Origin of the sequence: Salinibacterium sp. CAN_S4 (assembly GCF_015752305.1) — a bacterium.
Classification (GTDB): domain Bacteria; phylum Actinomycetota; class Actinomycetes; order Actinomycetales; family Microbacteriaceae; genus Rhodoglobus.
Map to the genome: position 1 here is coordinate 1 of NZ_JADOVB010000007.1, position 55,093 is coordinate 55,093.

The following is a 55,093-nucleotide window of genomic DNA, read 5'->3' on the forward strand; positions in this document are numbered from 1 at the left end:
CGGCCCAACGAAGTCCACTATGGTTATCAGCAGCCAGCCCTGGCAGCGTAGACGAATCCACTAATTCCGCTGTCCGAAATCCCCGCAGCAGCCCAGGCCAATCCTCAGGTGGTTACTGATGCGTTCGTGCGGATCATGCCAAACTTCACAAACTCCGAATGGCTGCCGGCGAGCCACAAGGTGGGAAAGAACCCCCGCTCAGTTAGGGAGGCACCACCACACAGCCCGCGACGTGCCAAACCCATCGCCGAGTACGTTGCCGCTTCTGTACCCCTGCATGTTGCTGATTCCTGGACATACTTCGGCCGCGCCATGAGCGCAGTCTCGTCTGGGGCGATCGAAGTGGCGCAACACTTGCTCTACTACAGCGAGCTGCGAGCCATGCACGCGTTGCTATTTCGACATGGCGTCGTCCTGCTCAACAAAAAAAACTTCGTGCTGACGACCACGGGCACTGTGAACATCCCATTTCCGACGAGCGCAAAGTACATGGCGGAGAACGCTCATCAATCCATCTGGGTTCTTTTTAGGCATTGGACCAAGATGCAAGCGTCCGCAGCCTTCTACTCCAAGACGATTCAGCTCCGTGGTGAACCGCTCTCAAAGTGGGCCGCCGAACGGCCCTTGCAGTCGTCCCTGAAGTCGGTCATTGGGCCGCTCATGGAGAGATGGGGCATGGATGTCGCCCGCTTCTCGAACGATCGAGAGCTCCGGAATCAACTGAGCTACAACCCAACTCGAATCCAACTAACACCAACGGGTATGACACCTGCCTATGTCGCAGACCTATTCCAGCAAGTCTGGATGCTCCTTGAGCCTGAACCTTCGAACGCATTTGAGGCTCTAGACAGGCACATTATGCGGGACACGTTCGAGGCTTTCGTGACTCAGGATCATAAGAGCCGCCAGATTAGCGTCCCGAACCAATACGGGACGATGAATGAATACTGGGTAGAAAAAGTTCTCGGCCTCGGTAGCGCGAAATCCGTCGCCAACTTTTTCGACGATCCCGCGGCACAACCAGGCCCCGCGATCCTTTCCGACGCGGGCCGTGACCTTTCGGGGTTGGACTTGACCAAACAGCTGACTGGAATGATCGGGCGATCACTGGTGTTGCTCCGATTCGCGACCGGTGCGAGCCGGGATCTGCTGACGGAGTCAGGATGCTCGACATCGCAGGTCGACTTCTGGCTCGAGGACATGCTGACTCTGCACGGCATTCAGCCACCCGCCGGAACGCCAAGGAACTATCTCGATCTCTACGATGGCATCCGCGACATGGTCGACGACATTGGTATTCTCGAATCGGAGACTGACCCCGCCAACTTGGCGATGATCACGGAAGTACTCGCCGAACAGTTCCAGACCCTATCTGGATTCGAGCGCGTCCCCGCATGGGCGGTAGCGTAAGCGCCGTTGTGCTGATCGTTTAAACTACACGGGCTCCAAGGTGGGCATGCTCACCGGGACCCTCGGCGAGGAACCCCGCGACCTCGCGCCGCGCTCGCGTCGATTTGTTGATTTACTCGCTGGTTCAGGTGCTGTTTCTCGATTTGTAGCTGTCGAAGTGGAGATCGAAGCTGTCGCGATTGACCTCCTCAAGATCAGCAGCGTAATTGCTGGCGCAAACATTGAACGAACCGGACCAATCGACGCCGCGAAACTCGTCCATGAGCGGGAGCAGCGAGCCGATTACTAACTCGCTCAACATATCGACCTCGCGAATAAGGCCCTCCTGTACCGGCAACCGACCGATGCATCTACGATTCAACAGGCTCGGTTGTTGTGCGAGTCGCCGATTGAGGGCGGATTCCTTTGGTCCGATCATGGGGGTTATTACTTCTCTCCTCACAGGCGATCACGCTAACTGCGTTCTATGAGACGACGCCGACTCGTGCATCCCAACGCACTATAGCTCTTGCCTCGCCTATTCGAACTGCGTCACGAGCCTCCGCGTCGCCAAGTCACACCGCTCAGCCCTTCCGCCCAACGGAACGGCTCCTGCCACATATTCGATCTGCTTAGAGCGTGGATGTCCGCACCGAAATCAGGCGGCAGTTAAGAACCATCGCACCTGTGCCCGCGCTCCTCAAAGGTCGCACGATCGTCGGCGACGGAGTCAAGTCCGCCACGAAAAAACTCGCGGGCGGAGATTCGATATTCTGCGATCCGCCTTACTCCGACGCCCAGTACAGCCGCTTTTACCATGTACTTGAAGGCATCGCGCGCGGTGGATGGGATCAGGTACTCGGAGCCGGTCGGGCTCCCATCGGAAGTGACCGTCCGTCGTCTGATCTCAGGGGAACGCTGCCCCGGGAGGGACTCGACGCCCCACCCGAGCCGCCGACACATCGCGCGGTCGCGCGCATCCATTTTGTGTGCCGTTTGCGCGACGCGTCGGACTGCGCGGTCGGGGACCCCGTGCTCCGAGGTGCCACCCATCGGCACGAATCAGAAGCAGCCCGGCTGCGCGCATAAAAATAGCCCACACGTGGTGGGCTACTTCAGATTCGTGCCCCTGGAGGGACTCGAACCCCCAACCGTTTCCTTAGGACGGAACTGCTCTTCCATTGAGCTACAGAGGCTGGCTTGGAAAGTTTAGCCGACCGGGGCGCCGAGGAACGCCTCTACCGAGGACGCGAGGATCGTGCGCTGGTTGTAGACGCTCTTCTGGCCGAAGTTGTACTCCTCGATCACGATGAAACCGTTGTCGAGCACCTGCTTCACGTAGGCCACGTGGTTGATCGAACCCCACCAGGCGACGTCACCGACGGCGGGGGTGGTGGTGCTGACGGGCCAGCCCTTCTTCTCCCAGGCGTACTTCCACTGGCTGGCGTTACCGCCCGTGGGGGTCATGTTCGACCACACCCACTTGAACGGAGCCTTGTACGAGCCGGCGTCGCGGTTGATGCGCCACGCGACGAAGTCTGTGCACTGGCGGTAGTAGTAGTTGAGCACCGAGAGGCCGCCGCCCTGCTCCTCGCCCAGCTCGTAGGGCCACGGGTAGTCGTCGCCGAGCTCGCGGGCACCGGAGGCGAGGTACGTCGCGTTGTTGGCCGCACGCACGTCGTCGCGGGTCGCCGCGGCGATCTCCTCGGGGGTCGTCGCTTCGTAACCGTCACGCACGGCAGCGACGGACTCCGCCTGGTCGCTCACGGTCACGGACTGGCTCGCCGCCGTCAGCTTCGCGCCGTCGGACTGCGTGTCGGTGAAGGCGTACGCGGGAAGCCCTGCCACGGCGAACAGGCCGCCCACGACAGCCATCGTCGCCAGCACGCTGGCCGGGTGCTTACGGGTCGTCCTAGGGGCGGCAGTGCCCGCGTGGATGCGGCGGACCTCAGCACGACGCAGCTTGCGGGTCGCGCCAACCGGGGCGACGGTAACGCTGGGCGCATCCTGAATCGACGCTGCGGAGATCTGGATGCCGCCGGCCGAGAAATCCGGAAGCAGCAGTGGCATCGCACCACCGTCAACGGCTGCGGTGGAGACGACCACGGGAGTCACGTCGACCGGAGCGACAGCGACAGCCTCCACACCAGCGGCCTCGACGGCTGAGGACTCGACGGCTGCTGCGGCAGCCTCGGCGGCACGCAGCTCGCGGCGGGTGAGGAACTTCTGCTGCGCGATGGGTGCATCGGCGGGCACGGCGCCAGCGGGTGCAGCCGTGCCGAACAGGTCATCCATATTGCTGGATGGCATGACATCGACCACGTTTAGATATTCCTTACAGGTGTTTCGAACCTCAACGAGGCTAGGTGAATCACCGCGACATGTCTCATCGTCACAGCGAAATTACAGTCAAGTGGGGGTCAGCCCGGGGGGTAGAGATAGGTGGCACTGCCTGCCGCGATGACGCGTGAGCTGTACTGGTGGTAGTTGCCGTAGTTGTATTCCTCGATCAGCACCGAGCCATCGCCCAGCACCTCTTTCACGTAGGCAACGTGCATGTATTCGGTCACGGCGACGGCTCCGGCAACCGGGGTGCCGCTGACGGGCCATCCGTGGTTGTTCCAGGCGCTCGTCCAGGAGCTGGCGTTACCGCCACCGGGAGTCATGTTTCCCCAGGTCCAGGCCCAGGGTGCGCCCGTGGAGCCAGCGTCGCGGTTGAGGCGCCACGCGACGAAGTCGGTGCACTCCCCCATGTAGTAGCCGAGCGCGGAAAGTCCCGTGCCCATGCCCGAGAAGGGATAGTCGTCGCCAGCCTGGCGGGGGCCCGGATCGGAGTAGACGTAGCTCGTGATCCGCGCGGCCGAGGCAGCGGCGGCGGCAGCGGCCTGCTCGGTGGCGATCTTCTGCGCGGCCAGCTCTTCGGGGGTGGTGGCCGTGAAGCCATCGCGAGCGGATGCCGCGGCATCCGCGACCGACGCGCTTGCGACGATACTCTGGGAGGGAAGGCTGCTGACATCCGTTGAGGTGGATGCCTCGGTCGGGTTCATCGCGTAGGCGGGAAGGCCCATCACACCGAACATCCCGCCGACGGCGAGCATCGTGACCAGAACGGCCGCCGGGTGCTTCTTGTCTTTGCGGGCGGCTCGCGCTGCGAACGCGCTGGCGGCCTCCGCTTTACGCGTGGCCGAACGGGAACCTCGAGAAACTGCATCACCTGGGGCGGAAGATTCTGGGTTGACCGAAAGATCCAGTTCACTGGATTTCGTCAAATTTACCAAAGTTGCGTATACCTTCCGGGCTGCCGGGACTTCACCGAGGTTACCCGAGGTGATGCCGCCTGTCCACTTTTTATCACAAATAGATAACGCTACGCAGCCGGGGCGAGGTATTCCTCCCAGTCGGGAAGGGCTCTTTCGACCCCACGGATCAGCCAACCGTGCCCGTGCGGAGGGCGCGGCGTCATCCTCAGATTCCAGCCCATCTCGGCCGGAGTGCGGTCGCCTTTTACGTTGTTGCAGCGCAGGCAGCAGGCCATCAGGTTCTCCCAGCTGTCTTTCCCACCCCGGGATCGCGGCATCACGTGGTCGATCGTGTTGGCCGTGCCACCGCAGTATCCGCAGCGGTTGTTGTCGCGCCGCAGCACACCGCGACGGGAGACCGGCACGTGACGGCCACTGGGGATGCGCACGTAATTTCTCAGGATGATGACCGACGGACGATCCCACGCCCCCGCGGCCGCCCAGACCGGGTGGTCGGCATCCGCCGCGATGATCGTCGCCTTCTGGTTCATCACGAGCACGAGGGCTCGCTTGAACGACACGATGGCGAGCGGCTCGTAGCCGGCATTAAGGACAAGGGTTCGCATGGTCATCCTCTCGAAAGTGCCTGCACGGCTTGCAGGCAATAACGCTCCAGGAATTCGCGCGTGGAGAGGGCAGAAAACACAAAAGGCACTGTCGGAAGACAGTGCCTAAACGTTACGGACGCGAGTTACCTCACACCGCTTACTGCTGTGTCGTATGTAGAAGTTGGCACAGGTATCCACGGTTTGGATGCTGTGCGTAATCGACATTCGACTCTCCGGTTCACTCGTGAATCCCAAGGATTTCAGGGTACCCCGAAAATCCCGGGTGAATGACCGCGTACGGCGCCGTGGCGCGCCGATCAGATGGCGACGAAAATATGAACGGCGACCTCGTTAGGCAGCTCCAGCCCGTCGCCGAAACCGTCGACCTGAACCGACACATACGAGTCGGCAGACGAGATGGATGCCGTGGCCCCCGGCAACACTCCCGCGGCCTGCAACTGCTGCAGCAGTTCCGGCTCGAACTGCACGGGCTCGCCGAGGCGGCGGATGACGGCACTGATCGGTCCGCGGGCGGCGGCGACGGCATCCACGAGATTGATCACGCCGTCCATGAACGCAGGAGCAGCAGGATCGCCCAGCTCTTCGAGGCCGGGGATCGGGTTGCCATACGGGCTCTCCGTGGGGTGGTCGAGCATCTCGAGCAGCCGACGCTCCACCTGCTCGCTCATGACGTGCTCCCAGCGGCAGGCCTCGTCGTGCACGAACGCCCAGTCCAGGCCGATGACGTCGGCGAGAAGGCGTTCCGCGAGTCGGTGCTTGCGCATGACGTGGATGGCACGGCGCCGACCTTCGAGGGTCAGCTCGAGGTGGCGGTCGCCCTCCACGACGACGAGCCCGTCGCGTTCCATACGGCCGATGGTCTGCGAGACTGTCGGCCCTGAGTGCCCGAGCCGCTCCGAGATTCGAGCCCGAAGGGGCACGATGTGCTCCTCTTCCAGGTCGAGGATCGTGCGCAGGTACATCTCGGTCGTGTCCACGAGATCTGTCATGCTCCAAGACTAACCGGATGCCGACAATAGGATTGGACTCATGCCAAGCCTGACGATCCCCACTAACCTCCTGCCCGCCGATGGTCGCTTCGGTTGCGGGCCTTCCAAGGTTCGCCAGAAGCAACTGGACTACCTCGCCGGAGCTGGCGCGGCAATCATGGGTACGTCACACCGCCAGGCTCCCGTGAAAGACCTCGTCGGCCGGGTGCGCAGCGGGCTCGGCGAGCTGTTCCGCATCCCCGACGGCTACGAGGTCGTCATGGGCAACGGCGGATCGACGGCCTTCTGGGATGCCGCGGCCTTCTCGCTCATCGGCAAGCGCAGCCAGAACCTGACCTTCGGGGAGTTCGGCTCCAAGTTCGCCGCGGCGGCGGCCGCCCCGTTCCTCGAGGCGCCGATGGTCATCAACGCCGCCGCGGGCTCGCGAGCCGAGTTCGAGATCGTCGACGGAGTCGATGTGTACGCGTGGCCCCAGAACGAGACATCCACCGGTGTGATGGCCCCGGTCACCAGGGTTCAAGCACCCGGCGCCCTGACCGTGATCGACGCGACCTCGGCGGCAGGCGGCATCGACTTCGACTCCAGCCAGGCCGACGTCTATTACTTCGCCCCCCAGAAGAACTTCGCCTCGGATGGCGGGCTGTGGTTCGCACTCTTCTCCCCCGCAGCCATCGAGCGCGTAGAGCAGATCGCCGCGTCGGGTCGCTACATCCCCGAGTTCCTGTCGATCAAGAACGCCGTCGACAACTCCCGCCTCAACCAGACGCTCAACACGCCCGCCCTGTCGACGCTGCTGATGCTCGAGAACCAGGTCGAGTGGATCAACGGCAACGGCGGGCTCGCCTGGGCGTCCTCGCGCACCCTCGAATCGTCGGGCGCGCTCTACGACTGGGCAGACTCCGTGTCATACGCGACGCCGTTCGTCACCGAGGCCTCGCACCGCTCGCAGGTGGTCGTCACGATCGACTTCGACGATGCAGTGGATGCCGCGGCCATCGCCAAGACCCTGCGGGCCAACGGGATCGTCGACACCGAGCCGTACCGCAAGCTCGGTCGCAACCAGCTGCGTGTCGCGACGTTCGTGGCGATCGACCCGGCCGACGTGCGTCAGCTGATCAGCTCGATCGAGTTCGTGGTCGAGAACTCCTAGGCGGTCGGCACGGCGTCAGTACGACTTTTCCTGCTCGTCGTCGTCGTCGTCGTCTGAGTCGTCGTCGGCCGGGTCGTCGTCGGTCGGGTCGTCGTCGGTCGGGTCGTCGTCGATGAGGGAGTCGATGTCGACACCGTCGAGGTCGCCGCCGTGGAGCACGTCGTTGTTCAGATCGTCGTCGTCATCGTCGTCGTCGTCATCGTCGTCGTCGTCATCGTCCGAGTCTTCGTCGTCGGACTCGTCATCGTCAGACTCGTCCTCTTCCGAATCGTCATCATCGTCGTCATCATCGTCGTCATCATCGTCGTCGGAGTCATCAGACTCATCAGCACTTTCGGCTGCCTCCTGGGCGGCCTCGTACTCGGCGAGACGGTCAGACCACGGAACCCAGTCCGGAGACAGCAGCGCGCCTTCGCCGGGCATGAGCTCGGCTTCGAGAACCGACGGTTCTTCGCCTTCGATCTGTGCGATGGAGACAGTCCACTTCCAGTCCGGGTAGCCGGGCATGGCCGAGTCGAAGAGCACGGAGACGACTCCATCGCCCTCGTCGACCTCACTGAAGTACGCGCCGACGTTCTCGGCCGGGGTGATCTCGACCAGGGCGTTGCGTGCGAGGCTCTCGAAAGCCGACTCAGGCATCCAGCTCGTCCGCGACCTTGCGCAGCATCGCCGCGATCTTGGTGCTGTGCGACTTGTCGGGGTAGCGTCCGCGCTTGAGGTTGGTGCCGATGCCATCCATCAACTTGACGAGGTCTTCGATGATGATCGCCATGTCGTCTGCCGGCTTGCGGTTCAGCTTTGCGAGCGACGGCGGGGATTCGAGCACGCGCACAGACAGCGCCTGGGCGCCCTTCTTACCGTCGGCGATGCCGAACTCGAGCTTCGTGCCTGCTTTGACACCCGTAGTGCCTGCGGGCAGGGCGGACGCGTGGAGGAAGACTTCCTGGCCGTCATCAGAGCTGATGAAGCCGAAGCCCTTCTCGTCGTCGTAGAACTTAACCTTGCCGGTGGGCATCGTGGTACTCCTTATTGCTGGTTACTCAAGACTAGAGGACTCACGGCACCCCGTATCCTTGATCCGTGGCACAAGACACCTCCATCAGCGGCAACCGCGGCGAACGCATTCTGGCCTATATGGTCGCGGCGGCCGTCGGGCTGTCGATCATCGCCTTCCTGTCGATCATCATCGGAACCGCCGCCGGCGTCCGCAACTTCGGTGAAGGAATCTGGCCCGTCGCGTTCGTCCTGCCCCTGATCGGGCTTCCCATCGGCCTGATCCTCATGATCGTGCTCATCGTGACCAGCGGCCTTCGTCGGGGTCGTGAAGCCAGGAATGCCGGCAACTGACGAGTCGGCCCTCGCGCTGGCCGCCCAGCTGCGAGCGCTCAGCGACGTCGAACTCAGGTCACTGCTGAACGCTCGGGAAGTCCGGGGCGCGTCGATCAAAGATTTCTTCGACCTCGCAGATGCCCTCCTCGACCCCGAATCGATCCAGCTCGCGCTGGGGCGGCTCGACCGTGCGGCTCTGGTGACCCTGGGGATCCTCAGCATGTCCGATACCCCGGTTTCTGCTCAGGATGCCGCGGCGCTGGTCACGGCACGGGGCGCAGACTCCGCCGCCACCGCCGCCCACCTCACCTCCGCCGCACGACTGGCCCTCGTCGCTCGTGCCGACGACCGCCATGCCGTGCCCGCTCCAGTGGCGCAGCGACTGCAGGATTGGCCAGCCCTCGGCCTCCCGGGGCTCGACGAACTGCGGTCGACTCCGGCGCCCGCCGCCCTCGTCCCGGTCAGCCAGACCGAAGTCCGGGTGACCGACGCCGGCTCCGCCGAGCACGCTTTCGCCACGTCGACCTCCCTCGTGGAACTCATCTCTGAACTGCAGCATGAGTCGGCGCGGGAACTCGCGCGCGGGGGCGTCGCGCTTCCGGACAGCAAACGGCTCGCGGCATCCATGGGTGTCGACATCGAGCGTGTGCCCGAACTTCTCGACATCGCGAACCGGGCGGGGCTCGTCGCTCTCGATTCGGGCCGCTGGATGCCGACCTCCGCGAGCGCCGACTGGCTCTCCGGCAGCTCCGGCCAGCGGTGGGCGCGACTCGCTGCGGCCTGGCTGGAGCGGCTGCCCGCCGACATCCGCGAGATCCTCGGGCACCGGGCGCACGCCGTCTGGGGCGACCAGCTGCAGGAATACGTCGACTGGCTGTTCCCCGCTGGGGGCGATCACATGCGCGAGCGCGTACTCATCTACACGCGTGATGCGCAGCTCCTGGGTATCACGTTCGACCACGTCCCGAGCACTCCCGGAACGGCGCTCATCACCGAGGGGCCCGACACCGCTGCCGCGGCGATGGTCGCCCTCTTCCCCCCGGAGGTGACGCAGGTCTACCTCCAGCACGATCTCTCCATCGTCTCGCCCGGCCCACTCGCTCCGGCAGTGGATGCCCGGCTCCGCACTATGGCTGACGTGGAGGGCCGCGCTCTCGCCTCGACCTACCGGGTGTCGACCTCCAGCATCTACCGGGCGATGGCCGTGGGCGAGACCGTGCAGTCGATCAGGAAGTTCCTCTCCGGGATCTCGCTCACGGGCATCCCACAGCCGCTCGAATACCTCATCGCCGAGGCGGGCAACCGCTATGGACTCGTGCGCGTGGCGGCACTCGAGGGCGGCCGCTCGTCGGTGCGCTCCACCGAGGAGTCGATGATGCGCACCCTTCTCGCCGATCACGGTATCTCGAGCCTCGGTCTCACGCTCGTCGGCGACAAACTCGTCAGCCGGTTCGACCAAGAGCTCGTGTTCTGGTCGCTCAGCGAGGCCAGGTACCCGGTCACCGCAGAAAACGCGGAGGGCGAGGTCATCGAGCTGAAGCGCCCAACAGCAGCCAGGGCCGTTCCCGTGGATGCCGTCGACACGACAGCGAGTCTCATCGAGAGGCTGCGGCTGGGCAGTTCGTCAGACCCCGATGTGACCGGCGCCGCCTGGCTGCTGCGCCAGCTGGATGTCGCCATCAAGGGCAAGGTCACCATCACCGTGACCGTGCAGCTGCATGACGGCTCCACGACAGACTTCCAGCTGGAACCGGCCAGTGTCGCCGGCGGCAGGCTTCGAGCGCTCGACCGCAAAGCCGACATCGAACGCACACTGCCCCTCGCGAAGATCGTCTCGGTCAGCCCCGCGCGATAGCTGCTTGCTGGCAATGGCTCCCAGCGGGGCGAACTAAGCTAACGGGGTGAATCCGGCCCCGAACGGTCCCCTGATAGTCCAGTCCGACCGCACTGTACTGCTGGAGGTGGCGCACCCCGACGCGGAAGACGCCAGGCACGATCTTGCCGTCTTCGCCGAACTCGAGCGCGCGCCGGAACACATCCATACCTACCGCATCACGCGACTCGGGCTCTGGAACGCACGGGCCGCCGGCCACGATGCCGACGGCATGATCGCGACGCTCGAGAAGTATTCCAAATTCGCCATACCCCAGTCGGTCACCGTGGACATCACCGAGACCGTGGGCCGCTATGGTCGACTCGTCATCGAGCGAGCGGATGACGGCGCCCTCACCCTGACCGCGACCGACGCTGCCGTGCTCTCCGAGATCACCCGTGCCCGCAAGGTCGCCGCGCTGCTGTTCGAGAAGCGCGGCCCGCATACCTATGTCGTGCAGGCGTGGGCTCGCGGCCAGTTGAAGCAGGAATTGTTGAAGCTCGGATGGCCGGCAGAAGACCTCGCGGGATACACCCCGGGCACTCCGCACGAGATCGAGCTGAACTCCGAGGGCGGCTGGCACCTGCGCCCGTACCAGGACCAGGCGATCGACAACTTCTACGCGCACGGCTCCGGAGTCGTGGTGCTGCCGTGTGGCGCTGGCAAGACCCTGGTCGGCCTCGGCGCGATGGCTGCGGGCAAGACAACCACGCTCATCCTCGTCACCAACACCGTGTCTGCGCGGCAGTGGAAGGCCGAACTGCTCAAGCGCACCACGCTCACCGAGGACGAGATCGGCGAATATTCGGGGCAGGTCAAGCAGGTGCGACCGGTCACCATCGCGACGTACCAGATCCTGACCGCCCGCCGAAAGGGCGAATACGCCCACCTCGCGTTGCTGGATGCGCTCGACTGGGGGCTCGTCATCTACGACGAAGTCCACCTGCTGCCCGCTCCCGTGTTCAAGCTCACCGCTGACCTCCAGGCCCGCCGCCGACTCGGGCTCACCGCCACGCTCGTCCGCGAGGACGGCCGCGAAGGCGACGTGTTCAGCCTCATCGGCCCCAAGCGCTTCGACGCCCCCTGGAAGGAAATCGAGGCGCAGGGCTTCATCTCACCCGCCTCGTGTTTCGAGGTGCGCATCGACCTGCCCGAGAGCGATCGACTGGAGTATGCGGCATCCGCTGATGACGAGCGGTACCGGCTGGCGGCCACCGCACCGGCAAAGCTTGGCGTGGTTCGCGACCTCGTGAAGAAGCATGCCGGTGAACGCATATTGGTGATCGGTCAGTACCTCGACCAGATCGACCAGCTCGCCGACGCTCTGGACGCGCCCCAATTGACGGGCTCGACGCCGATCGATGAGCGGGAACGGCTGTACCAGGCCTTCCGCGAAGGCAGCATCACCGTGCTCGTGGTCTCGAAGGTCGCGAACTTCTCCGTCGACCTTCCCGAGGCGACAGTGGCGATCCAGGTCAGCGGATCATTCGGCTCACGCCAGGAGGAGGCACAGCGTCTCGGCCGGCTGCTGCGCCCGAAGGAGAGCGGCCTGCCCGCAAACTTCTACACTCTCGTGGCCCGCGACACCGTGGACCAGGATTTCGCGCAGAACCGCCAGCGCTTCCTCGCCGAGCAGGGCTACAGCTACACGATCCTCGACGCCCACTCGCTCGAGGCCGCCTGACTCTCAGCGTACGTAGCGCAGCAGCAGGGTGTCGCCGCTTCGGAGCACGTGACCCAGCCGCATGCCCTGCGCCTGGTCGGTGGGTCCGCGAGAGATCCGTGGACCATCTCCGGCCTCGAGCGTGGGCTCGACCGTGAGACAGAGTTCATCCACCAGTCCGTCGGCGATGAGCGAACCGAACAGCGACGGCCCGCCCTCGCACAGCACCTGCTGGTGACCGCGTTCCCGGATGACCCGCAGCGCCTCTCCCAGGTCGACGTGCTCCTCCCCCGCGATGACCACGTCCGCGACGGCAGCGATCTCCGCGAGTCCGGATGCCCGCGCCGAGGTCACCACGATCGGGCGCACCGGCGCCTCACTGAAGATCCGCGAGCGCGGATCGAGCTGCAGCGAACCGCTGACGATCGCGAACACGGGGTGCTCGGGCATCCCGTGCCGAACCCGCCAGCGTGCTGACGCGTCGCTGACGAGCATCGGGCCGTATCCCTCCGACCTCACGGTGCCGGCGCCGACGAGCACGACATCGCTCACACGACGCAGCAGCTCGAAGTGCCGCTTATCGGCCGGGCCGGACAGCCCACCCGAGAGTCCGTCGTGGGTGGACGACCCGTCGGCGCTGCTCACGAAGTTCAGTCTGACCGTCGGTGATGGAGTCGCCAGGGCGGCAATGAGGTCGTCGTCACTGAGGTTGTCGGCGGCATCCGGCCAGAGCCGGTCGATGCGGGCGGTCATACGTTCAGCTCGGGGTGCATGTTGTGGATGAGCTCCACCGGCTGCCGCATCCCGAGGATCGCCTCCGTCATGCGCACGGCATCGACGCTCGCGCGCACATCGTGCATCCGAATAATCCTGGCTCCGTTCAGGATGCACACAGTCGCCGCCGCGAGCGACCCGGCAAGCCGCTGACCCTGCGCCCGGCCGATGCTCTCCCCGATGAAGTCCTTATTGGAGACGGCCGCGAGCGAGGGCAGCCCGATCGCCGCGATCTCGGCGAATCGCCGCGTGATCTCGAGCGAGTGCAGGGTGTTCTTGTTCAGGTCGTGGCCGGGGTCGATGACGAGCCGTTCCAGGGGCATCCCGCCCGCCAGCGCCACCTCCACCTTGCCGCGCAGGTATCCGATGACCTCGCCCACCACGTCGTCATACACGGGCCGCGGTTTCTCGGCGCGTGGTTCGCCCTTGCTGTGGGTGAGCACGAGGGTGGCATTGCTGGCGGCAACGACTCCGAGCATCGCCGGGTCCCAGAGCCCGCTGGTGTCATTGATCACGCCTGCGCCGGCGGCGATCGCGCGCTCGGCGACGGCAGCGACTGTGGTGTCGACCGAGATGACGACGTCGGTTGCCGCGGCAATCGCCTCGACGACCGGGATCACCCGCGCGAGCTCGTCATCCACCGTCACGACCGGACCGCGACCGAACGGCACGCCACCGATGTCGATCCAGTCTGCGCCCTCCTCTGCTGCAGCCAGCGCTGCGGCGACAGCCCTGTCGAGCTCGAAGGTCGCTCCCCTGTCGTAGAACGAATCGGGGGTGCGGTTGACGACCGCCATGACCGCGACCTGCCGGTCGAAGTCGAAGGTTCGGCGGCCGATAGAACGCACCATCGTCGGGGCGGACTCCGTTGTGTGCTCGGGCGTCATCTGCACAGACTACGCGCGCCGCGTCTCGCCATCCATCGCTACAGCCGGCAGTCAGCCCGCCCCAAGCACCACGACATGCGACTCACAGACTTCTATCAGGTGACTCGCAGATACTTGCCTCATGGCTGACGGACCCAAGATTCTGATTGTCGACGACGAACCGAACATTCGCGACCTCCTCACCACGAGCCTGCGCTTCGCAGGATTCGCGGTGCGCGCGGTCGGAAACGGTGCACAGGCTATCTCTGCCGTGCTCGAAGAAGAACCAGACCTCATCATCCTCGACGTGATGCTGCCCGACATGAACGGCTTCGGGGTGACGAAGAGGCTTCGCGCTTCCGGTTACACCGCCCCCATCCTGTTCCTCACCGCTAAAGACGACACCGAGGACAAGATCACCGGTCTCACCGTCGGCGGCGACGACTACGTCACCAAGCCCTTCAGCCTCGACGAGATCGTGGCGCGCATCAAGGCCATCCTGCGTCGCACCATGCAGGACGACGAAGAAGCCGTGATCCGCGCCGGTGAGCTCACCATGGACCAGGACACGCACGAGGTCACCATCGGCGCCGAGCAGATCGAGCTGAGCCCCACGGAGTTCAAGCTTCTGCGCTACCTGATGCTCAACCCGAACCGCGTGCTGTCGAAGGCGCAGATCCTCGATCACGTCTGGGAATACGACTTCAACGGCGACGCGGGCATCGTGGAGAGCTACATCTCGTACCTGCGCCGCAAGCTCGACCAGTTCTCCGACGAGCCTGTCATCCAGACCAAGCGTGGCTTCGGATACATGCTGAAAGCTGCCAGGGTCTAAACAACTTTCACGGCATAAACTAGCCACCTTATGCACGCTCTCACCGAGTGGTGGAACCGGATCTCGCTCCGCACCAAAATTACTGGCGTGACGGTTCTGCTACTCACGATGGGGCTGCTCGTGGCCGGCGTCGGTACCATGACGGTGCTGCGCAACTACCTGCTCGACGAGGTCGACAAGAAGATCGATGGCGTCGCCCTGATCCTCATCGACCAGCAGGTCTTCGAGATCACGACCGACGGCGAAGGCGGAATGCGCTGTCGGGTATACGCATTTCCCACCGACTACTACCTCGGCATAGTGGACAGCAGCGGCGACGTTCTCTGCAATAACCGATCCGGAGAAAGCGGCCAGCCGACCAACGCCGGTGCGGTCGTCGGCCACAACGGCGCCATCACCGTCTCTGGAGCCTCCATCGGCGGGCAGTGGCGGGTCGCTGCCTACCCGCTTGAGACCTCGGCCTCTACGGAGCCGCTGACCGTCGTGATCGGCCTCGACCTCGGCGCCTCCAACGCCACCATCTCCCGGCTGGCCGCGATCTTCCTGTTCTTCGGACTGACCGTGGTGATCTTCGGCGGAGCGCTCACACGGCTGCTCGTGACATCCACGTTCACACCGCTGAGGGAAGTGGAAGCCACGGCTGCCCGATTCGCCGATGGCGACTTCAACCAGCGCATCGCCGGCGCCACCCCCAACACCGAGGTCGGGCGCCTCAACCGTTCGCTGAACTCCATGCTCGGCACCATCGACCGCGCCTTCGCCGACCGCGCCCGCACCATCGACCAGATGCGGCGATTCGTGGGTGACGCGAGCCACGAACTGCGCACTCCCCTCGTTTCGGTGCGTGGCTACGCCGAGTTGTACAGGATGGGCGCCCTCACGAAGCCGGAAGACGTCTCGCAGGCCATGGAACGCATCGAGAAAGAGGCGATCCGCATGGGTGAGCTGGTCGAAGACCTGCTCGAACTCGCCAGGCTGGACGAAGCGAAGCCGCTGCAGCTCACCGAGGTAGACCTGGTGCCGCTCGCCAGGGACGCTGCACTCGACGCCATGGCGTCGGCTCCGGATCGGGTGGTCACAGTCGTGGGTACCGACATCGCTGCGGCCGATCCGATCGACACCCCGACGCAGGAGCTCATCCTTCCCGAGCTGGAGGAAGAACCGGTCTCGTCGCGTTCGCAATCGATCCAGGCGACTGGTCCCATCGCGTTCGCCGGCGCCACCCTGGCGCGACTGGTCGCACGACGCTCGCGCGCGCGCGAAGAGGGCGGTCCGATCGTGGCCGCCGTCAGGCCACCCGATGCGAAGCTCCGTGCGGTCGTGATGGCGGAGGAGAACAAGATCCGCCAGGTGGTCGCCAACCTCATCGGCAACGCCATGCGTTTCACGCCTCCCGGCAGCCCGCTCGAGATCGGCATCGGTATCGATGCCTCCCGCCGTCGGGCCGTCATCTCCGTCATCGACCACGGCGAGGGAATCCCCCCGCAGATCCGCGGTCGTATCTTCGAGCGCTTCTACCGCGCAGACAGTTCGCGGCAGCGGGCCACCGGTGGCAGCGGACTCGGGCTGGCCATTGTTGCCGCGATCGTCGAGTCGCACCGCGGCGAGGTCGAGGTGCTCGAAACCCCCGGCGGTGGGGCGACCTTCAGGGTGAGCCTTCCCCTCCTCCCCACGGCTCAGGATGCCCCGGCTCCCCCCGTCGCACCGACGCAGTAGACCGCACAGCACCCGCGCGGGATACCGTCTCGCCCATGACCCGCTACCAAGTAGACAGTGAAGCCGTGATCAGCGCCACAGGCGCGGTGCGGTCGTCCATCACCCGCATCCAGTCCGAAGTCGCGGGCCTCCAAGGCCAGCTGACGAACCTGCAATCATCGTGGACCGGCCAGGCCGCTTCCGCGTTCTCCGGTGTCGTCGCCGAGTGGAAGACAACCCAGCAGCGGGTCGAGGAGAACCTCGCTGCGATCAATCAGGCGCTGACCCATGCCGGCCAGCAGTACGCCGAGATCGAGGCGGCCAACGCCAGGCTGTTCTCCCGCTAGACGCCATCCACCTACTCACCCGCAGACGACGAAACGGCCGGCCTCCCGAAGGAGACCGGCCGTTCTGTGTGTCAGTACAGACCTAGAAGTCCATGCCGCCCGACGGGTCACCCATCGGCGCTGCGTTCTTCTCGGGCTTGTCGGCGACAACAGCCTCGGTCGTGAGGAACAGACCGGCGATCGACGACGCGTTCAGCAGGGCTGAGCGGGTTACCTTCACCGGGTCGTTGATTCCGGCAGCGAGCATGTCGACGTACTCACCGGTCGCGGCGTTGAGGCCCTGGCCGACCGGGAGGTGGCGCACCTTGTCGGCCACAACACCGGGCTCGAGGCCCGCGTTGAGTGCGATCTGCTTGAGCGGAGCGTCGATGGCCACGCGCACGATGTTCGCGCCCGTTGCCTCGTCGCCGACCAGGTTCTTGACTGCGTCAGACTCGAACGCGATCTTGCCAGCCTGGATGAGTGCGACGCCACCACCGGCGACGATGCCCTCTTCGACGGCTGCCTTGGCGTTGCGCACTGCATCCTCGATGCGGTGCTTGCGCTCCTTGAGCTCGACCTCGGTTGCGGCTCCGGCCTTGATGACGGCAACGCCACCAGCGAGCTTCGCGAGACGCTCCTGGAGCTTCTCGCGGTCGTAGTCGCTGTCGGTGTTCTCGATCTCGGCACGGATCTGCTTGACGCGGCCAGCGATGGCCTCTTCGTCGCCCGATCCTTCGATGATGGTGGTCTCATCCTTGGTGATGATGACCTTGCGCGCACGGCCCAGCAGGTCGAGGGTCGCGTTCTCGAGCTTGAGGCCGACCTCCTCGGAGATGACCTGTCCGCCCGTGAGGATGGCGATGTCGGCGAGCTGCGCCTTGCGACGGTCTCCGAAGCCGGGAGCCTTGACGGCGACCGACTTGAAGATGCCACGGATCTTGTTGACCACCAGGGTCGCGAGGGCTTCTCCGTCGACGTCTTCGGCGATGATGAGCAGCTGCTTGCCGCTCTGGATCACCTTGTCGACGATGGGGAGCAGGTCCTTGATGTTCGAGACCTTGCTGTTGACGATCAGGATGTACGGGTCTTCGAAGACCGCTTCCTGGCGCTCGGGGTCGGTGACGAAGTATGCCGACAGGTAACCCTTGTCGAAGCGCATTCCCTCGGTGAGCTCGAGCTCGGTGCCGAACGTGTTCGACTCCTCGACGGTGACAACGCCTTCCTTGCCGACCTTGTCGATGGCCTCGGCGATCAGCGCGCCGATCTCGGGGTCACCAGCGGAGATGGATGCCGTGGCAGCGATCTCTTCCTTGGTCTCGATCTCCTTGGCGCTGGCAATGAGTGCCTCGATGACGGCTGCCGTAGCCTTCTCGATTCCGCGCTTCAGGCTGATCGGGTCTGCGCCGGCTGCGACGTTGCGCAGTCCTTCGCGAACGAGCGCCTGGGCGAGGACGACCGAGGTGGTCGTTCCGTCGCCGGCGACGTCATCGGTCTTCTTGGCGACCTCTTTGACGAGCTCCGCACCGATCTTCTCGTACGGGTCGTCGAGTTCGATCTCCTTGGCGATCGACACACCGTCGTTCGTGATGGTGGGAGCGCCCCACTTCTTCTCGAGCACGACGTTACGACCGCGTGGGCCGAGGGTGACCTTGACTGCGTCGGCGAGAATATTCAGGCCGCGCTCGAGGCCGCGACGGGCCTCTTCGTTGAAAGCAATGATCTTTGCCATGTGTGTTTCTCGTCCCTCCCGGACGTCGTACGAGTGAATTCGTTAGCACTCGAAACATGCGAGTGCCAATGGCTAAATTAGCACTCGCTGGTGTCGAGTGCAAGACAACAGCCGGGGGTGGATGCCCGTTAACGCAGGCGGCGCCGCCCACCGAAGTGGGCGGCGCCTGGGGCTGACGAGTCTGGCGACTACGCGGGGCGAACGGCGTCGGCCTGCGGCCCCTTGGTGCCTGTTCCGACCTCGAAGATCACCTTCTGGCCCTCTTCGAGAACCTTGTATCCGCCCATCTCGATGGACGAGTAGTGAACGAAGACATCCTGTCCCCCGTCATCGACGGTGATGAAGCCGTAGCCCTTCTCGGCGTTGAACCATTTCACGGTCCCGTTGGCCATGTTTTTCTCCCTGGTCTGAACTGGTGCAGGCCGGACGGGGCCTCCATTTTCAGATCGTATCCGAGCGAAAACACTGCGGGGAGGGCCGTTACCGACTCGCAACAGCCCCGGCGCGAAGATTAAACATCTCCGTAACACAGGGCGGAGATCCGGCACTCCTGGGCGGTTCGGGGCCGGATTTATCCCTCGGGAGTGGCACCGGGATAGTCGGCGCCGAGCACGATGTTCAGCGGGTTTCCGGGATAGGTCTCGGCGGGCACGAGTGCGATCTCGCCGACGCCGAGCGCGACGACGAGTCCGCGAGCGACATCCTCATTGGCAGGGTCGCTGTAGTAGACGGTGGTCACCGCGACGTCCCGTGTCGACGCGAGAGCGCGCGCGTCGATGGTCCAGCCGGCGGCGGCGAGCGCATCCCCGACGGTGTTCTGCAGGCCAGTGGTGGCCGAGCCGTTGTAGATGGAGGTCGTGATCGCCCGGGCGGGGTCGATGGTGGTGGGGTCGAGCACAGGCTCGGCGGTCGGCGTCGGTGTCGCGGTGGCCGCGGGCGTCGCCGCTGGCGTCGCGGAGAGGAACGGGATGTCGACCTCGATGCCCATAAACGTACGCAGCCCGACGATGCCGCCCACGATCAAGACGAGCGTGGCGAGCGCCGCCCACGCGAACGCGATCCATCCACGACCGCGACGAGCGGGGCCGCGGTGGGCGCCGATGCGTTGCAGGTCGTCGGGCAGCTCATCGAACCGGTCTTTGGGGTAGGCCATAGGTCAGTAGGTCGATTCTTCGTCGTGGGGCGCTCCGGCGCCGCGTTCTGGTCTTCCGAATGCCCGAGCGGCCCTCGCGGAGGTTCGCGCATCCCGGGCACGCTGCAAGCGGCCTACGAGCATCGGATCGTGTCGCACGGCAGCGGGCAGGTCGATCACGGCATTCAGAACCTGATAGTAACGGGCGGTCGACAGCGAAAACTGTGAACGAATCGCTTCCTCTTTAGCTCCGGCGTGCCGCCACCATTCACGCTCGAAGTCGAGAATGGATGCGTCGCGGGCAGACAGGCCCGCTACGGGGCCGTCCGCGGGCTGCGGCTGGGCACTCATCCACACCTCCAAAGCGCGGTGTCATCATAGGCCGCGACGGCTCCAACCCCGGGAGGCTGGGGGCTCGTCGCGAAGCTCAATTCCCGGTCGAGCCGGCGCGATACATCGAGATGTGCATGATCGTCGCCTCGTCGTACGGCTCTCCGAAAGCCACGAACCCGAACTTCGCATAGAGCGGAGCGACGTACTGCTGGGCGTGCAGCATCATTGGCAGGCCCGCGAACTCGTCGAGGGCGGTGGCCATCAGCTGCTGGGCGAGGCCTTCGCCGCGGCGATCCTCCCGCACGACGACCCGCCCGATGATGTGATGCGCGTCGCGGTGCTCGGCGGTCTCGTTGACGAGAACGCGCAGGTACGCTGCGGCTCCGGTCGAGTCTGAGATCCAGTAGTGGCGCGTGCCCGGCTCCTGGTCGCGGTTGTCGAGCTCTTCTTCGTCGACCTTCTGCTCGACGAAGAACACATCAGTCCGCAGTTTCAGTACGTCGTAGAGTTCGTTAGTTGTGAGTTCGCTCCACGAGCGGGAGACGACGGAACATTCGGGCACGATCGCGAGTTTAATACAGAGGAACACCGCTTCCCCGTATCAAGGAGAAACACATGACGTACAAGGTTGAGAAGACCGAGCAGGAATGGCGCGACGAGCTGGGCGACCGCTACTCGATCCTGCGCGAGGCCGCGACCGAACGCCCATGGTCCGGTGCGCTGCTCGACGAGAAGCGCGAAGGCACGTACACCTGCGGCGCCTGCAACGCAGAACTGTTCAAGAGCGGTGCGAAGTTCGATTCAGGATCCGGCTGGCCGAGCTTCTTCGAATCGGTGAACCCCGACGCCGTCGAGTTGAAGACCGACAAGTCTCTTGGAATGGTGCGCACCGAAGTCGTCTGCGGAACCTGCGGTTCGCACCTCGGGCACCTCTTCGACGACGCCTACCAGACCCCGACGGGCGACCGGTTCTGCATGAACTCCCTCTCCCTCGGCTTCAAGGAAAACTGATTGTCTGCTCTCCAGGCGGTCATGCGCCGGCACTCCTATCCCCAGGTCACCGCTGACGCACCCACCCACGAACAGCTCGCACCGTTCGTCGAGGCTGCCGCGACGATCGCCGACCACGGCTCGCTGAAGCCGTGGCGGCTGATCGAGTTGCGGGGCGACGACAGGGTCAAGCTCGGCAAGGCCTTTGCGAAGGAAGGCGGCTCGGCAGATAAACCGTTGCGCGCGTCACTGCTCATCGCCGTGGTGGCGATACACCGGTCGAAGAGCAAGCCCGAATGGGAGCAGGAGGTCGTGGCATCCGGTGTCGGCTACATGATGAGCCTGCTGCTGGATGAAGCGGGCTGGGGCGTCTTCTGGCGCACCGGCGACCTCACGCGCACGAAGCGTGTGGCCAAGATGCACAAGCTCGAGAAGAACGAGAAGCTCATGGGCTGGCTCTATGTGGGCGGCAAGCCCGCGAAGTCGAAGGCGCATCGCCGCCCGAAGATCACGGTCTCGCAGCACCTCTCGACGCCCTGAATGGCAACGCCGGCGTCGCCGCGATCCCGAGTGCTACAAGGGTGATGGCGGTGCCGGCGACGGTCGTCCAGCCGAGTGGATGCCCGTCAGCAGGCACCACGATGTCGAGCAGCAGCGCGACGATGAGTTGCCCCGAGATCGTTCCGAGGGCCAGCAGAAGCACGCCGATGCGCGGCGCCAGGATCGCTCCGAGCCCGATGAACCCGGCACCGATCGCCCCGCCGAGGTAAAGCACGGGATTCGTCGGATACTCCGTCGGAAGCCCGACGAACGCGGTGTGCACGATGGCGGCGAGCACGAGCAGCGTCGTACCGACGATGAAGTTCACCACCGTCGCTGTGACGGGTGAGCGGGAGATCATCCGCACCTCGCCGTTGGCCGCCTGCTGCCACGGGATCGCGAGACCCGCGATGAACGGCAGCAGCACGAGCCACAGCGGCACGCTGCCGATGAACTGTGTCGAGACGACGAGCACGACGGCGGCGAGCATGAGCACAGAGCCCACGATGCGGGCGGGCGTAATGGTGCGCGGGGGCGTCGAACCCATCCCGCGCCTGTCGACCACGAGCCCGCTGAGGGTCTGGCCGAACACCACGGCGACGGTGAAGACGGCGATGCCGAGCAGGCCGGCGGCGAGGCCCTGCGACAGCACGAACAGAGCGCCTGACGCGCCACCCATGACCAGCCACCACGGGATATCCCGGGTCCGCAGCGCAGTGTTGATGATGCGGAATCCGGCTCGACCCGGTGTCGACAGCGCCAGGATGACGAGCATAAGGATGAGCCCGGAACCGAACGAGATCACCGAGGCGATGTATCCATCACCCAGCTCTGCGCCGAGCTGACCGTTGATTCGGGCCTGCACAGCGATGCCGGCCCCGACCAGCAATGCGCCGAGCACTCCCGGCGCAAGCACCCTGGTTTCCGGATGCTTCGGCGCAGGTATCGTCACACGACAACGCTAGTCGTACCGTGAGTCCCTTATTATGGACGAGGTTCATTTGCCCCCTTAGCTCAGTTGGCCAGAGCACCGCTCTTGTAAAGCGGGGGTCGTCGGTTCGAATCCGACAGGGGGCTCCGAAAGAAGAGACGCTGACGCGTCTTTTCTTTCCGGAGCCCGCATGGCCAAGGCGCGCACCCCATGGGGCAGGTCGGGCCCCGCGCAACAAGGGTGACGCGCTTTCTCGGTGAGTTAGCTCCCACTCGTCCGCGCGCGATCTGCTGTGGCCGAGCATTCGCTGTAACGCTGTGACGTTCGCGCCCGCCGATACGGCAAGGCTCGCGCACGTGTGGCGAAGCTCGTGCGGCGTCAGGCCGGGGATGCCGATCTGCTCAGCTGCATCGTTGAACCAGCCCCTACGGAACGTGCGGTTGCGCAGCACCGAACCAGACTTCGAGCTGACGAAAACATGGTCCGCGGGGGTCTTGTCCTCGACGTGGATTGACAGCTGCTCCAGGATGAACTCCGGGACGGGGATCGAACGCTCCTCGTAGTCCTTCGGGCTCGACTCCTCCATGTAGCCGTCGACCTCGACCATCGTGGCGTGCACATCGAGGCGGCCTCGAACGAAGTCGAGGTCGCCCACACGCAGGCCGGCCAGCTCGCCCCACCGCAACCCGGTGTACGCGAGCACCAGCACGAGAAGCCCGAAGCCCTCCCCCGCCGGCTTCGCGTCGACCGCTGCTGCAAGTTCGGCGACCTGCTGATGGGTAAGGAACTTTTTGCGCTTCTTCGACTGTCGCGGCATCTTCAACCGTGACGCCGGGTTGGCCGGGATCCGGCCGTCATCGACGGCGACCTGGAGTCCCGCGGAGAGCACATTGACGATCTTGCGCACCGAGCCGGGGCTCTGGGTCGCGGTGAGCTTCGACGCCCAGAGCTGCGCATCGAACCGAGTCAGGTCCCCAATTGCGATCGGCCCAAGGCTCGGGACGATGTGGAGTCGGACCACGCCCTCAAGACGGTCGAACGTCGAGCGCCTTACGTCGGTGCGGGTCTAAACCACTTGTTCATCCATTCGCCGATGCTCACGCGGGCGCGAGTCGGGTCGATGTAGAGGCCGCTGTTCTTCGCGACCTCGACCGAACCCAGGAACAGCTCCGCGTCGCGCTTATTGCGGAACCCGCGCTTGTCAGTCTGCTTGCGGTCTGGCTTGCGATAGCGAACGCGGTACCGGCGCCCGCCCGACGTCTCATACGGCGTGATTGAACCCATCGATGCACCCCCCCTGCCGCGAACCTTCCACCACCCACGATAGAGAACGACACCGACGTCGACCCCGCCAACTTCGCTGGCTCGCAGACAATGGCTTCGTCCCTGACTACTCTCAACTCATGACCGCGAATACTGGCACGATCGAGCGCGAGGAACTTCTCGCAATGCTGACGAGTCAAGGGGTCGCCGGGGTAGAGGACTTCGGTCGGTTCGTGAGCAACGTGAGTTTCTTCGGGGCATCCGCATTCGACGAACGTGCCGCGATGACGATTCTGATCAATGCACTGCCGCGAGTTCGCGACGCACGCTTGGCCGACACGATCGCGTCGCATCTGCGACGCCCTTGGGCACGACCAGCCGCCTACGAGTCCCTGTTGGACGCGTTCAAGCGGTTCGGTGGCCGTAACGGGAGTTCGGGGTGGTCTATCGGAGATTCGCTTGCGAGTGCCGCGACCGCGAACAACGTCGCAACCCTTCTCGGGCTCGTCTCGGACCCGCATTACGGCGAAGATCGGCAGATGATCGTATACAGCCTCCATCGGTACAAGTCGGCCGACGGAGTCGCCGCCACACTTCAGATCCTCACGCGAGACCCAGACGTTTCGCGCCATGCGATCTCTGCGTATAGGCGGGTGGTGGGAGACGCCGCCGCGCGTGGTCACCTAGAGACGCTTCGCAAGGACTTCAAGGGGACCGCCATTGCGAAGCAGGCAGAAGAATCCCTAAGGAAAATCGACAACAAATCGCGCAAATCCATCTCTTCCTAGGCTCCAGGTTTACCCAGTTCCCTGCCAGTCGTCCCGCCAATCATCCTCTTCGTTTTGCCCTGTCCTACCGCCCCTCCTTTACATCCCAACCTCCCGTGGACAACGCACTTGGGCGCGGGAGGTTGGGATGCTGGCTCCGCCAGGGAGGGGCGGTAGGACAGGGCAGAACCACCCACAACTGTTCGTTTGGGTATTCGCCACAGGTAAATACCCATTCCGATGTTGACCAAACTTCGACTTGCTCGGACTATTCCAGTAGCCGCGTCGGACATTCTCGATGGCCTCGCGAGATTTTGCGATCTCGTGCGGACCATCGGGCCCCTCGCGCGATACTCTTCATGAATATTCATCGCACTATCTGGGAGCAACCATGATCGCCGGACTTGAACTAGTCGCACGGAAGCGCGGCGCGTCTTGATCCTGGACGCCGAGCTTTCGTGGTTTCACAGCTACTTCCTCTCAATGTGCATTCGACTAACCGGTAACTCGTGGCAGCAGTTCGTGACGGACGCCATGCACGAGAAGCACGGTGGCAACTTTATTCAGGTGGACCCTTCGTTCAACGGCGACAAAGGTTGCGATGGCTACGTGGAGGTCTGATGATCGCGGCGTACGGCGCTGCCAGACCGACGTCAGCAGGCGTGAAGGGCAAGGTCGCATCAGACCTGAACAAAGCAAAGTCCTCTTGGGGCGGTCAGATGACTCGGTGGGCCTTTATCCACAACAATGCAGTCGGCCTTCCTCTTCTCGCCGCAGAAGCCGTCATAGCCTTGAAAGCAGCGGAAGCTGCCAACGGATTGACTGTAGAAGTTTGGCCACCCCAAGTGCTCTGGAACGAGACGTTCGGTGGGCTTACTCGGGACGCGCTTGTGCGCCTAATCGGCATTCCGCCCAGCACGCGACCTGCCGCGATGTCCTATATCGCCACGGCGATCCGTTCTCTGGCACGGGTAGAGCGCGTACCCAATTTCGGCGAAACTTTGCCTGTTCCAGAGCACAAGATCGAATTTAACGAGTTCGCGGACGCAACAGCCAATCTCATCCGCCAATACCAAGTCCACACACACTTGGTTCGTTACTACTTCGATCGTGCAACGCCCGGGGAGCAGTTCCAAGTCGCAGAGAATCTCCGGAACCAGTACAACGGGCTTGCGGCCACAGTGTCGTCGCCTGATTCAATATTTCATGCTCTATGCGACCTTCTGATCGAGGAAGCCTTTGACGCTGACGCAGGGGGAAACCACGATGAACACAAAAGCGCAGCTCTACTTGTAATCACCCACTTTTTCGAGTCTTGCCTCATCTTTGAGATGCCCGAGGAGCATGCGGTTGTTCTTGCCGAATAAGTTCATCTCCCCCGACCGATCTCTGCTAACCATTGGAGGTCAGGTGCTGCTGGTGCTTGACAAGCCACTATCGATTTCCGGCGCATGGGAAGCGGCCAAGGAATGGCGCGAAGTCAACCATCACCACGCGCCTCTTCCGTTTTGGTGGTTTGCCCTCGCGCTCGACTCTTTGTTCGCGATGAAAGCAATCCGTGTGACCGATGGGCTTCTTGAGAGGAATTCCGTTGCTTGAATCTCTATCCAGCAACCTTGAGGGATTCAAGGATGCCGTGTTCGCACCGGGATTGAATATTGCGGTCGCAACTCGCACTCAGAAGGCGGAAAAGAAAGACAGTAGAAATGCTGTGGGTAAGAGCAGCATGGTCGCCGTTCTGGACATGCTCTTGGGTGGCGATCTAAGTGCAAAACATCTCGTTCGACGCCCCGAGCTTCACGATGCCACGTTTCAGCTGAGTCTCGGACTCGACGGGGCTACCCACAAGATAGAGCGATCCGGGGCCGCTCCCGGATCGCCGTACTTCGACAGTGCCATGATTGATATTCCGCAGCTGCGAAGCCTCTTGGGGCGCCAGCTCTTCGGACTCGTGGGGAACACAGACGAACCCAGCTACCGGTCGCTCATCTCCTTCTATCTGCGTAATCGCGAGGACGGCGGCTTTATGGACCCGCTCCGCACTTATTCCAGGCAGACGGATTTGTCGGCTTATCCGGCCCTAAGCTACCTGCTCGGGCTGGACACGTCGATCGTCGCTCACGCACAAGAACTAGCAGCCTCGAAGCGGAGTTTAAAGGCGCTTCGTGCGGCCGCGAGAGACCCGATATTCGGTGGCGTGGTAGGAAACGCGGCTCAGCTCGATGCAGAGATCGCCACTCTTCGCATCGAACTCGAGGGCATCGAGATTAACCTCGCCAGCTTCCAAGTCGTCGAGGACTACGAGGACCGTCGCGCCGAGGCGGATGCCCTCACTCGAACCATCCGCGCCTTGAATGACACTCTTGCGCTCCTGGAGCAGCGACGAAATGATCTACGAATCGCTCTCGAAGGCGAGGGCCTTGAAACAGCTGAGTACGCATACCTCACGGCTGTCTACGAGGAGGTTGGGATAGCTCTACCCACCGTCGCTATTCGGCCATTCGAGGAGGTTGAAGCATTCCATGCATCGGTAGTTCGAAACCGTCGCACGTATCTCGACACCGAATTGGTCGAAGTAGAGGAGCAGCTCATCGCGACGTCGCTCGCGCTTACCGCAGCAGACGGTGCTCGAGCAGAGGTAATGAATCTCCTCAAAGAGGGCGGTGCGCTGGAGACGTTTAGTCTGCTTCAGAAGTCTGCAGCCGAGCTGGAGGGACGGCTCGCGGCCTTGCGACAGCGGCGCGCGTCAGTCGAAGCGCTGTCTGACGCGACTAAGCACCTTAAGACCAAGGGGATCGAACTTGAGGCACGCGCCAAGTCCGACATCGCCACGAGAAGCGAACACATCGAAGCGATCAGTGCCATGTACACGCAGCTCGCGTTCGAGATCTATGGGAAAGATCGACCGGCGGCGCTCTCTGTCCAAGAATCAACGACCGGCTACAAACTTCTACCTACTCTAGGCGGCGAGAAGAGCGCCGGAGTTGCCAGCATTGCGTTGTTTTGCTTCGACCTGACCATGGCCGTTACCGCGCACCGTGCCGGACATGGGCCAGACTTCTTGGTGCACGATAGCCACCTCTACGATTCCGTGGAGGAGCGTCAAATCGGAGCCGCCCTGCGAGTAGGGGCGCAGGTCTGCCGCGAAGAGGGCATGCAGTACATCGTCACTCTCAACTCGGACGTTCTCGAGTCCGCCCTTCGAGACGAACCCGGATTGGAGTTCGCTACGCCGGTAACTCTCACCGATGCGTATGAGACAGGTGGGTTGTTCGGAATGCGGTTCAATTAGCCAAGACCACGGGCATCGGCTTACCCACGCTCTACCTGGCTTCGCGGCAGGCTCCCTAGCTTTGCACTCGCGACCTATCGCCTGACCTTTTCGAGCAGCCCAATAAAGCCCCTCCCGCAACCTCCTGAAGTAGCGCCGCAAAGTGTCGAACTTGCCTGCATTCACCACCCTTTACCCACATTCTTTTTTGCCTTGCCATACCGCTCCTCCTCTACATCCCAACCTCCCGTGGACAACGTAATTGGGTGAGCTCGGTTGGGGTGCTGGCTATGCCAGGGAGGGCCTCTAGGACAGGTCAAAACCACCCAGAATCGTTCGTTTCGGTGGTCGCGATCGGCGACCACCGAAACGGCAACTTGCGCCTCCCATTCGTTTCTGCTCGAGCGACGAAGCACGATCAACCAGTGGGGATCCTGCGTGCCGGGTAGAACCAGCGAACGAGCAGGAAGCCCAGGGCCGCCCCGATCAGTTGTGCCGCGATGAATCCGGGCGCGGAGCCGGGAGCGATGCCGGCGAAGGTGTCGCTGAACATGCGGCCGATGGTGATGGCGGGGTTGGCGAAGCTCGCGGAGCTGGTGAAAAAGTAGGCGGCGCCGATGTATGCGCCAACTGCGGCAGGGGTGAGGTTCGCGCGGCCGGTGCGGGCGAGAACGAAGATCACCAGGATGAGGCCAGCGGTGGCGACGATCTCGGCGAGGAAGTGTGCCGGGGTGAGGCGGTCGGTGGTGCTGATGCTGACGGCGGGATCGCCGAACATGAGGTTGGCGAGCATCGCGCCGAGGATGCATCCGACGATCTGGGCGGGAATGTAGGCGGCGGTGTCACGCCAGGACCGCAGACCACTGGCGGAGTCGACGAGGGAGACGACCGGGTTGAAGTGGGCACCGCTGAGCGGGCCAAAGATGAGAATGAGCACGGGCAGGCCGAGCGCCGTCGCGAAGGCGTTCTCGAGCAGCTGCAGTCCGGTGTCGGAGGGTGAGAGTCGTTGGGCGGCGATGCCGGAGCCGACGACGAGGGCGGCGAGCAGCGCACTGCCGAGAAGTTCGGCACTGACGCGCCGGATCATGCTCACGCGGTGACGAGCAGTCTGGCGATGGAGTCCAGGGCTCCGGGGACGAGCTTGTAGTACGCCCACGTTCCGCGCTTGGAGCGGGTGACGAATCCGGCGTCGGTGAGCACCCTGAGGTGGTGGGAGACGGTGGGCTGCCCGATGTTCAGCGGCTCGGTGAGGTCGCACACGCACGCCTCCTGCCCCTCGGAGGCGGCGATGATCGAGATGAGTCGCAGCCGCGCCGGGTCAGCGATCGCCTTCAGCGACTTCGCGAGGTCTTCGGCCTGAGACTGCGTCATCGCATCGCGGGTCAGCGGTGCGCAGCAGGCAGCCGCATCGATCACGGGCAGCAGGGTCATCGTGCTCATGGGGCAACCCTACAGAAAATTGACATCCATCGATATAAGGATCCATACTCAGTTCATCGACAGTGATCGATATCCGAAGGACACCATGACACTCATCGACCTGACCGCGCCCATCATCCGCGACTCACGCCTAGACGGCCTGCCGGTCGCGATCATCGGCGCGGGCCCCATCGGGCTGGCCGCCGCCGCGAACCTCGTCGAACGTGGCGTCGACTTCGTCATTTACGAGACCGGCGACTCCATCGCCAGCAGTGTGCTTTCCTGGGGGCACATCAGACTCTTCTCCCCCTGGAAGCACCTCATCGACCCGGCCGCCCGGCGCCTGCTGGAGGCCAGCGGATGGACAGCGCCCCGCTATCAGGACAAGGCCCCCAACGGCAGGGAACTGGTCGAGCAGTACCTCGCTCCGCTGGCGTCACTCGATTCGATCAGCTCGCGCATCCACACGGGCGTCACCGTGGCCTCGGTCACCCGGCTAGGCATGGACCGCACCCGCACCACCGGCCGCGCCGCCACCCCCTTCGCCCTGCGCATCACCGGGACCGAAGGCTCGGTGACAGAGGTCACTGCCCGCGCCGTGATCGACGCCTCCGGTACCTACCGCACCACCAACAGCCTCGGCTCCAATGGACTGGACCCGCTCGGCATCCATTCGGTGGCGGATCGCGTCACCCACGCACTGCCCGATATCCTCGGGGTCGATCGCTCGCGGTTCGCGGGCAAGCACATCACCGTCGTCGGCGCCGGGCACTCCGCCGCCAACACGCTGATCAACCTGTCGACGCTCATCCAGACCTCCCCCGACACCACGGTCTCGTGGGTGATCCGCAACAGGTCGGCGGTTCGGGTGTTCACTGCGGAGGACGACGAGTTGCCCGGTCGCGCTGCGCTGGGCTCCAAGGTGAAGAGGCTGATCGACTTCGGCGTCATCACGGTGCTCGACGGGTTCGAGATCCTCGAGCTGGCACCGTCTGGCGACCAGGTCGACATCGCCGGACTGCGCAACGGCAGCATCGAGCACTTCTCCACCGACCTCATCGTGAACTCCACCGGGTTCCGACCCGACCTCGGGATCCTTCGCGAGATCCGACTGTCGCTCGACTCCATCGTCGAAGCACCGGCCATGCTGGCTCCGCTCATCGACCCGAACCTGCACAGCTGCGGCACCGTCGAACCCCACGGGTTCGTCGAACTCGAGCAGCCAGAACCGAACTTCTTCATCGCCGGCATGAAGAGCTACGGACGCGCCCCCACTTTTTTGCTCGCCACCGGGTACGAGCAGGTCCGGTCCATCACTGCCTACCTTGCCGGAGACCTCGACTCGGCTACGAACGTCGAGCTGGTGCTGCCGTACACCGGCGTGTGCTCGACTGATGCTTCCGCATCATCCTGCTGCTCCTGACGAGAGCATTCTTGGTCGCCTCCGCGCCACGAGCGCGCGGCTAGGCTGACCCGTGGAGGCAGTCATGGTTGACACACTCAGGGTCGCAGTCGTCGGAACCGGCGGCTGGGCCGAGCAGCACACGCGCATCTTCTCGCGCCGCGCGGATACCGAGCTCGTCGGCGTGCTGGGGCGAGACCAGGGCCGAACGAGCGCCCGCGCCGAACGCTACGGCTCCCGAGGATTCACCGACCTCGATGCGCTGCTCGCCACCGATCCCGACCTCATCACGGTGTGCCTGCCCAACGAGCAACACTTCGAGCCCACCCTCGCGTTGCTGCAGACGGGCATCCCGTTGCTCGTGGAGAAGCCACTCGTGTTCGATCTCGCCGAGGCCGACCGCTTGCTCGCCGAGGCCAAGAAGCACGACACCTTCTTCGCGATCAACTTCAACCACCGCTACGCCGAACCCGTCGTGCGCGCGAAAGCAGCGCTCGATGCGGGTGAGCTCGGGGCACCGGTGTTCGCGACCTGGAGGTTCGGCGGCGAGGCCAACCTCGGGGAGTCCCCGCACGCCAACCTCATCGAGACCCAGTGCCACGGGTTCGATCTGCTGGAGCACCTGTTCGGGCCGATCACGTCGGTTGCGGCATCCATGACCAACAAGACGTATGGAGCGTGGTCGACCATGGCGATCGCCCTCGAGTTCGCCAACGACGCGGTCGGCACCATGCTCGGCAGCTACGACTCGAGTTACACCTATGAGGACAGCCAACGCGTCGAGCTCAACGGCACCCTCGGGCGCGCGGTCATCCACGACACCGTGCGCTCGCTCACCCTCGAGACGGCCGGCGACGAGGTCGCTCGGGTGTGGCGCGCGGGCTACTTCAACGATGAGGCGCGCACGTTCGAGTACACCTTCGACCGTCATGTGGATGCCGTGCTCACCGCCCTACGCGCCGGCGACCCGCCGCCCGTGCCGGCCCGTGCCGGGCGCAGGGCCCTCGAGCTCGCGATGGCGGTCATCGAGTCGCACGAGACCGGACGCCGCGTCGGAACCGCGTGAACTGTCGCTATCCCTCACACGCTGAGGTCAGCCCGCCGCGTCGTCCCCGAACTCGCGCAACTCCTGCGCGCACCGGCAGGCGACGGCGATCTTGCTCGCCCACTCGACTGCAGCCTCTCGAGTCGGCAACTCCAGCACTGTGAATCCGCCGCGGATGTCGGTGCCCGGATAGGTCTCGGCACTCACCGACCCATCGGCTAAGACCAGAGCCGGAGCAACCTGCTCCTCGATCCGTCCCGCGAAGACAAGCACCCCCGCAGCTTTCGCCTCCTCGATGACAGCGCTGGCTGCGGCGCCGACGATCGGCAACTCCTCGGCCGTGAGCACCATGGCTTCGCTGGGAAAAGAGATGAGGTATTTCGTCATCCCCTCATGGTGGCCCGAAGGCCCGGCAGTAGGCAAGGATGCCGCGGCAACTAGCCCCGCGGACTCAACACGACGACCGGGGTCTCCGTCGAGCGCAGCGTGGCGTAGCCGTCCACGTCATCCCCCATTTCCTTCCACCGCGCCCACAGCCGAGCACGTTCCGCGCCCTCAGCCGCCGATGCGATCACAGCGCGGTGACCGTTGGCCAGCTCGACTGTCGCATCCGGATCTGCCAGCAGGTTGAGCCACCAGGCCGGGTGGCCCTCACCCCACCCGTTCATGGCCATGGTGACAAGGTTCGCCCCGTCGTCGTAGTAACCCAGGATGACGCTGCGCTTCTCTCCCGTGCGGCGTCCGGTAGTGGTCAGCCGCAGTGCACCCCACTTATTCGGCTTCGGCAGCCACAACCCGCGACGGCCACGGGTCACCCGGAAGATTCCACGATGCACGGCCCAGGCGATACGCACGAACCAGCGCGGAGGCACAAAAGGCGGCTTCTTCTCGTTCATCGTTCCCTCCGGCGGGCGAGAGCCCAGATTGCGATCTCGACACGGTTGCGCACCCCGAGTTTGGTCATCAGGCTCGCGAGGTGCGTCTTGACCGTACTGAGCGTGATGTGCAGTTCGCCGGCGATCTCGCTGTTGCTGAGGCCGCGCGCCACGGTGGCCAGCACGTCCTCTTCGCGCGCGGTCAGCGGCTCGGTCGGTGCTGCCGGTACGGCGTCTGACTCTGAGTGCGCCGCGAACGACTCCAGCAGTCGCACGGTCACGTTCGGGGCGATGAGCGCGTCTCCTGCGGCGGCGGCACGGATCGCCTGACCGAGGAGGGCTGCGCCTGCATCCTTCAGCAGGAATCCCCGCGCGCCAGCCCGCAGCGCGCCGTAGACGTATTCGTCCAGGTCGAACGTCGTGATCACGACCACGGCGAGCGGCTTCGCGACGCCGGCTCCGGCGAGGATCCGGGTCGCCTCGATGCCGTCGAGCCGAGGCATCCGGATGTCGAAGAGACACACGTCTGGCCGAAGCGACTGCGCGAGATCCACGGCCTCCTGCCCGTCGGCCGCCTCGCCGATCACCTCGATGTCGTCCTGTGCGTTGAGGATCATGCGCAGCCCCGCGCGCACGAGCTCCTGGTCGTCGGCGATGAGAACCCGAATCGTCATTCCGAGGCTCCTCTCCACGGAAGTTCGGCGGTGACGTTCCACCCTCCGGCTGGCGATCGCCCCGCAGTGCACACGCCGCCGAGAAGTGACGCCCTCTCCACCATGCCCGCGATGCCATAGCCCGGGGCCCCGACCGGACCCGGCGTTCCGTCATCACGCACGGCCACATGCACCGTGGTGGGGCCGACCTCGACACGCACGTCGATGCGGCTCACGTCGCGGGCATGGCGCCGGGCGTTGGTGACAGATTCCTGCACGATGCGGAAAATAGTGGATGCCACGGGCGCGGGCAGCTCGTCGAACGCTCCGGTGAGCTGCACGTCGATCACCGGCACGCCGCTATCGTCGCCCGCCAGCTCCTGCAGGTCGACCACGGACGGCGCTGGAGCGAGTTCAGCGGCCCCATCGCGACGCAGCACGCGCACCATCGAACGCATCTCGGTGAGCGCGCGGGAGGCCTCGGCCTCGATGACACGCAGGGCTGCGGTGGCCGCATCCGGATTCGTCCCCACGGTCGCCAGCCCTGCCTGCGCCTGGATCGCGATCGCCGACACATGGTGCGCGACAGTGTCGTGCAGGTCACGCGCCAGCTCCTCGCGTTCGCGCGATTTGGCGCGATCGATCTCGCGCGCCCGCGAACCGGCACCAAAGCGCAGCAGCAACCCCAGCGTCGCCGTGACGAGCAGGAAGAGCAGTCCGCCGACCAGATTGGCCGGGTCGAACGGCTCGCGAAAAGTGGCGGTCAGAGTTGCCGCCACCATCACGACCCCACCGATGAGCAGGGCGCGGCCTGAACCCCAGCGGAACACCGCGTAGACGAGCAACAGCAGGTACGCACTGGAGTAGAGCTGCACGCCCGTGCCGGTCACGATGGCGAACCCCTCGCTGGCACCGAATCCGATCGCGAACATCGACAGCGGGTGGGTGCGTCTCCACAACAGGGTCACGACGACGGCAACGGTAACCACCACGGCCGAACCTCGATACGGAATATCCGCCCTCAGCAGGCCTTCGATGATGATGAGCGCCGGCAGCACCGCGACGAGGGCCCAGTCACGCCACACTCTCCTGGGCGGGGCCGGAGTTGCCGGTGGCATATTCCACACCGAACGCAGCGGCCCGATCATGCTGCTCATGATAGTGATCGTCGTCGGATCACGAACTCGGCGACGGCGAGGTTGATGATCCATCCGGCGGTGAGCAGCGCGACCGCCGTCGTGGGGTCTGGCAGGACTCCACCGTTGGCCAGCGACCAGGGAATCGTCGTGAACACCTGGGTGCCTGCCGCGATGCCCACCGCATACCCGCGGATCATCCACGCTCGGTGGGTAGCGATGTCGCGCCGCACGATCGCGCGGAGCGCGAGGAGGAGGCTCGCGACCATGAGAGATCCGAAGAACAGGCGCACGAACATGTCCAGCTCGGGTCGGGTGTAGAAGACGGCCATCCATATTCCCGAGAGACCCGCGGTCACCCCGGCGGGCAGCACGATGCGGCCCGCCACCTGGTGCCAACGCGGCCGACCACGGCGAAGCCTCGGCACGAACTGGAAGGCGCCGAGCAGGCAAAACACCGTCGCGCTGACGATGTGGGCGACCACCGGAACCGGCGATGCGAAGAACCGCGCGTTGCTTTCCGTGATCTCGGTGCCGGCCGTCAGCTCGGTCAGGCGCATCGCTCCAGCGACGACCGGCACGATGCTGAGCAGAACAAGACCGGCGGGGACGAGCCAGTCACGCCGCCGCGTGCGGAGGTGTTGCCCGATGGTCGAGGTTGCGGTGCGCTGTGTCGTCACGCATTCAGACTCGCGGTTGCGCTCCTCGTCCACCATCGGGCAAAAGTACGGACTTCGCGCGGCCGAAGGGAGGGGATTCGCAGCCGCACTCTACCCAACTGCGGTCTGGATCGATAGCATGCTGTTCTGAAATCCCTACTGAGAAGAGGGCACAGTGAGTGGGACGATCTTCGGCTCGAGGGCACCTACCAGCGTCGTGGTCATCTCGCTGTTTGTGTGGATCACCGGCGTAATGGGCATGATCCGGATAGGCCAGGCGCTGCTGAGCCTCGCCGGCAATCCCGAGGCCATCACGACTCCCGGCGGTCCCTCCGTCTTCTTCCTTTCGCTGTCGATTGCCTTCGTCGTCAACCTGATCATCATTTCGCTGTCGTCAGCCCTGACCCGAGGCAGCAACGGGGCGCGCATCCTCATCAGCATCTCCCTCGCCATCCACCTGATCCTGTCGATCCTGACCATCCTCTCGGCCAACGGCGATGGCATCACCCTGGCAGCGGGCTGGATCGCGGTGTTCCTCAACGTGGCCGGGCTCGGCGCGCTGCTCGTCACCAACCGAGACTTCTTCCGGAAGTAGCGAGCGGTGAGTCGAAACTGTTGCCGGGACTGACCCGTGAAGACTCCTGACGTTCGTCGCTGGGCGGGGGTGTCTGCGTTCGCTGTCGCCGGATGCCTCGTGGTCGAGGCCCTCACCAAGCTGTCCACGGGAACCCGTCCAGAGCTGGATGCGGGCCTCGCTCTGGTACAACACACGAAAGACACCGCCGTCCAGGACATCTTCGTGATCTTCATCGACACGTTCCTCATGGCCTTCCTCATCGTGTTCCTGTCGTGCTTCCGGCAACTGGTGAGAAACGCGAGACCCGACCTGCAGTGGATCGCCGACATCACGTTCGGGGCGGGCATCGTGTTCGTTGCGGTCACCCTCGTCGGTGACTCGATGGAGGGCGGAGCCGCTCTCGACGCGCTCGGGCTCGAGCCCGACCCCTCGGTAACCCGCGCCCTCATTGTGGGACACGCCATCATGTTCGGCTCCACCGGTGCGGTGCTGCTTGCCCTGGTGTCCGCAACAGCGGCGTTCCTGACCTTCACCACAGGTGTCTTTCCCCGGTGGACCGGGGTGCTCGCCGCGGCCACCGCGGCGTCGAACCTCGTCTGGGCGGTCGTCGGCTTCAACGGAACCTCGCCGAACGCATTTTTCGCCGTGGGCGGCGTCGGCAACGCCCTGCTGGCGATCTTCCCGTGGCTGGTGTGGGTGTTCTGCATCGGCCTCACGGCGTCCCGCGGAGCTCGCCCCGGTACGACGCGATCCGGGGCGATGCTCACGCCGGACCGGGAAACGACTCCCTAGCGTGACGACATTCGAGGGTCACGCCGGCGAGAAGGGCCTCCGACTATGATCAGCGCATCGACGGGGTTGCCGTGACAAGGCCCCCACTGGAGGAGGCTTCGTGACCGACGGGACCATCGAATACCGCGGCGTCGTCGAATCCCGCCTCGGCCTGTTGTTTGTGCCGTTCAACCTGCTCTACGGCACGGGTGGCGTCATCATCTCCCTCGTGCTCATACCGGTGTTCGACAACCCCTTCGCCGTGTTCGCACTGGGAATGGTCGTGGGAACTGCACTCGAGTACGTAACCAGACTTGTCATGGAAAAGGCATTCCACGCCGTGTACTGGGACTACAGCAAGGAGTTCCTCAACGTCCAGGGCCGGATCTGCCTGAAGTACGCGCTCATGTGGGGCGTACTGTCCTTGGTGCTGCTGTACGTGCTCGACACGGTGAACGTCCGCGTTCTCGCCCAGATACCGGTCGCCATCGGCATCCCCGTGCTGGGCATCCTTCTCCTCGCGACCATCGGCTCGATCATCCTGACCCTCCTGACCTACCGACGCGTCGCCGAACGCAATACCTACCTGCGGGCGAAGCGGGACGGAGAGATTGCGGTGCTGCCCCAGTCGTGGTCGGGCCGCCTGGTCGACACGCTGGTTCCTGACGCGATCCTGGGGAATACATTCCCGAGGATGAGCCTCATCGCTGAGTATCAGGAGCTCAGCGGTCACCACCGCAAGCTCATCGTCTGGCTGCCCAGGCTGGGCCGGCCATCTGCCCTCCGGGTCGCCGCGGGCGACCGCTCCGACCGACAAACGGCGGATGCCCACGCCACATCCGCCGCTCACGGACCCCGATGATGCCGACCGGACTGACGTCGGCCGAGGTCGAGGAGCGCGTTACCGCCGGGCTCACCAATGCTTTCGTTCAGGGCACCAGTCGCAGCGTCTGGAGCATCGTGCGAGCGAACGTGCTCACGCTGTTCAACGGGATCATTCTGGTCTGCTTTATCGTGCTCTTCGCCATCGGGCGGTGGCAGGATGCCTTGTTCGGATTCAGCGCCATCGCCAATGCCGTCATCGGCAGCGTGCAGGAGTTCCGCGCGAAACGCGCGCTGGACAGGCTGGCCCTGTTGAACGCACCGCACGCCACGGTCGTTCGGGATGGTACGGAATCGGCCATCGATGTGGGAACCGTCGTCATGGATGACCTCCTCCGACTGCGCGCCGGGGACCAGGTTGCGGCCGATGCGATAGTCGCGACCTCTCGCGGTCTGCAGCTCGACGAGTCGATGCTTACCGGGGAATCCGATCCCGTAGAAAAATCCCCCGGCGATCGCGTGCTCTCGGGATCCGTCGTCGTCGGCGGGGAGGGCGATGCCACAGTGGATCGCGTCGGAGCCGACTCCTTCGCTAACTCGCTGGCCGCTGAAGCGAAACGCTTCTCACTCGTCGCATCAGAGCTGCGGACCTCGATCAACCGGGTACTGACATTCGTCGCATGGATCATCGGCCCTGTCGCGCTGCTCGTGCTGAACGCGCAGATGATCGCCAACGGCGGGTGGACGGAGGCATCGGCCGACGGTGCGTGGCGGGATGCCGTGACAGCAACCATCGCCGCGATCGTCGCCATGGTGCCGCTGGGGCTGGTGCTCATGACCAGCATCACCTTCGCGGTGGGTGCCGTGAAACTCGCGAGGCAGCAGGTGCTCGTGCAGGAACTGCCCGCCGTCGAGGGTCTCGCGCGCGTAGACATCATCTGCCTCGACAAGACGGGCACGCTGACCCAGGGCGACATCGTGTTCGACGACGCGTACCCCCTGACGGCACGAGATGGCTGGGAGAGCGTGCTGGCCTGGTACGGCATCCAAACCGATGCGAACGCGACCGCTCGCAGTCTCGCGTCCCGATTCACCGACCCTGTCGCCACTGAGCCCGTATACAGGGTGCCGTTCTCGTCGGCGCGTAAGTGGAGCGCCGTGACGTTCGACGACGGAATGTGGATCCTCGGCGGTCCGGAGATGGTGTTCCCGGACCGGCAGGACGACCCGAGCCATCCCCGGGATCTTGCGGCCCGGGCATCCGAACTCGCCAGTTCCGGCCGGCGCACCCTCGTGCTTGCCTTCGGCACGCCGACCACGGACGAGACAGTACCTGCCGACGCCGTTCCCGTCGCGCTGCTGACCTTCCGCGAGAACATCCGACCGGATGCCGCAGAGACGCTGGGTTATTTTGCCGCGCAGGGCGTTGCCGTGCGCGTCATCTCGGGCGACAACCCCCAGACTGTCGCCGCCATCGCTCGCGACGTCGGGCTCGACGCGCCCCACGGATTCGACGCCCGCAATCTCCCCGAGAGCCAGGACGAACTCTTGAGGGTGCTCGACGAGAACGTGGTGTTCGGCAGGGTGACGCCCGAACAGAAGAAGCGGATCGTGGTCGCGCTGAAAGCGGCCGGCCACACGGTCGCGATGACGGGCGACGGAGTCAACGACGCCCTCGCCATCAAGGAAGCCGACATCGGGATCGCGATGAACTCCGGAGCAGCGGCGACGAAGGCCGTCGCGCGACTCGTGCTTCTCGACGGTCGCTTCTCACATCTGCCAAACGTGGTGGCCGAGGGGCGCCAGGTCATCGCGAACATCGAGCGCGTCTCGATGCTCTTCCTCACGAAGACCGCGTATGCGACCTTCCTCGCGCTCACCTTCGGCATTCTGCTGCTGCCGTTCCCGTTCCTCCCCCGACAGCTCTCGGTCACTGACGGCCTGACCATCGGCATCCCCGCGTTCTTCCTGGCGCTGTTACCGAATGCCCAGCGCTACATCCCCGGCTTCCTCCGCCGCTCCCTCACCTTCGCGGTGCCTGCCGGAGTAGCGGTCACCCTCGGGCTCGCGGCATATGCCCGCCTTGCCGCGAACATGCGCATACCCGAAGCCGAGATCCGCACAGGGTCGACCCTGATCCTGACGATGGTGGGGCTGTGGATCCTCGTGGTGCTCGCGCGACCCGTGACCAGGTTCAAGGGGATCGTCATCGGCGCGATGATGGTCGGGCTGGTGCTCGTCTACACGATCCCGTTCGTGCGGGGTTTCCTGCAGCTCGTCGATCCCACGCTGCCGACGGCGCTGCTCGTCATTGCGACGTCACTCGCGTCGATCGCGCTGATCGAGATCGTCAGGTTCGTGCACCGGAGGGTGACCCGCCTCGACCTGGCGAAAGCTGCTCTCCGCTCCCACGGGAAAACCTCCGACCCGCCCCCGACCACAACGGGATGACCACGGCGGCAGCGCTGACCCCGGTGATGGCGACGCCACTCCAGTCGCCGTCACGCGCCACGAGCAGATCCGCGATGGCCACCCCCAGCACGACGACCATGACGACCGTGGCCACCACGCACGACATGCGACTCCCGCGGGCGACCCCAGACGCAAGTGCGATCACGAACAGCCCGAACAGGATCGCGGCAACGCCGAGAAGTGTGATCGGCAGCTGCAGTCCGTCTGCCGTGGCTTCGGCGCTGTAGCGGAGCAGGATCGACACGATGCCCAGGACGATCTGCACAATGCCCGCGATGTACAGCACAACTACCGCAAACAGCACGGATGTCGGTCGGCGTTCGGACACGTCATCCACCTTCCGATCTGCGGCACGCGGGACGGGATCCACGCTAGCGGCGATGAGTCGGCGCAACAAGATCATCCGGCCGAGAGCGTGCCACATCACGGGACTTTAGGCACTGTAGGTCGCGTCCCCTCTGGCGGACAGTGGGGTCATGACTACCCAACCCGTCGTGATGGTCGCGGTCAGCGGCCCGGCCCACCAGCATCCTGCTATCGACTGGGCGTTGACGTACGCCCCGAGCGTGAACGCGGCTGTGGAGCTGGTGCACGTCGTCGACATGAGCTGGCGTGCCACTCCCGCTTCGTTTGCCGAAGAAGCGTTGCTCGCTGCAGAGCGGGAACTTCGGGCTCTTGCGGCCCACTATTCCACCCTCAGTGGTTCGGAGGTGCGCGCAACAGTGCTGGTCGGGCATCCCACGCGACTGCTCGTCGAGCATGCGGCCGCGGCCGAACTGATCGTGCTCGGCGCTCGTGGCCACAACGGCTACGGAATGCGCCAGCTCAACACCGTCGCGGTGCGGGTGGCAGCCCAGGTGAACGTGTCGACCGTGGTCGTGCCCCATTCGGCACCTACAGGCACCGGGATCGTGGTCGGCGTCGACGGGTCAGAGTTCTCGGTCGCCCCGCTGGCGTTTGCCGCGAGGGAGGCCGATCGAACCGGTGAACCGCTCATCGTGGTGCATTCGTGGCGCGCGCCCCGGCCGTGGTCCGACGACACGGTGCAGGGGTGGCCTGCCGAGCCCGAGGATGAGGAGCGGCGCATCCTCTCCGAAGCCGTTGCCGGGATCGCGCAGTCGTACCCTGACCTGAAGGTGCATTCCGAGGTGGTGTTCGGGCAGGCGACCAGCACCCTGTACGGTGCGTCCGAGTCGGCCAGGATGCTCGTGGTCGGCAGCCACGGACGGCACGGGTTCGCTCGCGCCTGGCTCGGCTCCACCAGCGAAGAGCTGCTGCTGGCGATGCCGACCACGGTGGCGGTCGTCCGTTAGCGGGAGGGCGCGACGAGCTACTCCGCCGGCACCCGGATGGTGAGCGCTCCGGGCTCAACGGTCACGCGGCATCCCGTCATCTCACCGAACGGATCGCCGTCCAGCTGCACTTCCTCCGGTCGGCTCAGCCGCACCGTCAGCACCCGGCACTGCCGCATGTCGACGGAGTCCGTGCTGAGTTCACGCACGCCCTTGCCGATCTTCAGCCGCTTGACGACGCCGTTCTCCCAGAGGATCTTCACCGCCACAGCGATCCAGCCCCTGACCGATTCCGGCTTCACCACAATCACATCGAGCAGGCCGTCGTCGACCGCGGCATCCGGAAGCAGCATGATGTTGGCCGGAAGGGAACCGCAGTTTCCGATGATGATCGCCTGCACTCTTGCAGCACGGTTCCTACCGCTGTCGAGCTTGTACTCGAGGCGCAGCTGGGTCTTGTCGCGCATGACCTTGACCATCGCCTGCGCGTAGGCGAGCCAGCCGACCTTCTTCTTCAGGTCGTCGTCGGTGTTCGACATGATCTTCGCGTCGAGCCCGGTGCCGGCCATCACGAGGAAGGCGTGCTTGTCGACCGAACCATCGGCCCGCCTGATCTCGATCGACGCGGCGTCGATCTTGCGGTCCTCCCCCGCGAACGCGGTCTCGAGCGAGTGGGCTGTGTCGTCCAGCGTCAGCGAGAGATTTCGGGCGAGCAGGTTGCCGGTTCCCGACGGCAGCAAAGCCAGGGTGGCGTCAGAACCGCGCATGACCTCGGCCACCGCGCGCACAGTGCCGTCACCGCCGGCTGCGATGATCATGGATGCCCCAGCCTCGAGGGCCTCGCGCGTCGGGCCCTGCCCGGGGTCGTCGGCCGACGTGGGGAACCACAGGGTCGTCCATTCCGATGCTGAAGCAGTGGCATCCACCGCTGCTGTGAGGGCATCGAGGTCCACCTTGATCGGGTTGTAGACCACCGCCGCGGTCTGGGTGGATTGCAGGTTGCTCATCCGTTCTGCCTTTCGGGATTTCCGGGACGCACTGCCGCGGTCTCCGCCACATCGATCCGCGTCCTGCCGTTGTCGCGGACGTCGGTCGTGATGCGCGGGGCGGCGTCGTCTTCGGTGGATTTGGGTGCGCGGGTCAGCTGGTCGTGCCGCTTCTCATCGTCTGTCATCGGGTCAGTCATCGGGTCGGCCATCTCAACAACATATTGCAGAACGCCAATGTGCCAGTAGGGCTTGCGCTGAGGGCTCGCGGGCTCCTGTTTACGTCATGACACCATCCAGTGTTGACATGACACCACTCTGGTGTCACACTGGTGACATGGAATTGGGAACCTACGTCAACGACCTCCAGAGTCAGCTCGTCGCCGCGGCAGAAAATGGCAACGACGAGGTCACGGCGATCGCGGAACGACTGGCATCAGGGCTGGATGCCACGGCGCGACTCGTGCTGCTCGATGCACTCTCCGCCGCCGCCGGGGAGATCACCCGGGAACTCGCGCCCGGCTCGGTCGACCTGCGCCTGCGGGGCCGGGAGGTGGAGTTCGTCGTCGTGCACGCCACACCGGAGGCCGACGCAGACTCTGCTGCCGAGGCATCCGTCGACCTCGACGAGCCCAGCACCTCACGCACCACCCTTCGACTGCCCGACGCCCTCAAGGCCAGGGTCGACGATGCCGCTGCGGCGGACGGCCTGTCGGTCAACACCTGGCTGGTTCGGGCCATCGCCACCGCGGTGCAACCCAAACAACGACGATCAGCACAACGCACCTCACGCACCGGCGACAGCTTCGCCGGCTGGGCACGCTAGCCCACCACTACACCACGACTATCAGCTTCGCACCCCCTGCGAGGCGCTACAGACACGCCCATTGAAAGGGATATACCGTCATGCCCAGATTCGACACCCCAGCCCCCATCGACCTCTCGATCACCGTGCAGGTCGGCCTGATCGAGGTGATCGCGAGCGATCGCGTCGACACGATCGTGACAGTTTCCCCGACGAATCGGGATCGCGCGGTAGATGTGCGGGCCGCCCACGAGACCGCCGTCACCTTCGACGGCGGTCGGCTCACCGTGACCAGCCCCCGACCACGATTCACATTCATCGGCCCCTCCGAATCCGTCGACGTCACGGTCGAGCTCCCGACCGGCTCGCGACTGACCGCCGAGATCGCGGTCGGTAACCTGCGCTCCAGCGGGCAGCTCGGCGCGACCCGCGTCAAGAGCTCGACCGGCGCCGTCGTACTCGACCGCACCGGTGACCTCTGGGTGCGCGTCTCCCACGGCAGCGCCACGGTGGCCGCAGCGGACGGTTCGGCCGAGATCACCGCTGACCACGGCCAGATCAGGATCGGAGAGATCACCGGGGATTCCACGTTCAAGTCGTCCCACGGAAACGTCACGGTCGGCACCTCCGGTGGCGACCTCGAGGCAAAGCTCTCCTACGGCGACCTGGACGTGGAGAAGGTTCTCGGCTCAGCGGCCTCGAAATCCGCGTATGGCACCATCCGACTCGGAGAGATCTCGAGCGGAGCGGTCGACGTCGAGACCGGGTTCGGCCAGATCGCGATCGGCGTCCGGCCGGGCGTCCCGGCCTGGCTCGACCTCTCGTCGAAGTCCGGGCACGTGCGCAACCAGCTCGACGATGGAGCCGCTCCCGGCGAAACCGAATCGTCAGTCGCCGTGCGCGCCCACACCCAGTTCGGCGACGTCACGATCGAGCGCGCGTCCCAGTCGGCGACGCAGTAGCAGACAGAGCCCGACCGCCAGGGCAGTGACGACAGCGAGTCCCGCGTAGAAGAGCCCGAGGTTCGCCAGGTAGTCGAGGGGCAGGATGCTCGCATTCGCTGTGCCGATCGACTTCTTCACGATGGCCGGCAGCACGATCGCGGTCACGATGGCCGCAACGACCAGAGCGCCCTGCACGACGAGGATGACCGCTAGCGGGATGCGCGGCTGCGCCCGACGCAACAGCACGCTCGCCGCGAACACCGCCACCGCCGCGATGCCGTCGTGGATGACAAGAGCACCGAGCATCCACACCCCGATGCCGAGGTAGTTGTCGGGTGCCACCTCGGTCGACAACAGCACGGCGCTGACGGCGAGCAGCGCTGCGCCGCCCGAAATGAGGCCGACCTGCCAGCGTCTCACCGCCGTCACGAGAGCACCTCGAGCCGGCTGAGCCATTTCGTCTGCAGCACACCCGGCCGCGCGGGCGCGATGATCCGCGCCGGATAGCCGTGGTCGATATCCAGCACCTCACCATTCAGCTCGAGGGCCACGAGCGTGAGGTCGTCTTTCACGAATTCCGGCTGGATGTGGCTGACGCCGTAGCGACTGTTCGTCTGCAGGCTGACGACCCGCACATCCGCATCGACGGGTGCGTCGACGAGCGCCATGAGGTCTTTCAGCCGCGGTCCACGCCAGTTCGCGTACTGGCTCCATCCCTCCACGCAGGCGATGGGCAGCACGGCGTCGAACTGCGGCAGGGCGCGAAGCTGGGCGTAGTCGAGGCTGCGTTCGGTCGAACCGTGGACGATCGTGAGCATCCAGTCGGCGGATGTCGCGGAATCGAGCACATCGGCAGCCCTCGCCGTGCGGTTCACGGGCAGACCCTGCGGCCCGATTCCGTTCTTTCGCGGGCCGAACAGGTTGGTCGCATCGAACAGCCGGAACGACTGGCCCGCGGTGAACACGACGAGTGCGGCCCCGGCCACCCCTACCGCCGCGAGGAACCCACGACGGCTGCTGCGTGCCGCCGCGACGGACGGGGACGACGATGGGTCCCTGTCGATCCACGCGAAGATCCGCCCGGTCACACCGGCTGCCTGGGGCCGGCCCGTGAGCCGCCTCAGCTCGTCCGGAACGTCGAACTCGGCGTCGGGATCATCCCGGTGCTCCACCAGCGTTCCGTCCGGAGCAAAGGCGTCGCGCTTGCGCCAGTACCTCGTGATGGTCGTGAGCTTGACACCGATGTGGATCGCGAGCGAACCGATCACCACGAACGACAACACGTAGTGGGTAGACCGGAACGAGAACGGGAAGAGCGAATAGAACTGGTAGGTATTGAGCAGGCCGATGGTGATCTGCACGAGGGACGACGCGACGAACAGCGCGATGGATGCCCGCTCCAGGAAGTGCGCGAACGAGCGCACCGCAGGTGTCTGGAACAACTCGGGGAACACCGTGTAGAGCTTCGCGAAGATCAGTGGGAAGCAGGCGATTCCTGCGGTGATGTGGATGCCCTGCGAGACCTGGTAGAGCCAGATCGGTCGAACGGGGAACACCATCCACGGCAACGGATCCTGCAGGAAATGGCTGTACAGACCGGTCGCGAAGCACAGCAGGAATGCCGCGCCCAGTAGCCGTCCGATGACGACGGCCATGCGGGGATTGCGCGACGGCGCCGCCAGCGAGTGGCGGAGTTGATGCATCAGCCGCTGCACGCGCCACCGGGCGTGAGACAGCCCGAGGCTCATGCCGCGACCGGTTTGTGCAGCGGCAGGCTGACGTCGAACCGGCAACCGCCGGGAACGTTGCGCACGGTGATTCCGCCGGAGTGCGCCTCGACGATGCCCTGCACGATCGCGAGCCCCAGCCCGGCGCCCGCCGAGTGGCCCCACTGCTGCTCGGGGGTGCGGGACGGCGTAGCGCGCCATCCGGCCTGGAAGATCTTCGACAGGTCAGCCTCGGGGATTCCGCCGCCCGCGTCCTCGACCGTCAGCACCACGTCGCCGTTGTCGGCCCTGCCGGTGCTCACCGAGATCTCGCTGCCCGCGGGCGAATGCTGGATCGCGTTGATGAGCAGGTTCCCGATCACGCGTGCGAGCTCCCGCGGATCACCCACGACGGTGTGGTCGCCGCCACCGCTCTCGGTGAGGGTGATCGACCGGGAACTCGCGAGCGCCCCGAGCTCGGCGACGGAATCGCTGACGAGATCGTAGAGCGAGACAGGCTGCATGCTCAGCGTCAGCGTGCCCGAGTGGATCTTCGACAGCTCGAACAGGTCGTCCACCATCGCCGACAGGTGATCGACCTGGGAACGCATCTGCCGGTGGAATCGTTGCGGATCGTCAGCCAGCTCGTCTTCGAGGGCCTCGGCCATCGCTCGAAGCCCCGCGAGGGGCGTGCGGAGGTCGTGCGAGATCCACGCGACCAGCTCACGGCGCGATGCATCGATGGTCGCGACCTCCTCCCGCGCCTGCGCGAGGCGGCGGCTCGTGAGCGCGAGGTCGGATGCCAGCACGGCCAGTTCCGAGGTGTCCCGGATCGAGGCATCCGGCTCGACATGCTTGCCGTCACCCAGATCCTGGGCGAGCTGGCGCAGACGGTTGCTGTTGCGGGTAAAAGTGCGTCCCAGGATGACGGCGATGCCGAGCGACACGATTGCGGACACCATCGCGACCCACACCGTCACGAGCAGGTCGTGGGTGGAGACGTACATGGCCTGCGCGACGACGACCATGCCGACGGCCACCGAGAGGATCGCCGTGACGACGATGACGCACAACTGCAGCAGGATCGACGACCGTCGGGCCAGGCGCAGCCAGAGCAGGCCCAGGCCGCCGATGACTGCGGCGCAGAGCAGGGAGATGGCGGCGATGATGCCCAGGTCGGAGAGCGGAATCACGAGGCTCCTTCGATGTTCAGTCGATAGCCGACGCCCCACACCGTGGTGAGGATGACCGGGGTCGTCGGGTCGAGCTCGATCTTTTCGCGCACGCGCCGAACCGTCACGGTCACGGTGGACAGGTCGCCGAACTCCCAGCCCCACACCGACCGCAGCAACTGGTCGCGACTGAAGACCTGCCTCGGATGCTTGAGCAGGAAGGAGAACAGATCGAACTCCCGCGCAGACAGGGCGAGCTCGGCACCGTGCTTGGTGACGATGCGCGCGGAAGGATCGAGCGAGAACTCCCCGAGCTCGAACGCGAGCTCCGGTGCGAATTCGTTCATGCTGCGACGCAGAATCGACTGCACCCTCAGCACCAGCTCGCGGGGCGAGAAGGGTTTGGTCAGGTAATCGTCGGCTCCGGCCTCAAGCCCCACGATGCGGTCATCAGGCGACCCGAGCGCGGTGAGCAGGATGATCGGAACCGAGCTCGACGCCCTGATCCTGCGGCACACCTCCGCTCCGTCGATGCCCGGCAGCATCCGGTCGAGCACGATGAGGTCGGGCGACAGTCGAGCGGCCGCATCGATTCCGTCGAAACCGTCTGTCGCGACATCCACGATGAACCCTGCCGACTGGAGGTAGGTCGTGGCGACCTCGAGAACCGTCGGGTCATCTTCGACCACGAGCACGCGTCGATCGGCGAGTTCGCTGTTCTGGCGCGCCAGGGAGGTCGGGGAGATCACGGCCCAACAATATGTCGACGATCACACCGGCGATAGGTCGAACGGCCCGCATACCCCACTCGTCTCCGATTTGTAAGGGATTGCCGGGCCTCGCACATGTGGGATTGCCTAAGGTCGGAGGGGTGACAACTGTGACGACCATCGTGCCTGACAGGGCTTTCGGGGGCGGTGACCGGGAGCCGTACGACCGTGCTCTCGTCGACCCCGACAGGGCCCTGTACCTCGTCGACTCCGACGGCTCACGCGACGCCATCGACGTGGCCAAGTTCCTGGCGACGGCCGACGCGCACGACGCGCAGGCGCTGTCGCGAGCGCGCGGGCCGGTCATCGACCTCGGCTGCGGCCCCGGCCGCCTCGTGCGTGCCGCGATTCTCAGCGGACATGTCGCGCTGGGAATCGATGCCTCTGTGGTGGCCGTGCGCATCGCCCAGGAGCAGGGGTTGCCCGTGCTGCGTCGCTCGATCTTCCAGGGCCTGCCGGGCGAGGGAACCTGGGGCACTGCCATGCTCATCGACGGCAACATCGGCATCGGTGGCGATCCTGTCGAACTCCTCAAGCGCTGCGCCGAACTCGTGCTCGGCGACGGCCACGGTCGCGTACTGGTCGAGACGCACCCTGACTCCTTCCGCAATCGCGTGTTCGAGGCGACAGTCATCGACGACCTCGGTCGCTCGAGCCTCCCCTTCCCCTGGGCCGAGGTCGGGATCCAGGCCCTCCACGAGCACGCCGCGGACGCCGGCCTCGAGTTCATCCAGACCTGGACGCACGGCGACCGCACCTTCGTCGAATACGCGAGCGCGTCGTGAAATCCCGCGTCTCCATCGCCCCCTGGATCGGCGTGGGAATCGCCGTCGTCCTCATGGGCCTCGCGATGCTGCTTCCGTGGGCACTCGACCAGAACGTCTACGTCAGGTCGTTCCCCCCACTTCATGCCGAGTGGATGCCACGGGTCGGGCCAGGCACGATCGCCGCCGTGATCCTCGCCATCGTCGCCATCCGCTACGCGACGGATGCCGCGACCAGGCTGCCGTGGCGCTGGCTGCTGCTCGGCAGCTTCGTGCTTGCCGTCGCCTGGATGGTGAGCCTGGCCACGGTGGACGGCCTGGACGGGATCGGCGTGATCCTCGACACCCAGTACGAATACCTGAACACGGCACGCGCTGTGACGGATTTCGGCGCGACGCTGCGCGAATACATCGCGCACATCCCCCTCGACTCCGTCGACAACTGGCCGGTGCACATTGCCGGCCATCCCCCGGGGGCGTTGCTGTTCTTCGTCGTGCTCGTGCAACTCGGTCTCGGCAGCGGTCTGGCGGCCGGCTTTGTCGTGATCGTGGTCGCGGCAACCACTCCGGTCGCGGTGCTGCTCACGCTGCGCCGACTCGGCGCCGAGAAAGGTGCTCGCCTCGCGGCGCCGTTCCTCGTGATGGGCCCGGCAGCGATCTGGATGGCGGTCTCCGGGGACGCGATGTTCGGCGCCTTCGCCGCGTGGGGGCTGTGTGCTCTCGCGTACGCCGCGACCTCTGCCCGAATGCGCGGCGTGGCCGGCTGGGGCACGCTCGCCGGGCTGCTGCTGGGCTATTGCGTCATGCTGTCGTACGGCCTTCCGCTGCTGGGGATCCTCTCGGTGGCGGTGCTCGCCATCGCCCGCAACTGGAGGCCGCTTCCCTGGGCCTTCGTCGCGGCGGTGGCCGTGGTGCTCGCCTTCGTGGCCGGCGGTTTCGTGTGGTGGGATGCCTACCCCGTGCTCGTCGAGCGGTACTGGGACGGCATCGCCACCCGCCGCCCGATCACGTACTGGATCTGGGGCAACCTCGCCGCCCTCGCCTTCAGCGCCGGACCGCTGGTCGGCGCTGCCGTCGCCGTCGCCATCAGGGGCGCGGCCCCGATCCGGAGCGTGCTGTCACGCCCGATCGTGGTCCTGGCGCTGGCGGCAACCCTGACGATCCTGGCCGCCGACCTGTCCGGCATGAGCAAAGCAGAGGTGGAGAGGATCTGGCTCCCGTTCGTTCCGTGGCTGCTCGTCGGAACGGCACTGCTTCCCGAGCGCTGGCGGCGACCGGGGTTTGCCGCGCAGGTCGTCTTCGCCCTCATCGTGCAGCACCTGCTGTTCACCGGGTGGTAGCGGTGGGGCTGTCAGCCTCAGAAAGCCCACCGATCTCGATCGACAGTGGCGCTGTGCGCCAACTCGTGCTCTAGAGTCGAAATTCACGCGCGGCGCGTATTCTTCAGCCGTACAACGCGAGGAGTGCACGTGCCTACGGAGCGGACCGGGCCGAGACATCCGCTCAGGGAACTCGCCCGCACGTCCCCCGCCCGCGCCTCCGCGCTCGTTTTCGTCATTGCCGCCGCTTTGTTCAGCGGGTTGCTCGCGTTGCCCATCTCGACGGATGACCCCAGGGGCACACCGCTCATCGATGCGATCTTCACAGGAGTGTCGGCGGTCACCGTCACCGGGCTCACGACGCTCGACACCGCGACCCACTGGTCGCTGTTCGGGCAGATCGTCATTCTCCTGGGGATCCAGGTCGGTGGGCTGGGGATCGTGACCATCGCGTTGCTGCTGGCCCGCGCGGTCACCCGTCATCTCGGCGTGCAGAGCAAGGTGTTCGCCCAGCAGAGCATCGGGACATCGAAGCTGGGTGAGGTCGGAACGCTACTGAGGATCGTGGTGCTCACCACCCTGGCCATAGAAGGCGCACTGTTCGTGCTGCTATTGCCGCCGTTCCTGCTGGTCGAGGACACCTGGTGGGAGGGAGCAGGAAATGCGCTGTTCTACGCGGTCTCCTCCTTCAATAACGCCGGATTCTCGGTGCACACCGGTGGCCTCGAACCTCTTGCCGGAAACCTGTTCATCATTGCGCCGATCGCGCTCGGAGTCTTCGTCGGCAGCTTCGGCTTCCCGGTCTTCCTCACCCTGATCATCCAGCGCTGGCACCGCAGACGCTGGACCCTGCACACCAAACTCACGCTCTCGGTGACGACGACCCTTCTGGTTCTGGGTGCCATCGGATGGGGTGCATCGGAGTGGAACAATCCCGGCACGATCGGTGGGGAAAACCCACTCGACAAGATCATTCACGCCGTCTTCGCGTCCACCATGATGCGCTCGGGTGGATTCGCCCTCACCGATACCTCCGCGTCGAGCTCCGTGACACTGCTGCTGACAGACGCCCTCATGTTCGTGGGCGGCGGTTCGGCATCCACGGCCGGTGGCATCAAGGTCACCACCGTGGCAGTGCTCTTCCTCGCGATCATCGCCGAGGCACGCGGTGACAAGGACGTCAGGGTCGCGGGTCGTTCGATCCCGAGCGAAAGCCTGCGCGTCGCCATCAGTGTGGTGTTCCTCGGAGCCACTCTCGTCCTCGTAGCGACCACCCTCATCCTCGCGTCCAACCCCGCCCTGTCTCTCGAACGGGTGCTGTTCGAAGTCATTTCGGCTTTCGCCACCTGCGGGCTGTCGGTGGGCTTGTCGGCCGAGCTCGATGGATTCGGGAAAATCGTGCTGAGCCTCATCATGCTCGCCGGGCGCATCGGGCCCATCGGTCTCGCGGCGGCCCTTGCCCTCAAGCAGCGCAACCTGTTCTACAACCTTCCGGAAGAACGACCCATCATCGGTTGACCGGGCGATCTCCCCAAGGGAGTTCAGCTAAACTGAAAGTGGTGTGCCGGGAAGTCTGGTCGGCGAAGTGACAGCGGAGTCGCTTCTTTCGACGACCGCTCCTGAAAGGTGCACCCATGTCACACGAACCCGATGACACGTTCCGCCACCAGCAGCCGCACAGCATCTGGCGCGGCATCAACCAGTCGCTCAAACAGGACACCGTCGGCGGCGCCCTGCTGCTCGGCGCCACAGTGCTGGCGCTCATCCTCGCCAACTCCCCCTTTGCCGCGTTCTACGAATCGGTTCGCGACGTCACCTTCGGGCCCGAAGCGCTGCACCTGAACCTGTCGGTGGGCTCGTGGGCGGCCGACGGGCTGCTCGCGATTTTCTTCTTCGTGGTCGGGCTCGAGCTGAAGGAAGAGTTCGTCGCCGGCAAACTGCGCAGCCCCCGAACCGCGATCCTGCCGATTGCGGCAGCGATCGGTGGAGTCGCGGTTCCGGCGCTGATCTACGTCGCTGTGGTGTCGAGTGTCGGCGGAGAAGCGCTCAGCGGTTGGGCCATTCCCGCGGCAACCGACATCGCCTTCGCGGTCGCCGTCATCGCGGTCGTCGGTCGCAACCTGCCCCCTGCCCTGCGCACGTTCCTGCTGACTCTCGCCGTCGTCGATGACCTGCTCGCAATCTCGATCATCGCGATCTTCTACACCGACGACCTGCAGCCGTTCATCCTGCTGTTGGCGATCGTGCCTCTCGCGCTCTTCGCCCTGGCTGTGCAGCGCGGTGTTCGCAGCATCTGGATCCTGCTGCCTCTCGGCCTCGTCACCTGGGGGCTCGTGCACGCCTCAGGCATCCACGCGACGGTCGCCGGGGTGCTGCTCGGATTCGTCGTGCCCGTGATCGCCACCCGCCGGGCACGCGTCGAGGTCGGCAAGGATGCGGCGGGCGAACCGGTCTACGAGGGGCTCGCCGCCCACTTCGCCGATAAGTGGAGCTCCGTGTCGTCGGCCATCGCCGTACCGATCTTCGCCTTCTTCGCCGCCGGCGTCGCCGTCGGCGGACTCACGGGACTCGGTGAGGCGCTCGGCGACCCGATCGCCATCGGAATCATCGCCGGCCTCGTGCTGGGCAAAGCCATCGGCATCACCGGGACGACGTTCCTCGTCACCCGCCTGCCGGGCCTGGCCATAGATTCGACCCTGAAATGGATCGACATCATCGGCATGGCCTTCGTCGCCGGAATCGGCTTCACCGTGTCATTGCTGGTCGGTGAGCTATCGTTCGGCGCTGGTAGCGAATCCGACGACCACGTCAAGGTGGGAGTGCTCGCCGGATCCCTCATCGCCGCGGTGATCGGTGGTGTCATCCTGAACATCAGGAACAAGCACTACACCCGCATGCTGCCGCAAAAGGTGCTGCAGGAGAAGTAGAGACGGGTCGCCCCAGAGCGACCCGCTCCCGCTGTGTTACTCCTCGCGGTGGGGCAGTTTCCAGCCCGGCCGGATCGAGTGGCACGTGTAGCCGTTCGGTCGCTTCTCGAGGTAGTCCTGGTGGTCTTCCTCTGCCAGCCAGAACTCGCCGACGGGCTCGACCTCGGTGACGACCCTGCCCGGCCACAGCCCTGAGGCATCGACGTCGGCAATCGTGTCGTGAGCGACCTTCTGCTGCTCGTCATTCTCGAAGAAGATCGCGGAACGGTACGCACGACCTACGTCGTTGCCCTGGCGGTCTTTCGTCGAAGGGTCGTGGATCTGGAAGAAGAACTCCAGCACGTCGCGATACGAGATCTGCGACGGGTCGAACACGACCTCCACGGCCTCCGCGTGATCACCATGGTTGCGGTAGGTCGCGTTGGGGGTGTCTCCCCCGGAGTAGCCGACGCGGGTGGAGATGACGCCGGGTCGACGACGCAGCAGCTGCTGCGCCCCCCAAAAACATCCACCGGCAAGAACGGCGCGCTCAGTAGTGGCCATGATCAGGCCTCCTTCGTGTTGAGTGGGTCGCCAACTGCGGCCCTATGGGTGAGAACAGAAGCTGAGCGCAAATAGTTCCCGGTGCAACTGGGAATCGCCCCCGAAGTGCACGCTGTGCACCTCGGAGGCGATCAGAGAACGTGCTGACTACGGTGCGGGAACCGGAGTCGGCGTCGGGGTCGGGGTGGACTGCTCGTTGAAGTCAGCTCCCGTCGCCTGCAGCACGAAGGCCTGGAACGAGGCCAGGTCGGTGACCGAACCCTCGTACTTGAGGCCATTCACGAGCACGGTCGGTGTGCCCTGCACATTGTCGATGTTCGAGTTGGGAATCGGACCGTTGAGCGCTCGAGCGGTCGAGGCGTTCACCCACGACTTGAACTCCTGGTCGGTGATGCAGGCTGCGACGTCGCTGGCGGACTCGACGTTCGCCTCGCCCGCAAACTCGATCAGCTGGTCGTCCGTGAGGCCTGTGGTGTTCTCGGCCGGCTGGTTCGCGAAGAGCAGGTTGTGGAAGTCGTAGAACTGGTTGGGCGAGTAGTTCGCGACGCAGGCTGTGGCGTTGGCGGCCCGGGTCGAATACTTCGTGCCCTGTGACAGGCGGTCGAGGATTGTGATCGGGTGGATCTCGACCGTCGTCTTGCCGTTCTCCATCAGGCTCGAGATGTACTCGCCGTTCGTCTTCTCGAAGTCACCGCAGATCGGGCAGAGGTAGTCGACATACATCTGGATGTCGAGGATACCCGCTGCCTCGTCCCTCGTGTTCGGAATCGGCTCTTCGTCCGACTCGAGCGCGGGGGTCTCGGTGGCGATGGAGCCCTGCGAGATCTGGATGCCGTCGCTGGCCATGTTCTGTGGGCCAGGCCCGACGGGGCGCACGGAGTTGACGATGACCAGTGCGATGACCGCGACGATGGCGAGTGACGCGAAGATGATTCCGCCCTGCAGCAGGAACTTCGTGCGGCGATCCTTCTTCTTCTGGTCTTCGCGAAGAACTCGGGCCTTATCGCGTGCGGCTTCGCGTTTCTCGTTCTTCGAGAGCCGCCCGTCGCCGGGTGTGACGTTGCTCAATCGATCCTCATTCATCAGGTCGGTACGGGCGCGTCGGGTGCGGCGCGCCTGTCGAATTGTACGAGGGATGCCTGTGTATTGCCCAAACGGGATCGCTTTGACCCCGTTTCGGGTGCCATAATGAAGGGTGGTGGCACTGTCACCACTTCCATTCACTAAGGATCGTCCGGCACGTACCTGCCGGTGAAGGAGCACTAATAGTCATGGCATCAGTCACATTCGACAAGGCAACCCGTCTCTACCCCGGCTCGACCAAGCCGGCAGTAGACGCCCTCGATCTCTCGGTCGCCGACGGCGAGTTCCTCGTCCTCGTCGGACCGTCCGGTTGTGGAAAGTCGACCAGCCTCCGCATGCTCGCGGGCCTCGAAGAGGTCAACGACGGCAACATCCTCATCGGTGACCGCAACGTCACCGACGTTCCGCCGAAAGACCGCGACATCGCGATGGTCTTCCAGAACTACGCGCTCTACCCGCACATGACCGTCGCCGAGAACATGGGCTTCGCCCTAAAGATCGCCGGCGTCAACAAGGACGAGCGAGCCACTCGCGTTCTCGAGGCAGCCAAGCTTCTCGACCTCGAGCCGTACCTCAGCCGCAAGCCGAAGGCACTCTCGGGTGGCCAGCGCCAGCGCGTCGCCATGGGCCGCGCCATCGTGCGCCAGCCCCAGGTGTTCCTCATGGACGAGCCGCTGTCGAACCTCGACGCAAAGCTGCGCGTTCAGACCCGCACCCAGATCGCGAGCCTGCAGCGTCGACTCGGTGTCACCACCGTCTACGTCACCCACGACCAGACCGAGGCGCTCACCATGGGTGACCGCATCGCTGTGCTGAAGGATGGCGTGCTGCAGCAGGTCGGAACGCCCCGCGACCTGTACGAGGCTCCGCAGAACGTGTTCGTTGCCGGCTTCATCGGCAGCCCGGCCATGAACCTGTTCGACGCCGACGTCGTCGACGGCGGACTCAAGTTCGGATCGGCCATCGCCGCTGTCGACCGCGAGACCTTCAGTGGCACGCAGGCCAAGACGGTCACCATCGGTATCCGTCCCGAAGACGTCAAGGTCTCCCACACCGGAGATGGCCTTGCTGTCGACGTCGACCTCGTGGAAGAGCTCGGCGCCGATGGATACCTCTACGGCCACACCGACATCAGCGGGAAGCGCGTCGACATCGTCGCCCGCGTCGATGGACGCAACCACCCGAACGCCGGCGAGAAGGTCTTCATCACGCCGGAGCCGAACCACATCCACGTA

The 55,093-nt window shown here is 64.9% G+C and carries 61 protein-coding genes, 2 tRNA genes and 1 pseudogene (1 of these 64 cut by a window edge); 31 read left to right on the forward strand and 33 right to left on the reverse strand.

Annotated features, from left to right (window positions below; all coding sequences use genetic code 11):
• The first annotated feature begins 108 nt into the window (after positions 1-108).
• From IWX81_RS14290 to IWX81_RS15095, 3 genes are all read left to right on the forward strand, one after another.
• Positions 109-1,410, forward strand: coding sequence for a hypothetical protein (locus tag IWX81_RS14290; protein WP_199282019.1), 1,302 nt, complete (start codon positions 109-111; stop codon positions 1,408-1,410).
• 40 nt (positions 1,411-1,450) lie between these two features.
• The gene (locus IWX81_RS14295; protein ID WP_199282020.1) at positions 1,451-1,699 is read left to right on the forward strand and encodes a hypothetical protein; all 249 of its coding nucleotides are present in this window, start codon (positions 1,451-1,453) and stop codon (positions 1,697-1,699) included.
• A gap of 377 nt (positions 1,700-2,076) precedes the next feature.
• Positions 2,077-2,478 carry a DNA adenine methylase gene (locus tag IWX81_RS15095; RefSeq protein ID WP_442977826.1) on the forward strand — a complete coding sequence of 134 codons (402 nt, stop codon included), beginning with the start codon at positions 2,077-2,079 and terminating at the stop codon, positions 2,476-2,478.
• A 35-nt stretch (positions 2,479-2,513) separates the two neighbouring features.
• On the opposite strand, the gene IWX81_RS14305 is transcribed toward IWX81_RS15095, so the two are convergent.
• From IWX81_RS14305 to IWX81_RS14325, 5 genes are all read right to left on the reverse strand, one after another.
• Positions 2,514-2,585, reverse strand: a tRNA-Arg gene (locus IWX81_RS14305).
• 13 nt (positions 2,586-2,598) lie between these two features.
• Positions 2,599-3,699: a CHAP domain-containing protein gene (locus IWX81_RS14310; RefSeq protein ID WP_199282022.1), complete on the reverse strand. Its 1,101-nt coding sequence runs from the start codon at positions 3,697-3,699 to the stop codon at positions 2,599-2,601.
• A gap of 110 nt (positions 3,700-3,809) precedes the next feature.
• On the reverse strand, positions 3,810-4,658 hold the full coding sequence (locus tag IWX81_RS14315; RefSeq protein ID WP_199282023.1) for a CHAP domain-containing protein: 849 nt from the start codon (positions 4,656-4,658) through the stop codon (positions 3,810-3,812).
• Positions 4,659-4,756: 98 nt separating this feature from the next.
• Entirely contained in the window at positions 4,757-5,254 is a 498-nt protein-coding gene (locus IWX81_RS14320; protein WP_199282098.1) for an HNH endonuclease, read from the reverse strand.
• Positions 5,255-5,553: 299 nt separating this feature from the next.
• Entirely contained in the window at positions 5,554-6,246 is a 693-nt protein-coding gene (locus tag IWX81_RS14325) for a metal-dependent transcriptional regulator (RefSeq protein WP_199282024.1), read from the reverse strand.
• A gap of 40 nt (positions 6,247-6,286) precedes the next feature.
• On the opposite strand from IWX81_RS14325, the gene serC reads away from it, so the two are divergent.
• Entirely contained in the window at positions 6,287-7,396 is a 1,110-nt protein-coding gene (serC, locus tag IWX81_RS14330; RefSeq protein WP_199282025.1) for a phosphoserine transaminase, read from the forward strand.
• A 15-nt stretch (positions 7,397-7,411) separates the two neighbouring features.
• Here serC and IWX81_RS14335 read toward each other — a convergent pair whose 3' ends face one another.
• Together IWX81_RS14335 and IWX81_RS14340 are read right to left on the reverse strand one after the other, a co-directional pair.
• A complete protein-coding gene (locus IWX81_RS14335; protein WP_199282026.1) occupies positions 7,412-8,035 on the reverse strand; it encodes a DUF3027 domain-containing protein in 624 nt (207 codons plus the stop codon).
• The gene (locus IWX81_RS14340; protein ID WP_199282027.1) at positions 8,028-8,411 is read right to left on the reverse strand and encodes a cold-shock protein; all 384 of its coding nucleotides are present in this window, start codon (positions 8,409-8,411) and stop codon (positions 8,028-8,030) included. Before IWX81_RS14340 ends, IWX81_RS14335 begins: the two co-directional genes overlap by 8 nt.
• 65 nt (positions 8,412-8,476) lie before the next feature.
• On the opposite strand from IWX81_RS14340, the gene IWX81_RS14345 reads away from it, so the two are divergent.
• Genes IWX81_RS14345 through IWX81_RS14355 form a run of 3 tightly spaced genes read left to right on the forward strand, consistent with a single transcriptional unit; the run spans position 8,477 to position 12,282 of the window.
• Positions 8,477-8,743 carry a hypothetical protein gene (locus tag IWX81_RS14345; RefSeq protein WP_199282028.1) on the forward strand — a complete coding sequence of 89 codons (267 nt, stop codon included), beginning with the start codon at positions 8,477-8,479 and terminating at the stop codon, positions 8,741-8,743.
• Positions 8,730-10,580, forward strand: coding sequence for a helicase-associated domain-containing protein (locus IWX81_RS14350; RefSeq protein WP_199282029.1), 1,851 nt, complete (start codon positions 8,730-8,732; stop codon positions 10,578-10,580). The genes IWX81_RS14345 and IWX81_RS14350 overlap by 14 nt, the downstream gene beginning before the upstream one ends.
• Positions 10,581-10,626: 46 nt before the next feature.
• Entirely contained in the window at positions 10,627-12,282 is a 1,656-nt protein-coding gene (locus IWX81_RS14355) for a DNA repair helicase XPB (protein ID WP_199282030.1), read from the forward strand.
• A gap of 3 nt (positions 12,283-12,285) precedes the next feature.
• On the opposite strand, the gene IWX81_RS14360 is transcribed toward IWX81_RS14355, so the two are convergent.
• Together IWX81_RS14360 and folP are read right to left on the reverse strand one after the other, a co-directional pair.
• Entirely contained in the window at positions 12,286-13,014 is a 729-nt protein-coding gene (locus tag IWX81_RS14360) for a pyrimidine reductase family protein (protein WP_199282031.1), read from the reverse strand.
• The gene (folP, locus tag IWX81_RS14365; protein ID WP_199282032.1) at positions 13,011-13,922 is read right to left on the reverse strand and encodes a dihydropteroate synthase; all 912 of its coding nucleotides are present in this window, start codon (positions 13,920-13,922) and stop codon (positions 13,011-13,013) included. The genes IWX81_RS14360 and folP overlap by 4 nt, the downstream gene beginning before the upstream one ends.
• A 121-nt stretch (positions 13,923-14,043) precedes the next feature.
• On the opposite strand from folP, the gene IWX81_RS14370 reads away from it, so the two are divergent.
• The 3 genes from IWX81_RS14370 to IWX81_RS14380 are packed head-to-tail and all read left to right on the forward strand — an operon-like array spanning position 14,044 to position 16,778.
• On the forward strand, positions 14,044-14,736 hold the full coding sequence (locus IWX81_RS14370) for a response regulator transcription factor (protein ID WP_097059489.1): 693 nt from the start codon (positions 14,044-14,046) through the stop codon (positions 14,734-14,736).
• Between the two features lie 30 nt (positions 14,737-14,766).
• A complete protein-coding gene (locus tag IWX81_RS14375; protein ID WP_199282033.1) occupies positions 14,767-16,452 on the forward strand; it encodes a sensor histidine kinase in 1,686 nt (561 codons plus the stop codon).
• A 35-nt stretch (positions 16,453-16,487) separates the two neighbouring features.
• Positions 16,488-16,778, forward strand: coding sequence for a WXG100 family type VII secretion target (locus IWX81_RS14380; protein WP_199282034.1), 291 nt, complete (start codon positions 16,488-16,490; stop codon positions 16,776-16,778).
• 82 nt (positions 16,779-16,860) lie between these two features.
• On the opposite strand, the gene groL is transcribed toward IWX81_RS14380, so the two are convergent.
• The 5 genes from groL to IWX81_RS14405 form a co-directional block, all read right to left on the reverse strand.
• Positions 16,861-18,489, reverse strand: coding sequence for a chaperonin GroEL (groL, locus tag IWX81_RS14385; protein ID WP_199282035.1), 1,629 nt, complete (start codon positions 18,487-18,489; stop codon positions 16,861-16,863).
• 188 nt (positions 18,490-18,677) lie between these two features.
• Positions 18,678-18,881, reverse strand: a complete 204-nt coding sequence (locus IWX81_RS14390) for a cold-shock protein (RefSeq protein ID WP_199282036.1) — start codon at positions 18,879-18,881, stop codon at positions 18,678-18,680.
• 179 nt (positions 18,882-19,060) lie between these two features.
• Positions 19,061-19,642 (reverse strand): LytR C-terminal domain-containing protein, encoded by a 582-nt coding sequence (locus IWX81_RS14395; RefSeq protein WP_199282037.1) that lies wholly within the window; start codon positions 19,640-19,642, stop codon positions 19,061-19,063.
• A 3-nt stretch (positions 19,643-19,645) separates the two neighbouring features.
• A complete protein-coding gene (locus tag IWX81_RS14400) occupies positions 19,646-19,972 on the reverse strand; it encodes a DUF3263 domain-containing protein (RefSeq protein ID WP_199282038.1) in 327 nt (108 codons plus the stop codon).
• Between the two features lie 76 nt (positions 19,973-20,048).
• Positions 20,049-20,516, reverse strand: coding sequence for a GNAT family N-acetyltransferase (locus IWX81_RS14405; RefSeq protein WP_199282039.1), 468 nt, complete (start codon positions 20,514-20,516; stop codon positions 20,049-20,051).
• Between the two features lie 53 nt (positions 20,517-20,569).
• Between IWX81_RS14405 and msrB the strand changes: the two genes are divergently transcribed.
• Together msrB and IWX81_RS14415 are read left to right on the forward strand one after the other, a co-directional pair.
• On the forward strand, positions 20,570-20,965 hold the full coding sequence (msrB, locus tag IWX81_RS14410; RefSeq protein ID WP_199282040.1) for a peptide-methionine (R)-S-oxide reductase MsrB: 396 nt from the start codon (positions 20,570-20,572) through the stop codon (positions 20,963-20,965).
• Entirely contained in the window at positions 20,966-21,484 is a 519-nt protein-coding gene (locus IWX81_RS14415) for a nitroreductase family protein (RefSeq protein WP_334594366.1), read from the forward strand.
• On the opposite strand, the gene IWX81_RS14420 is transcribed toward IWX81_RS14415, so the two are convergent.
• On the reverse strand, positions 21,453-22,436 hold the full coding sequence (locus tag IWX81_RS14420) for a DMT family transporter (RefSeq protein WP_334594368.1): 984 nt from the start codon (positions 22,434-22,436) through the stop codon (positions 21,453-21,455). The genes IWX81_RS14415 and IWX81_RS14420 overlap by 32 nt on opposite strands.
• Positions 22,437-22,487: 51 nt before the next feature.
• Between IWX81_RS14420 and IWX81_RS14425 the strand changes: the two genes are divergently transcribed.
• Positions 22,488-22,561 (forward strand) — tRNA-Thr (locus IWX81_RS14425).
• Positions 22,562-22,758: 197 nt separating this feature from the next.
• Here IWX81_RS14425 and IWX81_RS15100 read toward each other — a convergent pair.
• Together IWX81_RS15100 and IWX81_RS14435 are read right to left on the reverse strand one after the other, a co-directional pair.
• Positions 22,759-23,232 (reverse strand): annotated as a pseudogene (locus IWX81_RS15100) (tyrosine-type recombinase/integrase); the annotation flags it as partial.
• 233 nt (positions 23,233-23,465) lie between these two features.
• A complete protein-coding gene (locus IWX81_RS14435) occupies positions 23,466-23,699 on the reverse strand; it encodes an Arm DNA-binding domain-containing protein (RefSeq protein WP_199282041.1) in 234 nt (77 codons plus the stop codon).
• 119 nt (positions 23,700-23,818) lie between these two features.
• Between IWX81_RS14435 and IWX81_RS14440 the strand changes: the two genes are divergently transcribed.
• The 4 genes from IWX81_RS14440 (at position 23,819) to IWX81_RS14455 (ending at position 27,737) form a co-directional block, all read left to right on the forward strand.
• Complete coding sequence (locus tag IWX81_RS14440) at positions 23,819-24,466, forward strand: hypothetical protein (protein ID WP_199282042.1); 648 nt, start codon at positions 23,819-23,821, stop codon at positions 24,464-24,466.
• 599 nt (positions 24,467-25,065) lie between these two features.
• A complete protein-coding gene (locus IWX81_RS14445; RefSeq protein WP_334594373.1) occupies positions 25,066-25,812 on the forward strand; it encodes an ABC-three component system protein in 747 nt (248 codons plus the stop codon).
• Positions 25,813-25,855: 43 nt separating this feature from the next.
• Complete coding sequence (locus IWX81_RS14450; protein ID WP_199282043.1) at positions 25,856-26,044, forward strand: ABC-three component system middle component 6; 189 nt, start codon at positions 25,856-25,858, stop codon at positions 26,042-26,044.
• Complete coding sequence (locus IWX81_RS14455; RefSeq protein WP_199282044.1) at positions 26,037-27,737, forward strand: ABC-three component system protein; 1,701 nt, start codon at positions 26,037-26,039, stop codon at positions 27,735-27,737. The genes IWX81_RS14450 and IWX81_RS14455 overlap by 8 nt, the downstream gene beginning before the upstream one ends.
• A gap of 397 nt (positions 27,738-28,134) precedes the next feature.
• On the opposite strand, the gene IWX81_RS14460 is transcribed toward IWX81_RS14455, so the two are convergent.
• Positions 28,135-28,803 (reverse strand): aquaporin, encoded by a 669-nt coding sequence (locus tag IWX81_RS14460; protein ID WP_199282101.1) that lies wholly within the window; start codon positions 28,801-28,803, stop codon positions 28,135-28,137.
• A 2-nt stretch (positions 28,804-28,805) separates the two neighbouring features.
• Positions 28,806-29,156 carry an ArsR/SmtB family transcription factor gene (locus tag IWX81_RS14465; protein ID WP_199282045.1) on the reverse strand — a complete coding sequence of 117 codons (351 nt, stop codon included), beginning with the start codon at positions 29,154-29,156 and terminating at the stop codon, positions 28,806-28,808.
• Positions 29,157-29,241: 85 nt separating this feature from the next.
• Here IWX81_RS14465 and IWX81_RS14470 point away from each other — a divergent pair, with 85 nt between their 5' ends.
• Positions 29,242-30,558 carry an NAD(P)-binding domain-containing protein gene (locus IWX81_RS14470; RefSeq protein WP_199282046.1) on the forward strand — a complete coding sequence of 439 codons (1,317 nt, stop codon included), beginning with the start codon at positions 29,242-29,244 and terminating at the stop codon, positions 30,556-30,558.
• Positions 30,559-30,622: 64 nt separating this feature from the next.
• The gene (locus IWX81_RS14475; RefSeq protein ID WP_199282047.1) at positions 30,623-31,603 is read left to right on the forward strand and encodes a Gfo/Idh/MocA family protein; all 981 of its coding nucleotides are present in this window, start codon (positions 30,623-30,625) and stop codon (positions 31,601-31,603) included.
• A 27-nt stretch (positions 31,604-31,630) separates the two neighbouring features.
• Here IWX81_RS14475 and IWX81_RS14480 read toward each other — a convergent pair whose 3' ends face one another.
• From IWX81_RS14480 to IWX81_RS14500, 5 genes are read right to left on the reverse strand one after another with little or no spacing between them, the layout of a single operon-like run.
• On the reverse strand, positions 31,631-31,969 hold the full coding sequence (locus IWX81_RS14480; RefSeq protein ID WP_199282048.1) for a YciI family protein: 339 nt from the start codon (positions 31,967-31,969) through the stop codon (positions 31,631-31,633).
• A 50-nt stretch (positions 31,970-32,019) separates the two neighbouring features.
• A complete protein-coding gene (locus IWX81_RS14485) occupies positions 32,020-32,478 on the reverse strand; it encodes a nitroreductase/quinone reductase family protein (RefSeq protein WP_199282049.1) in 459 nt (152 codons plus the stop codon).
• Complete coding sequence (locus tag IWX81_RS14490) at positions 32,475-33,131, reverse strand: response regulator (protein WP_199282050.1); 657 nt, start codon at positions 33,129-33,131, stop codon at positions 32,475-32,477. The genes IWX81_RS14485 and IWX81_RS14490 overlap by 4 nt, the downstream gene beginning before the upstream one ends.
• Positions 33,128-34,267, reverse strand: a complete 1,140-nt coding sequence (locus IWX81_RS14495) for a sensor histidine kinase (protein WP_199282051.1) — start codon at positions 34,265-34,267, stop codon at positions 33,128-33,130. Before IWX81_RS14495 ends, IWX81_RS14490 begins: the two co-directional genes overlap by 4 nt.
• Entirely contained in the window at positions 34,264-34,926 is a 663-nt protein-coding gene (locus IWX81_RS14500) for a DUF2306 domain-containing protein (protein ID WP_334594378.1), read from the reverse strand. The genes IWX81_RS14495 and IWX81_RS14500 overlap by 4 nt, the downstream gene beginning before the upstream one ends.
• A 154-nt stretch (positions 34,927-35,080) precedes the next feature.
• On the opposite strand from IWX81_RS14500, the gene IWX81_RS14505 reads away from it, so the two are divergent.
• From IWX81_RS14505 to IWX81_RS14520, 4 genes are all read left to right on the forward strand, one after another.
• On the forward strand, positions 35,081-35,500 hold the full coding sequence (locus IWX81_RS14505) for a hypothetical protein (RefSeq protein ID WP_199282053.1): 420 nt from the start codon (positions 35,081-35,083) through the stop codon (positions 35,498-35,500).
• A 36-nt stretch (positions 35,501-35,536) separates the two neighbouring features.
• Positions 35,537-36,274, forward strand: coding sequence for a hypothetical protein (locus tag IWX81_RS14510; protein ID WP_199282054.1), 738 nt, complete (start codon positions 35,537-35,539; stop codon positions 36,272-36,274).
• Positions 36,275-36,374: 100 nt separating this feature from the next.
• On the forward strand, positions 36,375-37,115 hold the full coding sequence (locus tag IWX81_RS14515) for a putative ABC transporter permease (protein WP_199282055.1): 741 nt from the start codon (positions 36,375-36,377) through the stop codon (positions 37,113-37,115).
• The gene (locus IWX81_RS14520) at positions 37,112-39,526 is read left to right on the forward strand and encodes an HAD-IC family P-type ATPase (RefSeq protein ID WP_199282056.1); all 2,415 of its coding nucleotides are present in this window, start codon (positions 37,112-37,114) and stop codon (positions 39,524-39,526) included. The genes IWX81_RS14515 and IWX81_RS14520 overlap by 4 nt, the downstream gene beginning before the upstream one ends.
• On the opposite strand, the gene IWX81_RS14525 is transcribed toward IWX81_RS14520, so the two are convergent.
• A complete protein-coding gene (locus IWX81_RS14525; protein ID WP_334594381.1) occupies positions 39,426-39,950 on the reverse strand; it encodes a hypothetical protein in 525 nt (174 codons plus the stop codon). The two genes, IWX81_RS14520 and IWX81_RS14525, sit on opposite strands and share 101 nt — an antisense overlap.
• Before the next feature lie 73 nt (positions 39,951-40,023).
• Between IWX81_RS14525 and IWX81_RS14530 the strand changes: the two genes are divergently transcribed.
• On the forward strand, positions 40,024-40,860 hold the full coding sequence (locus tag IWX81_RS14530; RefSeq protein ID WP_199282058.1) for a universal stress protein: 837 nt from the start codon (positions 40,024-40,026) through the stop codon (positions 40,858-40,860).
• A 17-nt stretch (positions 40,861-40,877) separates the two neighbouring features.
• Here IWX81_RS14530 and IWX81_RS14535 read toward each other — a convergent pair whose 3' ends face one another.
• On the reverse strand, positions 40,878-41,846 hold the full coding sequence (locus tag IWX81_RS14535) for a diacylglycerol/lipid kinase family protein (protein ID WP_199282059.1): 969 nt from the start codon (positions 41,844-41,846) through the stop codon (positions 40,878-40,880).
• The gene (locus tag IWX81_RS14540) at positions 41,843-42,013 is read right to left on the reverse strand and encodes a hypothetical protein (protein ID WP_334594382.1); all 171 of its coding nucleotides are present in this window, start codon (positions 42,011-42,013) and stop codon (positions 41,843-41,845) included. Before IWX81_RS14540 ends, IWX81_RS14535 begins: the two co-directional genes overlap by 4 nt.
• 149 nt (positions 42,014-42,162) lie before the next feature.
• Between IWX81_RS14540 and IWX81_RS14545 the strand changes: the two genes are divergently transcribed.
• Together IWX81_RS14545 and IWX81_RS14550 are read left to right on the forward strand one after the other, a co-directional pair.
• Positions 42,163-42,651 (forward strand): histidine kinase, encoded by a 489-nt coding sequence (locus IWX81_RS14545; protein WP_199282060.1) that lies wholly within the window; start codon positions 42,163-42,165, stop codon positions 42,649-42,651.
• An 80-nt stretch (positions 42,652-42,731) separates the two neighbouring features.
• The gene (locus IWX81_RS14550) at positions 42,732-43,592 is read left to right on the forward strand and encodes a DUF4097 family beta strand repeat-containing protein (protein ID WP_199282061.1); all 861 of its coding nucleotides are present in this window, start codon (positions 42,732-42,734) and stop codon (positions 43,590-43,592) included.
• Here the strand turns inward: IWX81_RS14550 and IWX81_RS14555 are convergent.
• The 4 genes from IWX81_RS14555 to IWX81_RS14570 are packed head-to-tail and all read right to left on the reverse strand — an operon-like array spanning position 43,518 to position 47,198.
• On the reverse strand, positions 43,518-44,003 hold the full coding sequence (locus IWX81_RS14555) for a hypothetical protein (protein WP_199282062.1): 486 nt from the start codon (positions 44,001-44,003) through the stop codon (positions 43,518-43,520). The genes IWX81_RS14550 and IWX81_RS14555 overlap by 75 nt on opposite strands.
• A complete protein-coding gene (locus tag IWX81_RS14560) occupies positions 44,000-45,277 on the reverse strand; it encodes a molybdopterin-dependent oxidoreductase (protein ID WP_334594383.1) in 1,278 nt (425 codons plus the stop codon). The genes IWX81_RS14555 and IWX81_RS14560 overlap by 4 nt, the downstream gene beginning before the upstream one ends.
• A 41-nt stretch (positions 45,278-45,318) precedes the next feature.
• A complete protein-coding gene (locus IWX81_RS14565; RefSeq protein WP_199282063.1) occupies positions 45,319-46,473 on the reverse strand; it encodes a sensor histidine kinase in 1,155 nt (384 codons plus the stop codon).
• Complete coding sequence (locus IWX81_RS14570; protein ID WP_199282104.1) at positions 46,470-47,198, reverse strand: response regulator transcription factor; 729 nt, start codon at positions 47,196-47,198, stop codon at positions 46,470-46,472. Before IWX81_RS14570 ends, IWX81_RS14565 begins: the two co-directional genes overlap by 4 nt.
• Positions 47,199-47,323: 125 nt before the next feature.
• On the opposite strand from IWX81_RS14570, the gene IWX81_RS14575 reads away from it, so the two are divergent.
• From IWX81_RS14575 to nhaA, 4 genes are all read left to right on the forward strand, one after another.
• Positions 47,324-48,007: an SAM-dependent methyltransferase gene (locus IWX81_RS14575; RefSeq protein WP_334594384.1), complete on the forward strand. Its 684-nt coding sequence runs from the start codon at positions 47,324-47,326 to the stop codon at positions 48,005-48,007.
• Positions 48,004-49,326, forward strand: coding sequence for a hypothetical protein (locus tag IWX81_RS14580; RefSeq protein WP_334594385.1), 1,323 nt, complete (start codon positions 48,004-48,006; stop codon positions 49,324-49,326). The genes IWX81_RS14575 and IWX81_RS14580 overlap by 4 nt, the downstream gene beginning before the upstream one ends.
• 129 nt (positions 49,327-49,455) lie before the next feature.
• Complete coding sequence (locus IWX81_RS14585) at positions 49,456-50,823, forward strand: TrkH family potassium uptake protein (RefSeq protein ID WP_334594387.1); 1,368 nt, start codon at positions 49,456-49,458, stop codon at positions 50,821-50,823.
• A gap of 116 nt (positions 50,824-50,939) precedes the next feature.
• Positions 50,940-52,232 carry a Na+/H+ antiporter NhaA gene (gene nhaA / locus IWX81_RS14590; protein WP_199282066.1) on the forward strand — a complete coding sequence of 431 codons (1,293 nt, stop codon included), beginning with the start codon at positions 50,940-50,942 and terminating at the stop codon, positions 52,230-52,232.
• Between the two features lie 36 nt (positions 52,233-52,268).
• Here nhaA and msrA read toward each other — a convergent pair whose 3' ends face one another.
• Both msrA and IWX81_RS14600 read right to left on the reverse strand, forming a co-directional pair.
• The gene (msrA, locus tag IWX81_RS14595) at positions 52,269-52,775 is read right to left on the reverse strand and encodes a peptide-methionine (S)-S-oxide reductase MsrA (protein WP_199282067.1); all 507 of its coding nucleotides are present in this window, start codon (positions 52,773-52,775) and stop codon (positions 52,269-52,271) included.
• 147 nt (positions 52,776-52,922) lie between these two features.
• The gene (locus IWX81_RS14600) at positions 52,923-53,843 is read right to left on the reverse strand and encodes a DsbA family protein (protein ID WP_334594389.1); all 921 of its coding nucleotides are present in this window, start codon (positions 53,841-53,843) and stop codon (positions 52,923-52,925) included.
• 203 nt (positions 53,844-54,046) lie between these two features.
• On the opposite strand from IWX81_RS14600, the gene IWX81_RS14605 reads away from it, so the two are divergent.
• Positions 54,047-55,093 carry the 5' portion of an ABC transporter ATP-binding protein gene (locus IWX81_RS14605; protein ID WP_199282069.1) on the forward strand. The gene runs 51 nt beyond the window's last position, so the window shows 1,047 of its 1,098 coding nt (coding positions 1-1,047); the start codon lies at positions 54,047-54,049; its stop codon lies beyond the right edge, outside the window.

What these genes read in the sequence shown, in the direction of transcription:
- IWX81_RS14310 (WP_199282022.1), bottom strand. Translation starts at nt 3,699, where the DNA reads ATGCCATCCAGCAATATGGATGACCTGTTCGGCACGGCTGCACCCGCT.
- IWX81_RS14320 (WP_199282098.1), bottom strand. Translation starts at nt 5,254, where the DNA reads ATGCGAACCCTTGTCCTTAATGCCGGCTACGAGCCGCTCGCCATCGTG.
- IWX81_RS14325 (WP_199282024.1), bottom strand. Translation starts at nt 6,246, where the DNA reads ATGACAGATCTCGTGGACACGACCGAGATGTACCTGCGCACGATCCTC.
- serC (WP_199282025.1), top strand. Translation starts at nt 6,287, where the DNA reads ATGCCAAGCCTGACGATCCCCACTAACCTCCTGCCCGCCGATGGTCGC.
- IWX81_RS14335 (WP_199282026.1), bottom strand. Translation starts at nt 8,035, where the DNA reads ATGCCTGAGTCGGCTTTCGAGAGCCTCGCACGCAACGCCCTGGTCGAG.
- IWX81_RS14340 (WP_199282027.1), bottom strand. Translation starts at nt 8,411, where the DNA reads ATGCCCACCGGCAAGGTTAAGTTCTACGACGACGAGAAGGGCTTCGGC.
- IWX81_RS14350 (WP_199282029.1), top strand. Translation starts at nt 8,730, where the DNA reads ATGCCGGCAACTGACGAGTCGGCCCTCGCGCTGGCCGCCCAGCTGCGA.
- IWX81_RS14360 (WP_199282031.1), bottom strand. Translation starts at nt 13,014, where the DNA reads ATGACCGCCCGCATCGACCGGCTCTGGCCGGATGCCGCCGACAACCTC.
- folP (WP_199282032.1), bottom strand. Translation starts at nt 13,922, where the DNA reads ATGACGCCCGAGCACACAACGGAGTCCGCCCCGACGATGGTGCGTTCT.
- IWX81_RS14370 (WP_097059489.1), top strand. Translation starts at nt 14,044, where the DNA reads ATGGCTGACGGACCCAAGATTCTGATTGTCGACGACGAACCGAACATT.
- IWX81_RS14375 (WP_199282033.1), top strand. Translation starts at nt 14,767, where the DNA reads ATGCACGCTCTCACCGAGTGGTGGAACCGGATCTCGCTCCGCACCAAA.
- IWX81_RS14380 (WP_199282034.1), top strand. Translation starts at nt 16,488, where the DNA reads ATGACCCGCTACCAAGTAGACAGTGAAGCCGTGATCAGCGCCACAGGC.
- groL (WP_199282035.1), bottom strand. Translation starts at nt 18,489, where the DNA reads ATGGCAAAGATCATTGCTTTCAACGAAGAGGCCCGTCGCGGCCTCGAG.
- IWX81_RS14390 (WP_199282036.1), bottom strand. Translation starts at nt 18,881, where the DNA reads ATGGCCAACGGGACCGTGAAATGGTTCAACGCCGAGAAGGGCTACGGC.
- IWX81_RS14395 (WP_199282037.1), bottom strand. Translation starts at nt 19,642, where the DNA reads ATGGCCTACCCCAAAGACCGGTTCGATGAGCTGCCCGACGACCTGCAA.
- IWX81_RS14400 (WP_199282038.1), bottom strand. Translation starts at nt 19,972, where the DNA reads ATGAGTGCCCAGCCGCAGCCCGCGGACGGCCCCGTAGCGGGCCTGTCT.
- msrB (WP_199282040.1), top strand. Translation starts at nt 20,570, where the DNA reads ATGACGTACAAGGTTGAGAAGACCGAGCAGGAATGGCGCGACGAGCTG.
- IWX81_RS14435 (WP_199282041.1), bottom strand. Translation starts at nt 23,699, where the DNA reads ATGGGTTCAATCACGCCGTATGAGACGTCGGGCGGGCGCCGGTACCGC.
- IWX81_RS14440 (WP_199282042.1), top strand. Translation starts at nt 23,819, where the DNA reads ATGACCGCGAATACTGGCACGATCGAGCGCGAGGAACTTCTCGCAATG.
- IWX81_RS14445 (WP_334594373.1), top strand. Translation starts at nt 25,066, where the DNA reads ATGATCGCGGCGTACGGCGCTGCCAGACCGACGTCAGCAGGCGTGAAG.
- IWX81_RS14460 (WP_199282101.1), bottom strand. Translation starts at nt 28,803, where the DNA reads ATGATCCGGCGCGTCAGTGCCGAACTTCTCGGCAGTGCGCTGCTCGCC.
- IWX81_RS14465 (WP_199282045.1), bottom strand. Translation starts at nt 29,156, where the DNA reads ATGAGCACGATGACCCTGCTGCCCGTGATCGATGCGGCTGCCTGCTGC.
- IWX81_RS14470 (WP_199282046.1), top strand. Translation starts at nt 29,242, where the DNA reads ATGACACTCATCGACCTGACCGCGCCCATCATCCGCGACTCACGCCTA.
- IWX81_RS14475 (WP_199282047.1), top strand. Translation starts at nt 30,623, where the DNA reads ATGGTTGACACACTCAGGGTCGCAGTCGTCGGAACCGGCGGCTGGGCC.
- IWX81_RS14480 (WP_199282048.1), bottom strand. Translation starts at nt 31,969, where the DNA reads ATGACGAAATACCTCATCTCTTTTCCCAGCGAAGCCATGGTGCTCACG.
- IWX81_RS14485 (WP_199282049.1), bottom strand. Translation starts at nt 32,478, where the DNA reads ATGAACGAGAAGAAGCCGCCTTTTGTGCCTCCGCGCTGGTTCGTGCGT.
- IWX81_RS14490 (WP_199282050.1), bottom strand. Translation starts at nt 33,131, where the DNA reads ATGACGATTCGGGTTCTCATCGCCGACGACCAGGAGCTCGTGCGCGCG.
- IWX81_RS14495 (WP_199282051.1), bottom strand. Translation starts at nt 34,267, where the DNA reads ATGAGCAGCATGATCGGGCCGCTGCGTTCGGTGTGGAATATGCCACCG.
- IWX81_RS14520 (WP_199282056.1), top strand. Translation starts at nt 37,112, where the DNA reads ATGATGCCGACCGGACTGACGTCGGCCGAGGTCGAGGAGCGCGTTACC.
- IWX81_RS14525 (WP_334594381.1), bottom strand. Translation starts at nt 39,950, where the DNA reads ATGATCTTGTTGCGCCGACTCATCGCCGCTAGCGTGGATCCCGTCCCG.
- IWX81_RS14530 (WP_199282058.1), top strand. Translation starts at nt 40,024, where the DNA reads ATGACTACCCAACCCGTCGTGATGGTCGCGGTCAGCGGCCCGGCCCAC.
- IWX81_RS14535 (WP_199282059.1), bottom strand. Translation starts at nt 41,846, where the DNA reads ATGAGCAACCTGCAATCCACCCAGACCGCGGCGGTGGTCTACAACCCG.
- IWX81_RS14540 (WP_334594382.1), bottom strand. Translation starts at nt 42,013, where the DNA reads ATGACAGACGATGAGAAGCGGCACGACCAGCTGACCCGCGCACCCAAA.
- IWX81_RS14545 (WP_199282060.1), top strand. Translation starts at nt 42,163, where the DNA reads ATGGAATTGGGAACCTACGTCAACGACCTCCAGAGTCAGCTCGTCGCC.
- IWX81_RS14550 (WP_199282061.1), top strand. Translation starts at nt 42,732, where the DNA reads ATGCCCAGATTCGACACCCCAGCCCCCATCGACCTCTCGATCACCGTG.
- IWX81_RS14560 (WP_334594383.1), bottom strand. Translation starts at nt 45,277, where the DNA reads ATGCATCAACTCCGCCACTCGCTGGCGGCGCCGTCGCGCAATCCCCGC.
- nhaA (WP_199282066.1), top strand. Translation starts at nt 50,940, where the DNA reads ATGTCACACGAACCCGATGACACGTTCCGCCACCAGCAGCCGCACAGC.
- msrA (WP_199282067.1), bottom strand. Translation starts at nt 52,775, where the DNA reads ATGGCCACTACTGAGCGCGCCGTTCTTGCCGGTGGATGTTTTTGGGGG.